The sequence below is a fragment of the Rhodobacteraceae bacterium M382 genome, assembly GCA_025141015.1.
In the GTDB taxonomy this organism is placed as follows: domain Bacteria; phylum Pseudomonadota; class Alphaproteobacteria; order Rhodobacterales; family Rhodobacteraceae; genus Aliisedimentitalea; species Aliisedimentitalea scapharcae.
The window spans coordinates 4,322,441-4,378,770 of record CP081098.1; the positions used below are offsets into that span (position 1 = coordinate 4,322,441).

Consider the following 56,330-nt stretch of genomic DNA (forward strand, 5'->3'; position numbering starts at 1 on the left):
ATCTTGGCCTTTCTGATACCCGGCGCGTGTCAAAGCGATGAAACCGTATCCGGCTATGGAGGCGGGGATCGGGTGTGGACCCTGGTCGAAATCGACGGACAGGCGTTTGCAAGCCGCGCCACGCTGACATTCCCTGACCGCGGGCAGATCGCAGGTCAGGCGCCCTGCAACCGGTATTCGGCCACCATGGAGGCCCCCTATCCGTGGTTCGACACGGGGCCGGTGATTGCCACCAGAATGGCCTGCCCCGACCTGGATGCAGAAGACTTGTTCCTCTCCACGCTGGATGCGATGACCGAATCCGAAGTCTCCGGCAACACCCTGGTTCTGCGCGCCGAAGATGGCCGCGAGATGCTGTTCAAAGCCGACGAATAAACGCATCGACAAAGCGACCGCGCGCCTCTGGCAAGGCGCGATTGCCCAACGACGGGGCCAGCCTGGATTCGAGAAAGAACCCCGTCGTGCGCAGGGCCATAACGATTTCATCGTCTGATGCGTCGCCCTCGCCCCGCAAGATGGGCGGCAACGGCAACAGCCTGTGTGCCCAATCGCCCGCACCATCGCGCGACACCGCCCGCCCGGATTTGGGGGACACATAGATCAGCCCGTCCCGCGCTCCGGTTACGGCACAGGTCGACAGGTCCAACCCGAACCCCATTTCGTTCAACAGGGCCATTTCCCACCGCAAATAGGCCAATCCCCAGATGTCGTCTTGCCCCAAGAGGTCCAAAAGCTGCTCGGAATGGCGATACAACGCCGGGTGGGCCTCCCGCTCTGGCAGGCAAAAGCCCAACAGCGCAGTGACCGTATTCAGCCCGGCCAAGGCAAACCGCCCCGACAACGCCGCCGCCGCGCGACTGCGCAGTGGTTCGGGGTGATAGCTGCCCAGATGGTCCTCCAGCCGGGCCCGCCACGTTACGTCCAGCTGGGCTCCGGGTTGCAGAATCGGGGCCAGCTTGCGGCTGGTGCCACCCCGGACAACCCCGGCGTGCCGCCCGTGTTCCGCCGTAAAGACATCAATGATCGCTGACGTTTCGCCATGACGGCGCATGGACAGCAGGATTCCCTGATCGCGCCATTCCATACCCTGTTCCTCGCCTTGCCTGTCGCCCCGATACCAGATCGCATCCCCAGACGAACTGCAACCCTGCCGCCAGCAGCGCGGTTCTGCCACAACAGATCTGGGGGGCACCCGCACCTGGCCAGCCCGGTCAGCGCACTTGGGCGGAGATCTTTGGCCGGGGTAATGTGTCGGGCGGCAATGTGTTGGTTGGTCGTGTGTCGGGATGTAGTGTGTCGGGGCGTGGTGTGTCGGCCCGGGGACGCTGTATTGCGCTCAGAACGCATGGCAGGCACACCTAACCCGCGCTTTCCAGCCCACTCTATTCCAGCCCAGCCTCACCCAGCAGGTGGCGTCCCTGACGGTCTTCCAGCTCGATCACCCACAGGTCCGGGTCGAACCCCTTCTGACGCTGGATGGCTGCGTCCACGTCGGGTTCGGCTCCAGTGATCAGCTCGACCCATTTTCGATCGCCGCTCATCAAATCATAGGATCGGTGCAGCGCCTGGGCCTGACCGTCCAATGTATTGACCTTGACCAGAACCGCACCGGCATCATCATCGCCGTGCGACACCACAAAAGCGGGAATGTCGGACAGCCGCAACCGGGTCAGATAGGCCTGAACCCAAAAGGATGCGACCAGCCCGGTCATGTATTGCCGTCTTTGAAATCCAGACCCATTTCCGAATAGCGTTCGGATTCTTCGAGCCAGTTGGGGCGCACCTTGACCTGCAGGAACAGATGTACCCTGCGGCCCAGAAACTCTTCCAGCTCCATCCGGGCCGCCTGGGAGACCGATTTGATGGTTTCGCCCTTGTTGCCCAGAACGATCCCCTTGTGCCCGTCGCGCATCACATAGATGACCTGATCAATGCGGGCGGACCCGTCCTTGCGTTCCTGCCAGCTTTCGGTTTCCACGGTCAATTGATACGGCAACTCCTGATGCAAGCGCAGGGTCAGCTTTTCCCGGGTCATTTCAGCAGCAATCATGCGCATCGGCAAATCGGCAATCTGATCTTCCGGGTACAGCCACGGCCCTTCGGGGAGCTTGCCGGCCAGCCAGGTGCGCAGGTGATCAACCCCATGCCCTTTTTCGGCAGAGATCATGAACGTTTCCGCGAAATCAAACCGATCGTTCAGATCCTTGGTCAACCCCAACAGCTTTTCCGACGCCACCCGGTCGATTTTGTTGATCGCCAGCGCCACGGTGCGCCCCTTGCCAATGCCCTGCAACCCTTCGAGGATTCGCTCAACACCTTCGGTCACGCCCCGATGGGCTTCGACCAGCAACACCACAACATCCGCATCCGCAGCCCCGCCCCAGGCCGCAGCCACCATGGCACGGTCCAGACGGCGGCGCGGTTGGAACAGACCGGGAGTGTCCACAAATACCAATTGTGACTCGCCCTCGATGGCGACACCCCGAATCCGGGCGCGGGTGGTTTGAACCTTGTGGGTGACGATCGACACCTTGGCCCCGACCATACGGTTGGTCAGGGTGGATTTGCCCGCGTTGGGCTCTCCGATCAGGGCGACAAATCCGGCGCGGGTGGTCATTTTGAATTCTCCAGAGTTTCCAGCAGCGTCTTTGCCGCCGCCTGTTCCGCCTGACGTTTCGATCCGGCGGTGGCCCGGGCTTCGGCTCCGCTTTCCAGTCGCACAGCGATGGTGAACATGGGCTGGTGGTCCGGTCCATCGCGCGACACCAGCACATAGGCCGGGGGTTTTTGACGTTTCGCCTGCACAAATTCCTGCAAGGCAGTTTTGGGGTCGCGTGCGTCTTCTTCGACGGTGCCGATCCGGCTGCCCCACAAACGCAGGATCATCGCCTGTGCGGCCTCGAACCCGGCGTCGCGGTACACGGCCGCGATCACCGCCTCCATTGCGTCACCCAACAGCGCCAGCTTGCGCCGCCCGCCCGACATCATTTCAGACCGACCCAGTTTCAACACCGATCCCAGATCAATCTCACGGGCCACATCGGCGCAGGCTTCCTTGCGCACCAGCGCATTGAACCGCGGGGCCAGCTGCCCCTCGGACGCCAATTTGTCATGTTCCAGCAGCGCGGTGGCCATCACCAGCCCCAGAACCCGATCCCCCAGAAACTCCAGCCGCTGATTGTCGGGGCGGGTGGACGAGGAAATCGACGCATGTGTCAACGCACGAATCAACAGCTCGGGGCGGGCAAATTCATGCCCGATCCGGTCTTCCAGTGCCTTTATGTCGGCCGAGAGTTTCAATTGACCCCCTTGAAGAATCGATCGCTGCGCCAGGTCCAGAAATACAACATGGATCTGCCCGCTGACGAGAACATGATGCGATCCGCGCGCCCGATCAGGTTTTCATAGGGCACGAACCCCACCCCGCCTGCCGCCTGCGGCAAACGGCTATCTGCCGAATTGTCCCGGTTGTCGCCCATAAAGAAATAATGCCCTTCGGGCACCAGATACACCGGCGTGTGATCCGACGCCTGGCTGCCAATATTCAGAACGACATGTTCGTTGCCATTGTCAAAGGTTTCAACGGCACGGGTCTTAGTACAGGTTCCACCTTCGCCCACAGGTCCGTTGCCGCAGCGCGGGGTCAACCCCTGGGGGCCCTGACGCCCCATGACTTCGTCAAAGTTTCCGGCCGGCGTCTGTGGCACAATCTTGCCGTTCAGATACAGGATTCCGTCCTTGACCTGGACCCTGTCACCCGGCAGGCCAACCAGACGTTTGATATAATCGCGCCCCGAAACAGGGTGGCGGAACACCACGACATCGCCGCGTTCAGGATCGCCACCAAACAGGCGGGTGTTGTCCCCGTCCAGAAATCCACAGACGTCTTCGGCATCCACGTTCAACCCCACCACCGGAATCGAAACCGTCGGGCAGGACGCATAGGAATACCCATAGGCCATCTTGTTCACGAACAGGAAATCCCCGATCAACAGGGTTTCTTTCATCGACCCTGACGGGATCCAGAACGGTTGAAAGAACAGGGTGCGAAAGACACCGGCGATCAAAAGCGCATAGACAATGGTCTTGATGGTCTCGACAATGGCATTTCCGGACTTGGCTTTGGTGGCCATAAAGCTCTCCGAGTGGGGTTGGGGACTATTGGGGCTACATGCGGGGCCAAAGGGCCGAAGTCAAGGCGACGCAGGATCACCAGCGCAGGGGTGCGCCTCGATCACGACAAAGGCCTGGGCCCAGGGGTGATCATCGGTCAGGGACACGTGAATGACCGCTTTGTGTCCGGGCGGTGTCATCTTGGCCAATCGATCCGCCGCCCATCCCGTCACATGCATCACCGGCTGACCGCTGCGCAGGTTGGTGACCGACATGTCTTTCCAGGCGATTCCCATCCGCAGGCCCGTGCCCAGCGCCTTGGAACAGGCCTCCTTGGCGGCCCAGCGTTTGGCATAGGTCCCTGCCACATCCCGGCGGCGTTCCGCCTTGCGCTGTTCGGTCTCGGTGAACACCCGATTGCGGAACCGATCCCCGAACCGATCCAGCGTTCGTTGGATACGCTCGATGTTCGCCAGATCGGTGCCGATGCCCAATATCATGTCAGCCGCAGGGTCAGGATCTTGATGCTGGCCGCGCCGAACAACAGGCCAAATGTCAATTCAAACCACCGCCGTGATCGCGCATAAACCCGCGCCACCGGGGCCCAGGAAAATAGCAACGCATAGCCCCAGAACACAAACGCAGACGTACAGATCAAAGTGCCAAACAGCTGCCAGACAGTCGCCCATTCCGCACCAGGGGCCAGCACAATGGCATAAACCGACCCCCAGGCCAGAACCGGCTTTGGGTTGGTTAGATGCAACAGGATCCCCTTGGTGAACAGCGACCGGCCAGAGGGTTTAACGGGCACAACCGATCCCCCCTGCCAGGCTGAGCGCAGCGACTTCACCGCCAGATACAACAGATAGGCCGCCCCGGCATAACGCACGGTTTCAAACACCCAGACATTGGACATCATGATCGCGGAAAACCCCAATGCCGCCGCGATACCCCAGGTGGCCGATCCGACCAAAACGCCACTGGACACCAACAGCCCCGGACCGCGCCCCAATGACATCGACGTGCCAACAATGGTCATATTGGTTGGCCCCGGGCTGCCGCCCGCAACGATCCATCCGGTTATGATCGCCCAGACAGGGATCAGATATTGGGCGCTATCCATTACGCGCCTCGTCCATCAGACGACGCATTTCGGCAATCGCCGGCTGCAATCCCTGAAAAATCGCCTCGCCAATCAGAAAATGGCCGATGTTCAGTTCCATGACCTCTGGAAAAGCCGCAACCGGTTTCACACAATCATAGGTGAACCCGTGCCCTGCGTGCACTTCCAACCCCAATGAATGGGCAAAGGACGACATGTTGCGCAGCGCCTCAAACTCGCGGTCGCGATCGTCAAACCGCCCTTCGGAATGGGCATCACAGAATGCCCCGGCGTGCAACTCCACCACTTCGGCACCGATGCGATGCGCGGCTTCGATCTGTTTCTGTTCGGCTGCGACAAAAATCGACACGCGGCACCCGGCGTCCCGCAGCGGCGCGATATAATGGGCCAGCCGGTTCTCTTCGCGCGCCACTTCCAACCCGCCTTCGGTTGTCCGTTCCTCGCGCTTTTCCGGCACGATGCACACCGCATGGGGTTTATGACGCAGCGCGATCTGCTGCATTTCCTCGGTCGCGGCCATCTCGAAATTCAACGGCACGCTCAGCGCATCCATCAACTGTTCGATATCCGCATCAACGATGTGGCGGCGATCTTCGCGCAGATGCGCCGTGATCCCGTCCGCGCCCGCCTGCTCGGCCAGGATGGCCGCCCGGACCGGATCGGGATAGGCCCCGCCGCGTGCATTTCGCACCGTGGCAACATGGTCGATATTCACGCCCAAACGCAGTTTATTCCCGGACATGCACACAGCTCCTCTGATCCGCTATGCGCCGACATTAGGATGCAAATCGGGCGGGTGAAACCAGTTTTCCGCCCCGACCCTCAGCGATTCCGCATCACTGCTCTTCAGCCTTGCGTTTGATGGCCTGGAATTTCGCCTTGATCTTGGACCGGCGCCGTTTCTGGTAGGCCGCGATCAGCGGCAGCGTCAGAAGATAGGCCGCCGTGGCGGTGATCGCACCGGGGATCAGCCCGCCCACCAGATAGGGATAGAACACTTCGTTGAAGAACAGCTTCAACCCTTCCCAATCGGCAGGGCGATCCATCATCAGGGCGAGCAGATTGTCAGCGAGATCCTTGCTGGCATCGACGAATTTTCCGACCAGTGATTTGTCGACCGTTTCATCGAATTCGGTCCCCAACAGAAAATGCCCCGTTTTCAGCGACACGACACCAATCGGAACATAGGTGAGCGGATTGCCAAAGAAGGTCGCGCTGAGCGCCGCGAGAATATTGCCATTCATGCCGCGTGCGATCAGGGCCGCCACCAGAAAATGCATCGTGTAAAACGGCGTAAAGGTGGTGAACACCCCGGCCCAGACACCCCGAGCAATCCGTTGCGGTGAATCAGGGAGCCGGCGGACCCGGTGTTTGACATACAGGAACGCACGCTTCCAACCACCGCGGGGCCAGAGGAACTCCCATATTGTGCGCAACACGGAGCGACGGTCTCGGCGTCTGAAAACCAACGATGTCGCCCTCTAATTGATCCTGTTTCGACCTATCGCGCCGCCGGAGCAGGCGACACCGTTTCACGAAATCTCTCGACCGCAGCCACATCGCTTTCTGCTTCCAATGCCAGCATGAGAGAATGCAATTGCTCGGCATCTCTCAATTCGACATTTGTCCTCAGCCGATAGAAATCCGGCTTGCGATCCAAAAACTCCAGATCGCTGATATTGGCCTTCTTCTCACCAATCAATGTGCAAATACGTCCCAGCACACCCGCATCGTTGCCAATGGTCAGATCCAACGTGGTGCCATAGACGGCGGGATGGGTCCCGGCATTCCAATGCAGATCCACCCAGCGTTCAGGCTGCTCTTCGTAACGGCTGAGAGAATCGCAATCGGCCGCATGAACGACAACGCCCCGGCCCCGATAGGTGATGCCGATGATGCGTTCCCCCGGCAGGGGCTGGCAACAGGGTGCCCGCTCAAAGCTTTGGCCCGGTTCCAGACCGATCACCGCGCGGCGCGGAGAAATCTGTTCGCCCTCGTCGGGTGCCAGATCAGGATACACCGCCTGGATCACGTCATGCGCGGTGGATTCGGCGCTGCCCAGCCGCGCCAAAAGCTCATTGCGTCCACTCAGACGCATGTTCTTGGCCGCGGTATCCAACGCCTTGTCGGTGGCCTTTTTGTTGACCTGCTCGAATGCGACCCGCGCCAATTCGCGCCCCAGTTTGACAAACCGTTCACGGTCCGCTTCGCGCAGGGCGCGGCGAATGGCGGTGCGCGCCTTGCCGGTCACGGCAATCTCCAACCAGCTCACCTGCGGGGTCTGGCCTTCGGCGGTGATGATCTCACAGCTTTGACCGTTTTTCAGCCGGGTCCACAGCGGCACCCGGATGCCGTCGATCTTGGCCCCGACGCAGGCATGACCAATCCGGGTGTGGATTGCATAGGCATAGTCGATCGGCGTCGCCCCCCGAGGCAACTTGACCACGTCGCCCTTGGGAGAAAAACAGAACACCTGATCCGAATACATCTCGAGCTTGACCGCCTCGAGGAAATCCTCGTGATCTTCCTCGGCATCGAATTGTTCGGTCAGATTGGCAATCCATTTCGCCGGATCAACGGCAAACGGGTTTTCGGTGCGCACCCCGTCGCGATAGGACCAATGCGCCGCCACACCGGTTTCAGCCACGTCATGCATCTGCCGGGTGCGGATCTGCACTTCGACTCGTTTGCCATCGCGTCCCGACACCGTGGTGTGGATCGACCGATAGCCGTTGGTCTTGGGCTGGCTGATGTAATCCTTGAACCGGCCCGGCACAGCCCGCCACCGTTGATGGATCGCGCCCAGGGTTCGGTAACAATCTTCTTCGCTCTCGGTGATGATGCGAAACCCATAGATGTCGGACAGGCGCGAAAACCCCTGTTCCTTTTCCTGCATCTTGCGCCAGATCGAATAGGGTTTCTTGGCCCGGCCGAACACTTCGGCTTCGATCCCGGCCTTTTCCAGTTCCGACCGCATGTCCCCGGTGATCCGGTGGATCACATCGCCGGTTTCGCGCTGCAAGGTGATGAACCGGCGGATGATCGACTGACGCCCTTCGGGGTTCAGCACCCGAAACGCCAGATCTTCCAGCTCTTCGCGCATCCATTGCATCCCCATGCGCCCCGCCAGAGGCGCATAGATGTCCATGGTTTCGCGGGCCTTTTGCGCCTGTTTCTCCGGGCGCATTGCCTTGATCGTGCGCATGTTGTGCAGACGGTCGGCCAGTTTGACCAGAATGACCCGCAGATCCTTGGACATCGCCATGAAAAGCTTGCGAAAATTCTCGGCCTGCTTGGTTTCCCGGCTCGACAGTTGCAGGTTGGTCAGCTTGGTAACGCCATCGACCAGCATGGCAACTTCCTTGCCAAACAATTCCGCCACCTGGCCATAAGACGCCTTGGTGTCTTCGATGGTATCATGCAGCAGGGCGGTGATGATGGTGGCATCATCCAGACGCTGTTCGGTCAGGATCGCGGCAACCGCAACAGGATGCGTGAAATAGGGCTCACCCGAATGGCGGGTCTGCCCTTCGTGCATCTGTTCGCCAAATTCATGGGCCAGCGCCAATCGTTCAGCATTGGTTTTTGGATTGTAATTGCGGACCAGCGCAATCAGGTCTTCAGATGAAATCATTTCCGGTCCGCATCCTTGAGTGTTCTTTGCGCGGTCAGCCCTGGCCTTGGGCCTCCATCAATGCCCGCAGCAGCTTTTCTTCGGACATGTCGTCTTCAACCGGCTTGTCGGATTCCGCACCCATCAGCAACGCCATCGAATCCTCTTCGGGTTCGTCGACTTCGATCTGCGACTGGTTGCTTTCGATCAGGCGTTCACGCAAATCATCCGCAGTCTGGGTTTCATCCGCGATTTCGCGCAGCGAAACAACAGGGTTCTTGTCGTTGTCACGGTCCACGGTCACCGGGGCACCGGCCGCAATTTCACGCGCCCGATGGGACGCCAGCATTACCAGTTCAAACCGGTTAGGAACTTTGTCTACGCAGTCTTCAACTGTTACGCGGGCCATTGGGACACTCCAGAAAAGAAAATTGGTCCAGAAGGGGTGTATGTAAGCCCGAATCTTTCCCTTGACAAGGCGGAAATCCAGCCCTCGCACAGATCAAATTGGCTTTACCGCGTTGATTTCGTCAACCGGCAGCGCCGCGCACAGATCCGAGACCGTCCGACCCAGCACCGGATGACGCCAGTTCGGCGCAATATCGCACAACGGGACCAAGACAAATGCCCGGTCCTGAATGCGGGGATGCGGCAGGATCAACTCGTCTGGTGCCACTTGCGTTTGCTGGTCCATCGGCAGATCCAGCCAGCTCTGAAACCCTGCGACGTCCGGCAGGATCATCTGGTTGACTGCCAACAGGTCCAGATCGACGGTGCGCACACCCCACCTCTGATCGCGCTTGCGCAACAGGCTGGCTTCGACCGTGTGCAGATGCGCCAGCAGCTGTGCCGCCGTGCCATCATATGCGACGGCAATCGCTGCATTCACAAAATCAGGGCCGGCCCCGACAGGAAAACAGGGGGTGGCGAAAAACCGGCTGATCGCCCTCACGTCAATTTGATATTCTGAAAGCCGTGATATCGCCGCACTCAACGTTTCCTGCGGCGAACCAACGTCAGATGGGAGGTTTCCCCCAAGCGCAATCAGCGCTTTTGACCGGAATTCGGTCATTTTTGCGTTCCCTTTCCCGATCAATGGACCTTGCCCTAGCAGGTTTTTCACCTACATTATGCCAATCTGGACTGCCAATATTTTATTACTCACTCACGGAACAACGGCGGACCGGTTTGTACCGGAAGGGAAAATTATGTTTTACAAAGACGAACGGCTTGCGCTGTTCATCGATGGGTCGAATTTGTATGCCGCCGCAAAAGCGCTGGGATTCGATATCGACTACAAGCTCCTGCGCCAGGAATTCATGCGCCGCGGCAAGATGCTGCGCGCGTTCTACTATACGGCTCTGCTTGAGAACGATGAATATTCGCCAATTCGCCCGCTTGTCGACTGGTTGCATTACAATGGGTTCACCATGGTGACGAAACCGGCCAAGGAATACACCGACAGCATGGGCCGACGCAAAGTCAAAGGCAACATGGACATCGAACTGACCGTGGACGCGATGGAACTTGCCCCTCGTGTTGATCACATCGTGCTGTTTTCCGGAGATGGGGATTTCCGGCCGCTGGTTGCCAGCCTGCAGCGTCAAGGTGTGCGTGTCTCGGTGGTGTCGACCATCCGCAGCCAACCGCCGATGATCTCGGACGAATTGCGCCGGCAGGCCGACAACTTCATCGAGCTCGAAGAGCTGCGCGAAGTCATCGGACGTCCGCCACGCGAGCTTCCCGACGAAGTCCGCAGCGTCGCGGCATCTGCTCAATAACGTCAGGCGCGGCTTTATCCCCCCGCGCCTGCACATTATCGCGCCGACTCTCCGATAGTGACGACTTGCCGCCCCGGTTCAGAGCTGGCTCTGAGCCGCGATAGATCCGTTATCGCTCGGCATTGATCAGATTGTGCTGGTCAATGATGTCCTGCGGCCAGGTGCTCTTGATAAAGGCCAGCACCGCCAGAATGTCATCCGCGCTCAGACTGTCGCCAAACCCGATCATCCGGCTGCGATAGCCATTGCCGACGATGGCCTCGGTCCCCTGTGTGGTGATGGCGATCAGCTGTTCATCAGGGTGATGCCAGGTATGCCCCGATGCATCATGCGGCGGGGCGGGCAGATACCCCTCCTCATCCCGGCTGCGCCAATCGGCTTCGCCCTGCAGGGCATCCCCATGACACGAGGCACAGTTTTCCTCATACAGCTGCGCCCCCTGAAAAACGGCGGCCGGATCCGTATAGGGCACCCCCCCGGCGGAGGCCTCGCTCCGCACCTGCACCAGCAGCGCGGCCGCCCCCGCGATGCTCAAGCATCCCAATATGATCATTGATCTTGTCATAGGTATCCCCGACTTTTGATGCCGCGTCGCTAGCGCCTTCCGGCGCAGGAAGCTCCAGTAACATCCCGGTGATAAGCCCAAGCCACTGGACCTTGCCAGCACAAAGTCTTACCTCTCGGCCATCAAGGAGGCGCCGCCATGACATCGCAAGATTCCAAACCTGCCCTGACTCTGCTGCTCGCAGCGCCGCGCGGGTTCTGCGCCGGCGTAGACCGGGCCATCAAGATCGTGGAAATGGCGCTCGAAAAATGGGGGGCGCCGGTCTATGTGCGCCACGAAATCGTGCACAACAAATTCGTGGTCGACGGGCTCAAGGCCAAAGGCGCGATCTTTGTCGAAGAGCTGGAGGATTGCCCCGATGATCGCCCGGTGATCTTTTCCGCCCATGGCGTTCCAAAATCCGTCCCCGCCGAAGCCGACAGGCGCAATATGGTCTATGTCGACGCCACCTGCCCGCTGGTGTCCAAGGTCCATATCGAAGCCCAGCGCCACGCCGAAGCTGGGTTGCAGATGATCATGATCGGCCACAAGGGCCACCCGGAAACCGTCGGCACCATGGGCCAGCTGCCCGAGGGCGAAGTCCTGCTGGTGGAAACCGCCGAAGACGTCGCAACCGTCCCGGTGCGCGATCCAAACCGCATCGCCTATGTCACCCAGACCACGCTGTCGGTGGATGACACCAAAGGCATCGTCGCCGCCCTGCACGCAAAATTTCCCACCATCGTCGGCCCGCACAAGGAAGACATCTGCTACGCCACCACCAACCGTCAGGAAGCGGTCAAGGCCATCGCCCCCTGGGCGGATGCCATTCTGGTCGTCGGTGCGCCGAATTCGTCGAACTCTCGCCGTCTGGTCGAAGTCGGTGCCAAGGCCGGGTGCAAATACGCCCAATTGGTCCAACGGGCCGAAAACATCGACTGGCGCGCGCTGGACGGGATCACCAGCATCGGCATCACCGCCGGGGCTTCGGCGCCCGAAGTGCTGATCAACGAAGTCATCGACGCCTTTCGCGCCCGGTACGAGGTGACTGTCGAGATGGTGGAAACAGCCGTGGAATCCGTCGAATTCAAAGTCCCCCGCGTGCTGCGGACCCCCGCGTGACCAGCGGCTCCTCTTTGTGCATGACCCAGCCCCACAGACTGGCCTAATCCCAGGGGGCTCCTTATGGTGGGCACAGAGCGTGCTTTCAGCCGTTAACTGCCCCGACCTGCCCCGGAGAACATCGTGATTTCAGCGCATTTCCTTCTGACCGCTCTGGTGGTTGTGATCGCCCCCGGGACCGGCGTGATCTATACGCTGGCGCTGGGGTTGGGCCAGGGGCGTCGGGCGGCATTGTGGGCGGCACTGGGCTGTACCATCGGGATTGTGCCGCATCTTGCGGCGGCGACTCTGGGGTTGGCGGCCATCCTGCACAGCTCGGCGCTGGTGTTTCAGATCGTCAAATTCGCGGGTGTCCTCTATCTGCTGTATCTGGCGTGGCAGGCGCTGAAATCCGGCGGGGCGCTGGCGATTTCGTCGCAAAAGACCACCCAATCCGGGCCACGCATTGCCCAGCGCGGGGCGCTGATCAATATCCTGAACCCAAAACTCTCGGTGTTCTTTCTGGCCCTGCTGCCGCCGTTTCTGTCCGGCAACCCGGTCACCGCGACATTGGAAATGACGACATTGGGCGCGATCTTCATGGCGCTGACCTTTGTTGTCTTTGCCCTTTATGGCAGCTTTGCCGCTGCCGCCCGCACGTATATCCTTGGCTCCGACACTGTGCTGCGCTGGCTCAACCGGGGCTTTGCCGCGATCTTTGCCGGGCTCGCCGTGCGCCTGGCAGCCGAACGCGCATGACCCTTCAACCTTGACAACAGGAGCACCGTGGTGAGCGATCCGGAAACCATTCGAGTGTACGACGATCAGGCGGCGAAATACGCCGAAATGACCGATGCCCACAATCAGGACGACCCGCATCTGGATGCCTTCCTGAACGCGATCCCCACAGGGGGGCACGTGTTGGATCTGGGCTGTGGACCGGGCACCTCTGCGGCCGCAATGGCCCGGGCCGGGTTGACCGTCACGGCCACCGATGCTTCGGCGGAAATGGTGGCCATGGCAGACCAGCACCCCGGCGTCCGCGCCCATCAGGCCAGCTTTGAACAGATTTCCGGCGACGGGATCTATGATGGGGTCTGGGCCAATTTCAGCCTGCTGCACGCGCCGCGCGCCAACATGCCCGATCACCTGAGCGCCCTGCACAGCGCGCTGAAACCCGGTGGCATGTTGCATATCGGTCTGAAAACCGGCACTGGCGAAAAACGCGACGCCATTGGGCGCCTCTATACCTATTACACGCAGGACGAATTGGACGGGCTGTTGCAGACTGCTGGCTTTACACCTGTGGATCACGCCTTTGGTGCCGGGGTCGGGCTGGATGGAGCCGTTGCCGACTGGATGGTGGTGCGTGCCCATGCCTGATCTTTATGCCTATACCGATGGTGCCTGTTCCGGCAATCCCGGCCCCGGTGGATGGGGTGCCTTGCTGCGCGCCATGGACGGCGACACCGTGATCAAGGAACGCGAACTCCAGGGCGGCGAGCCCGACACCACCAACAACCGGATGGAGCTGCTGGCCGCCATCCACGCGCTGGAAAGCCTGTCGCGCCCATCGGTCATCACCATTGTCACCGACAGCGCCTATGTGAAAAACGGCGTAACCAGCTGGATCCACGGCTGGAAGCGCAACGGCTGGAAAACCTCGAACAAGAAACCGGTCAAGAACGTGGAACTGTGGCAACGCATCGACGAAGCGCAACGCCGCCATACCGTGACCTGGGAATGGGTCAAGGGCCACGCAGGCCACCCGGAAAACGAACGCGCGGACGAACTGGCCCGCGCCGGCATGGCCCCGTTCAAGAAACCCGCCAAAAGCGCATGACGATCCTGGCTCTGCTCGACTATGCGTCGGTCCTGGTGTTTGCCCTGACCGGTGCGCTGGTGGCCAGCCGGGCACAGTTGGATGTGGTCGGTTTCGCCTTTGTCGCCTGCCTGACCGCAGTGGGCGGCGGCACGGTGCGGGATCTGCTGCTGAACAGGGACATGGTGTTCTGGGTTGCCGATCCGACCCATATCATCATTGCCGTGCTCGCTGCCGTAGCCGTGTTCTTTACCGCGCACCGGGTCGAAAGCCGGATGCGCTGGCTGGTCTGGCTCGACAGCTTTGCCCTCTCCATCGCGGCCGCAGCCGGATCCGGCGTGGCCCTGGCGCTGGACCAGCCGTCAATCATCGTGGTTCTGATGGGGATGACCACCGGCTGCATGGGCGGGCTGATGCGCGATGTCGTCTGCAACGACGTGCCGCTGGTTCTGAAGCAGGGCGAACTGTATGTGTCCTGCGCCATGGTCGGGGCCATCACGGCAGTTGCCGCCATTCAGTTCGGCCTGCCGGTGCAACCGGCGCTGCTGACCTGCGCGGCCAGTTGCTGGGTTCTGCGGGCTGGGTCCATCGCCTTTGGCTGGCACATCCCGGTCTACAAAAGCCGCCCCCCGCGTCAATAACACCCTAGCCGGTGGTCAGCACCTCCCGGCACAGATCGGCAAAATTGCGCACCACTGGCGTGTCCATCTCGCCCTTCTGGGCCGCCAATACAATCTGCAACACCCCCAACGGTTCGCGCAGTGGAACACTGACCACAGCGTCGCCATGATAGCTGTGCCTGTTGGGCGGCTGAAACGCCATCAACGTAAACCCCAACCCTTTGCCCACACAGGATCGCACCATTTCATAAGACCGCGACACCAGCGCCACGTCTGGGGTCAACCCCGCCGCCTGCAACATGTCCAGATAACTCGGCCCCATCCCCGGTTCCTTGACCTGCAGATACGGGATGCCCTCCAGATCACTCAGCTCCAATGCATCGCGACGCGCCAACGGGTGTGCGGCAGGCAGAACCACACGGGGCGCAACCTGCGCCACCCGCTGCACGTCGCACCGATCTAGGGGCACACCCGCCTCATAGGTCAGGATCAGATCCACCTCGCGCCGCTCCAACTGCGCCACCATGCCCGCACCGTGGTTCTCCAACACCTCTACCGTCACATGGGGCCAACGGTCCTTGTGCGCCCCCAACAGCACCGGACCAAAAACATAGGCCAGCACAAAATAGCACCCAAACCGCACATGTCCGCTGGTCTGTTCGCTCAGCGCCCGTGCCGTTGTGCGCAGGCTTTGTGCCTGTCCCAGAACCTGCTCTGCTTCGGCCAGAAACCGCACCCCCACCGGCGTCAACCGCACGCCCTGGGCCGGAAATCGGTCAAACAGGGTCAGCTGGCACAGCTCTTCCAGCTTGCCAATGGCCGAGGCCACCGCCGCCGAGCTCACCCCCATTGCCCGCGCCGCATCCGAAATGCTGCCCATGCGGGCCGTGGCGGCAAAATACTCCAATTGGCGCAGCGAATAGTCTATCATTACTTTTTTCTACCTTTGCACCAATTTTAATAAGTTTTTTCTTTGCTGCAAGTCGCCCTATCCTGGTCTGCAATCAACCAAGGACGACATGATGCAGATCTCTCCCCTGACTGGCGGCCTCGGGGCCGAACTCCACGGCGCCGACATTCGCGACCCGGCGCATTTCGACCAGATCGCCCAGGCCTTTGCTACCCATTCGGTGATCGTCATCCGGGATCAGACCGACGTCACCCCCGAGGATCACCTGACCTTTGCCCGCCAATTCGGGACCATCAACGTCAACCGGTTCTTTACCCCGGTCCCCGGTCATCCCGAAATCGCCACCGTGCTCAAGGAAAAGGACCAGACCGAGGCCGTCGGCGAAGGCTGGCACACGGATCATTCCTATGACGACGAACCCGCGATGGGGTCCATCCTGCGCGCCATCGACGTCCCGCCCGTTGGGGGCGACACGCTGTTCGTGTCGATGGGCATGGCCTTTGATACCCTGTCGCCGACCCTGCAAACCTTCCTTATGGGGCTCAGCGCCTGGCACAGCTCGCGCCACGTGTTTGGCGCAGCCGCCGCCGACAGCGAAGCGGTGAAATCCGGGCGTCTCGCCAATGCCGATGCTGCGACACAGGACGTGTTGCACCCCATCGTGATCCGTCACCCGCTGAGCGGGCGCAAAGGGTTGTTCGTGAACCCGGTCTTTACCACCCGGATCGACGGGCTGACCGCGGCGGAATCCGACGCGCTCCTGCAATTTCTCTATGCCCACTGCCAGCAACCCGAACTGCACTGCCGGGTGCGCTGGAACGCAGGCGACATCACCATGTGGGACAACCGCGCCACCTGGCACAAGGCAATCAACGACTACCACGGCTACCGCCGCTACATGCACCGCATCACGGTCAACGGCTGCGCCCTGACCGGGGCGTAACCGGTCGATTTGCGGGGCAAAGCTGCCTTTGAAGGTTCATCTACATCTCCAGGTGACCCTTTGTTGGACGCTCGAGACCATTCCAGCTAGATTCCCAGACGTGAAGCCAAACCCTGTTCTGAAAGCGAGCCGTCATGAGACCCAAACGAGCCAGGCAATTGCTGGTGATGCTGCCGTTGATGGCGATATTACCAGCTCTCGCTCAAGCTGAAACACTACCCACCCGCGAAACACCGCCCCCAAGAACCACAGACGGCGTTCCACATGTACAAATCGGCATCCATGCGGTTCCTGAACTCTCAGAGGCACTTTTGAAAGCTGTCGGTGAACTTCCGGGCGTCAATCTGGGACCCACACGCGTTTCTTTGCCAGGTGCAATTGGTTTCCAACTCGCAGACGATATGCCCCTCGCCCATCCCGAGGTAATTGTCGGTGGCCGAGAATTTGCCCATCTCCATCCGGATGGGTCTTTGCACGTATCGCTTGAGCCGGAGATGGCCAATGCCGCAATAAAATCCGGCTGGGCAGTCTCGCACCCTTGGGCGGATCAACGCGAAGGCTGGGATGGTTTTGTGATGATCTTCACTCCGTCAACCCAATTCGAGTTGAATATTGTCATTCGACTTGTCCGAGAATCCTACGACTTCGTGACGGGTCGGGAATTGGAAGACTGAGCGGATTTCGACCCTCCAGCCTCAAAATCTGTCATTCGCTGCTAGGCAGCCCATCTGTCTGACGGGTGTCCGTTCAGGGCTCAGAGCAGTCGTTTGATGCACAGGCGCACGCCCGGCTGGTCCGGGCTGCTAACGCGCCTCAACCTTATAAAAGAGCCTGCGTCTCCGGCCTGTGCGACCTAACGGCGATTGCCCCACTGCTGCCAGACCCAGATCAGCACCAGCGCGCCCAGAACGGCCCCGACAAACCCGGCCATGAACCCCATGACGGTCGCCAGCGTCCGCAGAACCAGCCCGCCGATCAGCGCCCCGGCCATGCCGATAACCACGGTGGTGATGATGTTCGCTTCGATCTTCATCAGCCTTGTGGCCAGAAACCCGGCAGCAGCCCCGATGATCACCAGATAGATAATACCCATCTCACACGTCCCCTATTTGCGCCAATGGAACGGCACGATGACCAGCGCCCCGACCGAAGCCGCGATGGCATTCATCCCCGCAGACCCAAAGCCGAACCCAAACATGCGCTGAAAGAAAAAGAACAGGAACGCCCCGCCCACGCAGATGATGATCGACTGGATATAGCCATTGTGGGTGAACCCTGATCGTTCCGATGCATAGCCGACGATCCCCGCAATCACCACGGTCCCAAACAGGTTGAGCATGTCACGCCCCTCCTCAGAGCTGTGTTCCCTCGGACACGGGAAACCCCCGCAAGAACATGTCTGCATCCTGCGCGCCTTTGCCCGCCCTTTGCAAGCGCAACAGCGAAACCGCACCCGTGGCACAGGCCACTGTCAATGTCTCGTCCAATACCTGCCCCGCCGGTCCGCTGGCCTCGGCCACGCGTGATGCCAGCACCTTGATCCGCTGCCCGTCGATTTCGGTCCAGGCCCCGGGAAACGGCGACAGCCCGCGGATCTGGCGGTCCACCTCCTCGGCAGGCCGGGCCCAATCAATCCGGGCCTCTGCCTTGTCGATCTTGGCGGCATAGATCACCCCGTCTTCGGGCTGTGGTTCCGGCGTCAGATCATCCAGCCGCGACAAGGCCTCGACAATCTTGATCGCCCCCATCTCCGACAACCGATCATGCAACCCAGCCGTGGTCTCTTCGGCTCCAATGGGTGTGCTGGCCCGCAGCAGCACCGGCCCGGTGTCCAGTCCCGCTTCCATCTGCATGATGCAAACGCCGGTTTCACCGTCCCCGGCCATGATCGCCCGGTGGATCGGCGCAGCCCCGCGCCAACGCGGCAACAGGCTGGCATGGATGTTCAGACAGCCCCGTTCCGGCGCGTCCAGCACGGCCTGCGGCAACAGCAACCCATAGGCGACAACCACCGCCACATCCGCATTCAGCTCCGCGAACTCCACCTGCGCCTCCGGTGTCTTCAACGACACCGGGTGGCGCACCTCCAACCCCAAATCCACTGCACGGGCATGGACAGGCGTGGGCCGGTCCTTCTTGCCCCGTCCTGCCGGGCGCGGCGGTTGGCAATAGACGGCCGCGATCTCGTGCCCGGCCGCGACCAACGCCTCCAGCACCGGCACCGAGAATTCGGGCGTTCCCATGAATACGATACGCATGTTGTCTCCTCCACAGCCGTAGGGTGTGTGCTTGCACGCACCCCTGCCCGGTCTGTTATGTGCTCAGCTTTCGGGCCTTGCGCAGCAACATGTCGCGCTTCACCTTGCTCAGATTGTCGAAATACATCCGCCCGTTCAGATGGTCGATCTGATGCTGGACGCTGGTGGCTTCGATCCCGACAAAATCACGCCGGTCAATCATGCCCTGGTCGTTCAGGAACCGCACGGTCACCGCGCGCGGGCGTTTGATCTTGGCCGACACCCCCGGCAGGTTGGGGCTGGCCTCTTCGTGCTCGCGCAACTCGATCGACGCATGCAGGATCTCCGGGTTGGCCAGGCGCACGGCCCGACCCCGCTCGGTTGATCCATCGACCACCGCCAGACGCAGCATCTCCCCGATCTGGTTGCCCGCCAAACCGACGCCGGGCATCGCCTCCATCGTGTCGATCATGTCATCCCAGATCGCCCGGATTTCATCGGTGATCTCGCTCACCGGCTCGGCCTTGCTGCGCAGGCGTTTGTCGGGCCAGGGCAGGCATGTGCGCACAGTCATGTCAATGTCTCCATATACTCCGCCTCGATCCGGGCGCGGGCCTCCGCGTCGATCCGGTCAAACGTCACCATCCCGTTCAGATGGTCAAATTCATGCTGAATGCACCGGGCCTCGAACCCGTCAAAATCCGCCATGTGAATGTCGCCTTCTGCCGCCGTCCATTGCACCGTCACAGCCACGGGACGGGTCACGGGAACCAGCACGCCGGGGATCGACAGACAGCCCTCTTCCATCACCACCGGCACCCGTTCAACGGCCATAATCGTCGGGTTGATCATCACCATCGGGCTGCGCGGCCCCTCTTTCCAGGTGACATCCATCACAAACAGCCGCTTCATCACGCCGACCTGCGGTGCCGCCAACCCCCGGCCCTGCGCGCCGTACATCGTATCGAACATGTCGGCGATCAGATCATCCAGCCGCTCGTTTTCCACCGGCGCACAGCGCTGTGACAGGCGTGGATCAGGCCACTGAAGGATCGCCAGCTCCGCCATGACAGATCAGGCCCGCGCCCGTTCGCGTTTCAGCTTTTGCATCTTGCGGGTGATCATCTGGCGTTTCAGCGGCTTCAGGTAATCAATGAACAGCTTGCCGTCCAGATGGTCGATCTCGTGCTGGACACAGGTCGCCCAAAGCCCGTCAAAGGTTTCGGTCACCAGATTGCCATTCAGGTCCATCCACTGAACATCCACCGTCTTTGGGCGCGTCACCTCGGCATATTGATCCGGGATCGACAGACAGCCTTCTTCATAGACATTTGTTTCGTCCGAACTGGCCAGGATCTCGGGATTGAACATGGCCAGCGGGCGCGGGGTTTCGCCCTCTTCCTTGACACAGTCCAGAACGATCAGGCGATCCAGCACGCCGATCTGGGGGGCCGCCAGGCCCACGCCCGGTGCGTCATACATGGTTTCCAGCATATCTTTGGCCAGCCTGCGCAAATCATCCGACAGATCGGATACAGGGGCGCAGACTTTTTTCAGGCGCGGGTCGGGATGGATCAGAATAGGACGTTTCATGCGCCTGATTTAGGCCATTGGCCGCGCCGCCGCAACGCCCCCCTTGCACCCGGCGCGATTCTGACTAGCTTCCCTGCGACCACTCAGGAGCAGACTTATGAATTTCGACACCCCGATTGAACGCCGCAACACCTATTCCACCAAATGGGACAAGATGGAGAGCATCTATGGCGTGTCCGCAGACGAAGGGGTGTCCATGTGGGTGGCCGACACGGATTTTCAGGCCCCACCCCATGTGCTGAACCGCCTGCAAGAGATCGTGACCCATGGGGTGTTCGGGTATGCCAGCATCGAGGAAGATTACCGCAAGGCGATCCAATGGTGGATGGCCAACCGGCACGGCTGGGACATCGACACCAGCATGATCTTTACCACCACCGGCCTGTGCAACGCGGTCGCGTTGTGTCTGGACACCTATACCCAACCCGGTGACGGCGTGGTGCTGTTCACCCCGGTCTATCATGCCTTTGCCCGCGTCACCCGCGCCGCCGGGCGCGATGTGGTCGAATGCCCGCTGGTCAACAACGATGGCCGTTACGAGATGGATTTCGACGCCTATGACGCGCAGATGACCGGATCGGAAAAAATGGTGATCCTGTGTTCGCCCCACAATCCCGGCGGCCGCGTCTGGACCCGCGCCGAATTGCAGGGCGTCGCCGATTTCTGCAAACGTCACGACCTGTTGCTGATCTCGGACGAAATCCACCATGATCTGGTCTATCCCGGTCACACCCATATCCCGATGCCGAATGTGGACCCGGACGTGCTGCCCCGGCTGATCATGCTGACCGCGCCGTCCAAGACGTTCAACGTGGCTGGCCTGCACACCGGAAACGTGATCATCCCCGACGCCGATTTGCGGGCCAGGTTCTCTGCTCGGATGACCGCGCTGGCGCTGTCACCCAATTCGGTCGGGCAATTCGTGGCCCAGGCCTGTTATTCGCCCGAAGGCGCAGATTGGGTCGATGCCCAGGTCGCCTATCTGGATGGTAACCGCCAGCTGCTGGACGCCGCCATTGCCGAAATCCCCGGTCTCAAGTCAATGCATTTGGAAAGCACATTTCTGTCCTGGATCGATTTTGCCGACACCGGAATGGAGCAGGCGGAATTCACCGCCCGGGTTGAAAAGCAGGCCAAGATCGCGGTCAACCACGGCACCACCTTCGGCACCGGCGGCGAGACCTTTTTGCGGTTCAATATCGGCACCCAGCGCGCCAATATCGAAACGGCCTGTGCGCGGCTGCGCGACGCCTTTGCCGATCTGCAATAACCGGTGATGCGCCGCCTGTTGGGTCTTGTGGCGCTGATCGGCGTCCTTTTGGCCGGCTGGATCGGCTGGACCAGACTTGGTCCGGTGCCACAAACCCCGCCCCCGATGTTGGACACCGCATTGGAGGCGGGGGCCCGCGCCGATCACATCCTGATCGAGAAATCCGCACGCCGGCTGACCGCGATGCAGGCCGGACAACCGGTGATGACCACGTCGATCGCATTGGGGTTTGCCCCAACCGGTGACAAATCGCAGGAAGGCGACGGCAAGACCCCCGAAGGTCTGTTTGTCATAGACCGCAAGAACCCCAACAGCGCCTACCACCTGTCCTTGGGCATCAACTATCCCCGCCCCGAGGACATCGCCCGCGCAACAGCCGAGCAAAAGGACCCCGGTGGCGATATCTTCATCCACGGACAGCCCAATTCCCTGGGATCTCTGATCACTCTGCCAGGGGATTGGACGGCTGGCTGCATTGCCGTGACCAATGCAGAGATCGAAGCATTGTGGACCCTGGTCGATCGCGGGACCACAGTGGAAATCCGCCCCTGACAAACCCTTTTTACAGGACCCCCATTCCCGGTGCACTCCCGCCCGCACCAGGGGCTTCTGCGAAGCCACAGGTGCCGTTGGGCCAGGCAGCGCATGGCGGGGCCATGCGCTGTGGGCGCCCTGCCGGTCGGGGCAGCTCCGACCGGAGCTGTCGCGGTTTGATACCGCTCTTGTTGATGGCCTTTGTGCAACAAAAGCGCCGGTTCGGGGATGGAAACGGGCGGGCAACTTCCGCCTGGATGCCATGGGCATCGCACCGGCCCATCGACCCACGCGATACGCTGGCCACATGGTTTGCTGCACATCCAGGGCCCGGCAGCGCATGCTTGCCGACATGACAGGAGAGACATGGCATTTGTTTCGAAACAGGATTGGACCCGCACACAAGACCGCACACAGGACCCGCACACAAGACCGCACACTGGACCCGCACAGAACCGCGCAGCTAACGCATCACCGCCGTGACAGCGACCTTTTCCTCGTGCCCAGTGCCACCAGTTGATCGTGGCTGGCGCTCAGATCCGGATCGCAACCCGCGCGGACATGGTGGTTGACCTGCCCAGGGCGGGAGACCCGCCCCGGCCTGCGTTGCCTCTGTGGTCTCTGTGGCCTCTGTGGCCCCCGTAGTCTCGGCACCTTTCCTTGCCATTTCCCCGAGCGTAGCAACATCTGGGCAGGCCCGCGCGATGCGTCGGTTGAGATCGCTGACCCCGGCCGCACTCCAATCCCCCTGCGCAATTCTGCATGTCCTCTTGCGCCACGTGACCGTGCATGTCGCGCCTGTTCGCCCAACCACGGACATCAACGGCCACATGGGCCCACGGCCAAACCGGGGCCCGAACCTCCCGTCAGGCCCTCCACAAAGACGCCGGTGCCCCTGTTCCTTCACGGTCCGACCCTAAGAGAAACGATCCGACCTTCATCCGGCCTAAATACCGTGCCAAAGAACGGTGCCTGTCTCGCACAAGTGCCAGAGGTTGGACAAACGCCTGGAAAAGATGCCGGTCTTTGCAGGCCCCACCCCTGTCCATGCTCGCACGACATCGGGACCGCCCCTGAACCAGAGCCTCCGCTGAGCGGCACGGGCCATTGACGGGGCACGGCTGCTGTCGACATATCCATCGCCCCACCCAATCCGACCGGATCAGGCAGCGATCACGGGATCAGTACAGGATCGGCACAGGAGCCGGCCTGAAACCGGCCAGAACCGCACACACACACCAAAATGACCATCTGCAAGGACACCAACGGCACCCATATCCTTGACCCAGCCACGCGGCATCGGAGTCAACGAGGCCAACGGCCCGGCCGCTGTCACGCGCAATCCGGCCTAACCGACCGCGTGCAGCACCGCGACAGGCCCGGTCACAGCCATCCTGACATCAATCGCCAGAAGACCCGAGCAAAGCAATGGGGGCGTCGGGATCACGAAAGAAATCCAACGGTGCCCTGTCTGCGGCCAGCGTGCTGCGTTTGAATTCATACTGCATCTCGCCGCCGTCCTCTTCGGATGCAATGATCAGGCATTGATACAGATGACGGCCGGAATCATACAGATCCACCAATCCACGCAAGGACGGGACGGCCTCGGCCTCGACCGCAAAACCGGTCTTCCACAGCCGCAACACCGGATACAGATCATCCCCTACCATCACCCGCACGCGGCTGGTCTTTTTCAATCCGGCAAGACGGGCAGCTTCGAGCCCGGCCTGCACTTCTTTGGGAACATAAGTGGTCATTTGGCGCGCTTCCCCTGTTCGGCAACAGTCCAACCGTGACTCGGAATCACAAAAATTCAATGCACCTTTTGTGAAATTTTATGAATCCTTTGGCTGTTGTCCGGAATCGCGGATTCTGGGCAACAGGCTGTGCAACGGCGCAGATCCGCTGCGCGCGGGCTGCCCTATGCCCGCCCTGCACAGCTGCCCTATGTTCATCCCCGAACATCACACAAGGACAACACCCATGGGAATGCTGGTAGACGGAAAATGGCAGGTGCAGGATCTGATCAGCAAGACGGTCAAGGGCAGCTTTGAACGCAATGCCGCGCTGTTTCGCAACTGGATCACGACAGATGGCAGCCCCGGACCCTCCGGTACAGGTGGATTTGCTGCCGAAAGCGGACGCTACCATTTGTATGTCTCTCTGGCCTGCCCCTGGGCGCATCGCACCCTGATCTTTCGCCAGCTCAAGACCCTGGCCCCCCATATCGCGGTGTCGGTCGTGCACCCGGATATGCTGGACAATGGCTGGACCTTTGAAACCGACGCGCACGGGGCCACCGGGGATCAGCTGACCGGGCTGGACTATGCCTATCAGATCTACACCCGCGCGGTGCCGGATGTGACCACACGGGTCACAGTGCCAATCCTGTGGGACACCAAAGGCAACACCATCGTCTCCAACGAAAGCTCGGAAATCATCCGGATGTTCAATTCGGCATTTGACGATGTAACGGGCAATACGACGGATTTCTGGCCCGAAGAGTTGCGCGAACCGATCGAGGCGGTGAACACCCGCATCTACGACACGCTCAACAACGGGGTCTATCGCTGCGGCTTTGCCACGACCCAGGCTGCCTATGATGCGGCCGTCGGACCGCTGTTCGATACACTGGACTGGCTCGAAGACCTCCTGTCGGAACATCGCTACCTGATGGGCGACCGGATCACCGAAGCGGACTGGCGGTTGTTTACAACCCTGATCCGGTTCGATCCGGTGTATCACCTGCACTTCAAATGCAACCGCAAACGGCTGGTGGATTATCCGAACCTGTGGGCCTATACTCGCGAATTGTACCAATGGCCGGGGGTGGCCGAGACGGTCAACCTGCACCATATCGTGCGCCACTATCACTATAGCCACAGCACGATCAATCCGTTCCGGATCATCCCGACCAACCCGATTCTAGACTATATGGAACCACATCGTCGGGGCTGAACACCCCGCCCGTTTCCCGGCGCCACTGCGCTGTACAGCCCAGGCTGTACAGCGCCCGGCCCAACGGGTGGGCGGGCTTCACCAAAGCCCGACCAACGGGCGGGAGACCGCCGTCCCCGGTCTCCAACAACACGGATCACAGCGGCCCGATTCCGGAATTCCTACCCAGGCTCGCTACCCGGGCTCTTTGTCCAGCCTCTCTGCCCGGGCTCTCTGTCCAGTCTATATGCCAAGGCTCTCTGTCCAGGGCCACGTCCAGAGTCACGTCCGGACACCCTGCCCAAAATCCCTATCCCAAGATCCCCAGCCCAAAACCCCTAGCCCAAAACCCCTAGCCCAGAGTTCCCAACCGGGGTCACAACCTTGGGGTCTCAAACCTGTGGTGCCCCGCCTATGTGCCAGCCCTGTTTGGGCCAGCCCTGCCCCGACGCCTGCGCAGACACGCACCTCCCGTCAACGGGTGGCGGCATAATGCTCCACCATCGCGGCCAGATCTTCCGGCGGCGTACCGCTCTGGACATAGGCACAGGCATTGGGGCTATGCGAAAAAATCGACCCATCCGAAAAGAAACTGGTATTGGTGACAAAGATCACCCTCGCATCCGGGCGGCGATAGCTGGCAAAATCCGCAACCGCCAGGGCGCTGCCATGTTCCAGAACCAGATCCAGAACGATGATGTTGAAATCGGCACCATAGAGCGCATGGATCGCACACTCCTGCGTTTCCACCAGGGTGACGCGCGCGCCCTGTCGTTCCAAATGTCGTTTCCAAAGCAGCCCCAGATCCGGGTTACTTTCAACTATCAACACATTCATTCGTGTATTCCGGCGCTGATTCTCTCACTCAGTATACGCCGCTCCCCAGAAATGGTGATCTGCCTTTCTCGTTAACAAATACTTAATGCCACCCAAGGTTTCACCAAAGTGAATACCGCCCAACCCAAGCCCATCCTCCAGTTGACTCAAATTTTCAGGATCTGTGCACGCTCAATTTTCACATGATTTCTAACAGTTACCGCCCCATTTTGTGGGTCTCCGGCCCCGCCAAGTCGCCCCAACCCGCGTTGGCCTGGACTCTGGTCGGGGATGCGCGCCACCCGGCCAAACCCGGATCAAAATCCACTCAATATCCACGGTCACCCCCTGGTCACCCCCTGGTCACCCCTGGTCGGGCGCACAAATTGCACACGCCCGACGCGCCCCCGCGCCCCAGTCTGGTGTGCGCCACTGTCAAAACTCTTTGCCGTCAAGGATCTGCACCGGGCACGGGCGCAGCGCGACGGCACAAGCGCAGGCACAGGCGCGCGACCCAACAATTTCCCCGCTCACCAGCAACCAAGGTTGCTTTGTGTTCTGGGCTGCGCCATATGGCAAAAACGGCCCCTTGTTCCGGGTCGACCCATCCACAGCCCAGCGGGCCCGCCATGACCAACACAACCGCCGTCACAGTTCAATCCAAACGCGACCACGGCGGAGGGCTGGACGCGGCCGTCGCCCGGTTTGGCGGAACGCGGGCTGCCTGGCTGGATCTGTCCACCGGGATCAACCCCACACCCTATCCGGTGATGGACTGCCCGGCCCAGGATTGGACCGCCCTGCCCGATCAGGCCGCACACCAACAGCTGCTGGCGGCGGCGCGCCGGTTCTGGAACGTTCCGGCCGACGCAGAGATCCTGCCCGCGCCCGGCGCTTCGGTTTTGATTGCCATGATCCCGACCCTGCGCGCGCCCGCCACCGTCCGGATCACCGCACCAACCTATAACGAACATCACGCCGCCTTTGCCGCCCATGGATGGCAGGTCAGCGACCACAGCCCCTCCCAGGCGCGGGTTCTGGTCCATCCCAACAACCCCGACGGGCGGCTGTGGACGGCCCAGGACGCCACTGCACCGTTGAGCGTGATCGACGAAAGCTTTTGTGACGTGACCCCAAAGCACAGCCTGGTCCATCTGGCCGCAGAGCCCGGCCGGATCGTGCTGAAAAGCTTTGGCAAATTCTGGGGGCTGGCCGGTCTTCGGCTGGGTTTTGCAATCGCACGTCCCGACACCATCGCCGACATGCAGACCCGGCTGGGCCCCTGGTCGGTTTCGGGACCGGCGCTGCGGATCGGGGCCCTGGCCCTGCAGGACATGGATTGGGCGGCTGCGACCCGGTCACGGCTGCAACAGGACAGCGATCGGCTGGATGCGCTGGCCCTGGCACGCGGCGCACAGCTGGTGGGGGGCACCTCTCTGTTCCGGCTCTATCGGGTCGAGGATGCCCAAGCCTGGCAGGATCGTCTGGCCCGTCACCACATCTGGAGCCGCATCTTTCCCTATTCCCAAACCTACCTCCGCCTTGGCCTGCCGCCTGCCGACGGCTGGGAGCGGCTGGAGGCGGCGCTATGACCCTGGCCCTGTTGCTGGTGGCGGCGCTGTTGCTGGACGCCGCGTTGGGTGAACCCCGCTGGATCTGGGACCGGCTGCCGCATCCCGCGATCGTGATGGGGCGGGCTGTCTCCGCGCTGGAAACCCGTCTCAATCAGGGGGCCAACCGACGCAACAAAGGCATTCTGGCCGCGCTTGCGCTGGTGCTGCTCGGACTGCTGCTGGGCGGGGGGCTGTCGATGTTCGGCCCCCTTGTCGAAGTCGCGGTCTGCGCCATCCTGCTGGCACAACGCTCGCTGGTTCAGCATGTGGATGCGGTGGGTCAGGGGCTGCGCCTGTCGCTGGATTCGGGACGGCGCGCCGTGGCGCTGATCGTCAGCCGCAACACCGAAGAGATGACCAGCGCCCAGGTCGCCCGCTCTGCCATCGAAAGCGGGTCCGAAAACCTGTCGGATGGGGTCGTGGCCCCCGCCTTCTGGTTCCTGATCGGCGGGGTCCCCGGCCTGCTGGTGTACAAGCTGATCAATACCGCCGACAGCATGATCGGCTATCGCACCCCGCGTTACGAAGACTTTGGCTGGGCCGCGGCCCGGCTGGACGATCTGTTGAACCTGATCCCGGCGCGCCTGACCAGCGTCATGATCGCGCTGATCGGCGGGCAGTTCGGCCAATGGTATTACATCCGCCGCGACGCAGCCCGCCACAAATCCCCCAACGCCGGCTGGCCCGAAGCCGCCATGGCCCGGGCTCTGGATCTGGCTCTGGCCGGCCCGCGCAGCTATGATGGGCGGATGCAGGATCTGGCCTGGGTCAATGGCACCGCACGCAAAAGCATCGGCGCACCGGATATCGACGCCACAGTTGCCATGCTGTGGAAGGTCTGGGCCCTGATGCTGATCATCGTCGTGGCCCTGGCGGTTGTGTTCTAAAAAAGCACCGGTGCGCTCCCGCCCGGTTTGGCTGCGTCTGCGACGCATCCCAACCCGTTGGGCATGGCAGTGCTGCGCACTGCGGTTGCCCCGACATAACCTGTTGCGCCTTCTGGGAAACCGGCACCGCTTTTCCCCGATGGATTTGGTTGCCACGGGCCCGCCCGCACCGGTATCAACGAGACTGTTCCACAGCCCGAGGATTCCAACTGAATGCGCCTGTTTGCCCTGTGTCTCGTCACCACGCTCGCTGCCTCTCCTGCCCTGTCCAAATGCGGCGGCAGCTTTTCCGCGTTTGTTTCGGGACTGAAACAGGAGGCCCAGACCGCCGGTGTCTCCGCCACCACCGTGGACAGCTTCTTTCGCGGCGTGTCACAGGACCCCAAGGTGCTCAAGGCGGACCGCGCCCAGGGGGTGTTCCAGAAACCGTTCCTCGACTTTTCCCGCCGTCTGATTTCTCAGAACCGGATTGATCGGGGCCAATCCATGGCCCGCAAATACGATGCCGTTTTTGACCGGATCGAACGGGACTACGGGATCAACCGGGGGGTTTTGCTGGCCTTCTGGGCGTTTGAAACCGACTACGGTGCCTTTCAGGGCAACTTCAACACGCTCGACGCGCTGGTGACTTTGGCCCATGACTGCCGGCGCCCCGAATTGTTCCGCCCCCAGATCTTTGCCGCGCTGGAGCTGTACGAACAGGGCAATTTCGACCCCCGCACCACCACCGGGGCCTGGGCCGGTGAAATCGGCATGGTGCAGATGCTGCCGCGTGACATTCTGGACAACGGCACCGATGGCGACGGCGATGGTCAGGTCAGCCTCAAGACGTCGGCCCCGGATGCGTTGGTCTCTGGCGGCAAGATGCTGTCCCACCTGGGGTGGACACCGGATCAGCCCTGGCTGCAAGAGGTGCGCATTCCCGCCGGGCTGGACCTGTCGCAAACGGGCCCGGCGCAAAAGCGGTCGGTGTCGGACTGGGCGCAGATGGGGGTCACGCCCCGCAGCGGCACTTGGGCCAATCAGACCCTGGCCGCTTCGCTGCTCCTGCCACAGGGGCACAAGGGCCCCGCGTTTCTGGCCTATCCCAACTTTGACGTCTATTTCGAATGGAATCAAAGCTTTGTCTATGTGCTGACCGCGGCCTATTTCGCAACCCGGCTCGAGGGCGCGCCCATATATGATGCCGGCACGCCCGATCCTGGCCTGTCCGGTGCCCAGATGAAACAGTTGCAAAAGAAACTGCAAGCACGCGGACATGACGTCGGCAAGGTCGATGGCATTCTGGGGGCCCGGACACGGGTGGCCGTGCAAAAGGAACAACAGCGACTGGGGCTTCCGGCGGATGCCTGGCCGACGCCGGACCTGCTGGGACGTCTCTAACCCTCCGCTCCGGCTCTGGTCAGGGTGCCAATCAGGGCTTTGGTCAGGGCTTTGGTCCGAGCACAGGCCAAAGCCCAAGTTGACGTATGGTCCGGTACCGTGAAAGACGCATATATTGCCTTTCGGATATATATCAAAAACGCTATGCTCAGCGTGTTGTATTAGTGAATTTTTTCAAAGAGTGCCCCCGCAAGGCCATGGTTTTGCGGGGTTTGACCCAGCCCAAAATTCCCTGACCTGTCGCCCGGCAATCCTCCGCGACAGAACCTCCCGGACTACAGCTCTCTGGCCACAGCTCTCTGGCCACAGTTCTTTGGCCACGGTTCTTTGGCCGACCCCCAATATCCGGCCGCCTCATCCCGCGCCACCCTCAGGCGACCATGGCCTCGGCTTTCTTCAGGTCCACAGACACCAGCTGTGACACGCCCTTTTCCTGCATGGTCACCCCGAACAGACGATCCATCCGGCTCATGGTGACCGCATGGTGGGTGATGATCAGGAACCGCGTGTCGGTCTGACGGCACATCTCGTCCAGCAGGTCACAGAACCGGGTCACATTGGCATCATCCAACGGCGCATCGACCTCGTCCAACACACAGATCGGGGCCGGGTTGGCCAGGAACACGGCAAAGATCAATGCCATTGCGGTCAACGTCTGCTCCCCACCGGACAACAACGACAGGGTCGACAGTTTCTTGCCCGGCGGCTGGCACATGATTTCCAACCCCGCATCCAGCGGATCGTCGCTTTCGACCATGACCAGATTGGCCTCGCCACCGCCAAACAGATGTTTGAACAGCATGGCGAAATTGCTGTTGACCTGTTCAAACGCAGTCAACAGCCGCTCCCGCCCTTCGCGGTTGAGACTGGAAATCCCGCTGCGCAGCGTCTTGATCGCTTCTTCCAGGTCCGACTTCTCTGACACCAGCGTGTCGTATTCCTCCTGAACCTCGCGGGCGTCTTCTTCGGCCCGCAGGTTCACCGCCCCCAACGAGTCACGCTGGCGTTTGTGCCGGTTGACTTCGGCCTCCAGCGTTTCGGCATTTGGCATGGCGTCCGGGTCAACGTCCAGCTGGGTCAGCAATTGCGCCGGTGTCAGCTGCTGTTCCTCGGCGATGCGTTCGGCACCGGCCTGCACCGTTTCGCGCGCCGCCTCTGTGCGGGCTTCGGCGGCCGCCCTGGCTTCCCGGGCCTCCGAAGCCAGACGTTCGGTTTCCCGCTCGTCCTGCACCGCGTCCCGCAGCCGGGTTTCGGCGCCGATCAATGCGTCACTGGCCTCGGCCTTGCGCGCCTCGGCCTCGGCAATGGCCCCCGACAGCTCTTCGCGCTTTTCCGCGATCTCCTCGGGAACCGCATGGGCGTCTTCCAGATCCTCCTGAGACGCGTCCCGCCGCTCGGCCAGTTCCGAAATCCGCCGCTCTGCGGTCTCCAACCTGTGACGCCAGCCGCTCAGGTCCTTGGTCACCTGCTGCGACCGCTTGGTCCGGGCTTCGCCTTCGCGGCGCAATTCGTCATGCAACGACCGATGGGTCAGCATGGTGATGCGCGCGGCTTCCACCGTCTGTTTGATGTCTTCGACACTGGCTCGTGCCGAATCGAGATTTCCCAGATCGGCCATGGCCGTTTCGGCGTCGCCCAATTGCTGGCGGGCCGCCATCGCATCTTCGGTGTGGCGCGTGACCGCCAGTCCCAGCGTTTCCAACCGACCTTCGGACAGGTTGCGTTCCGCTTCGGCCCGGCTCAGCGCCCGGGCCGCATCCGCCACCCGCTGGTCGGCAACCCGGCGGGCCTGACGCGCGGCCTTGTCCGCCTCTGTCACCTCGATCAACCTGCGTGACAGGGACGCATGTGCGGCGCGGGCCCCGTCTGCAATCGCACCGACCCGCTCGAACTCCTGCTTCAACGCCTCCAGGCGGTTCAGCTGTTCCAACCGCATGGCGGCGGCGCTGGGGGCGTCTTCGGCCCAGGCCCGGTACCCGTCCCAGCGCCACAGATCGCCTTCTGAGGACACCAGGCGCTGACCGGGCTGCAACATCGGTTGCAGACGCGATCCCATATCACCTTCGACCAGACCGATCTGTGCAATCCGGCGGCCCAATGCCTCGGGGCCCGACACATGCAGCGCCAGCGGCGTCGCCCCCGCGGGCAGCGACGCATCCTGATCATATCCGGGCAGTTGAACCCAGCCCGATGGCCCGTCCGACGCCACCAAAGGCGCGCGCAGGTCATCGGCCAACGCCGCCCCCAGCGCCTTTTCGAACCCCGGCTCGACCCGCAACTCATCCAGAATTTGACCGCCCTCGGCGGTATCGCGATCGACCAGCTTGGCCAGCGCGGTCATTTCGGCGCGCAAGGCCCCCAATTCGCCGTCTGCCGCCGACAGTTCCGCCCGTGCGTCCGCTTCGCGTGCTTGGGTCTCGGTCCGGGCTTCATCGGCTTCGGCCAGCATGTCCTCGGCCTGTTCGGCCGCTTCCATGGCTTCTTCTTCCGCGGTTTGCGCGGTTTCGAAATCGGCTTCGGCCTGTTCCAGCGTGCCGCGGGCCTGATCCACAGCCAGACGCGCCTTGTCCGCCTCTCCTTCGGATCGGTTCAACGTCTTGCGGCTGTCCTCCACCAATCGCTGTGCGGACTGGTGACGTGCCACCAGACGCGCCACATCTTCGGTGACCTGGGACAGGTGGTCCTCGCGCTCCTGCAGGATCGCCGCAGACTCCCGGGCCTGTTCGGCAGAATCTTCCAGCTTGTCATCATAGCCATCGGCGGCCTTGGACAATTCGCGCTGTTCCCACTCCAGCCGTTCGATGGTCTCGCCGGCGTCCCGGTTCAACCCGGTTTCACGTTCGATGTCCTGCCCCAGTTGCACAATCCGGCTGGTCAGGGTTTCGATGGTCTGGCGGGCCTGGGCATCCTGATCGCTCAGGGCATCGCGCTGAACCTGCAACCGTTGCAGGATGGCGGCGGCAATGGCCGCTTCCTCGCGCAGGGGCGGCAATCTCTCTTCCTCGCCCTCGCGCCGCTGGCTGGCCGCGCGCGCAGCGGCCTCGGCCTGAGAGGTCTGGGTGGTGCGGGTCTTCAGAACGTCTTCGGCGGCCAACCGGGCCTCATCGGCCTCGCGCCAGCGCCGGTACAGCAGCATCCCTTCGGCCAGACGCAGCTGATCCCCGATCTGGCGGTATCGCGCCGCCTGACGGGCCTGGCGGGCCAATTGCTGCAACTGGGCGGCCAGTTGCTCGACCACATCATCGACCCGCAACAGGTTCTGTTCGGTGCCCTTCAGCTTCAATTCGGCCTCGTGGCGGCGCTGATACAGCCCCGAAATCCCGGCCGCTTCTTCCAGAATGCGCCGCCGCGCCTTGGGCTTGGCATTGATCAGCTCGGAAATCTGGCCCTGTCGCACCAGCGCCGGGGAATGGGCCCCGGTCGATGCATCCGCAAACAGCATCTGCACATCGCGGGCGCGCACGTCCTTGCCATTGGTCTTGTAGGCGCTGCCGATGTCCCGGGTGATCCGTCGGATGATTTCCAGCGAATCGCTGTCGTTGAATCCCGATGGTGCCAACCGTTCGGTGTTGTCCATGAGCAGCGACACTTCGGCAAAATTGCGTGCCGCCCGGCTCGAAGTCCCGGCAAAGATCACGTCCTCCATGCCGCCGCCCCGCATCGCCTTGGGGCGGTTTTCCCCCATCACCCACCGCAGGGCTTCCAACAGGTTCGACTTGCCACAGCCATTGGGGCCGACAACGCCGGTCAGCCCGTCCGCGATGATCAGATCGGTCGGATCAACAAAGCTTTTAAAGCCTGTAAGTCTGAGTTTGGAAAACCTCAATGGATACCTGCGGCCGATTCCTGTTGGACCCCAAATGTGAGGCCCGCCATCGCCCGGAGTCAACGATTTATGTCTATATGAAGCCGAACCCACAAAGTTATCCACAAAATGTTGGGAATTCAGGCCCCGAATCCGCCCCCTGTCGCGCGCCTCCTCGGACCACGGTCCCAGGTCACGGCGCAGCCGTCATTGATGCCCGCCCGATTTGGTCATATAACTTTACCAAACAGGAATGACCCAATGCCCTTTGAAAAAGTTCAACCCGAAAAGCTCTCGACCTCCGTGGTCCGGCAAATCGAACAATTGATCCTCCGGGGCATCCTGCGTCCGGGAGAGCGGCTGCCTTCGGAACGGGAATTGTCGGACAAACTGGGCGTCTCCCGCCCGTCCCTGCGCGATGCCGTCGCCGAGCTGCAACAACGGGGGCTGCTCAGCAGCCGTGCGGGCTCCGGGATCTTTGTGGCCGATGTTCTGGGCTCGGCCTTTTCCCCCGCGCTGATCCAGCTGTTCGCCAGCCAGGACGAAGCGGTGTTCGACTACCTGTCATTCCGCCGGGACATGGAAGGGCTGGCCGCGCAACGGGCGGCAAAATTCGGATCCGACAGCGACCTCAAAGTCATCCAGACGATCCTGGACAAGATGGAAGTCGCCCAGACCAAACGCAATCCCGAAGAAGAGGCCAAACTCGACGCGCAATTCCATTCCGCCATCATAGACGCCAGCCACAATGTGGTGATGCTGCACATGATGCGGTCGATGTTCGACCTGCTGCGCGAAGGCGTGTTCTACAATCGCAAGATCATGTTCAAACAACGCACCTCCCGCGCCGCCCTGCTGGACCAGCACCGCGCCATCAACGACGCGCTTCAGGCCCGTGACCCGGACCGAGCCCGCACCGCCGTCGAAGATCACCTCGATTACGTCGAAACCTGCCTGATCGCCCAGATCAAAGCCGACCGGAACGAAACCATCGCCCGCCAACGGCTGCGCCACGAACTGGGCGACGACTGATCCCCAGCAATTGAAAATCCAGTCACCAATAGTGATGTCTACTCACTAAGTACCGCCCATCTTTCCAAACATCGGCTGGCGACATCTCCACAGAGCGTCTTCAATGTCCTGAACGCTCGCATCACTAGATTCGCCAATAAAGCACTGAACTTCGACAACAACCGATCCGAAAATATTCGGAACCCAATGTTTCATGTTCAGACCATATGTATCCCTTGGTGCTCTGCACAGATGTTGCTTCAATCGCGACCTAATATTCTTGGAACTTCCGACATAAAGACAAGTCCCCACATCAGCACCAATTTTGTTCTTGTTATTCCTGGGTAGCGCGTAACCTCTAACAGATTTCTTCTCGCTGCTCTTTTTTTCGAATTTATCATACAGTTTTTCCGCCACCTCATTACTGCTCCCAGACAGACAGTAGATGAAGCGCCCTTTGACGCGATCTCCCAGAGAATTCTCGAGCCAAACCTTTGCCTCATGACCGGCCTTACTGTCGCAAATACTCTGCAACGAGAATTCTCGCTGTATAGGTTCTGATAGCTTCAAGTCACAAAGCGATTCAATTCGCTTGCGTAAATTGGTTTCGGCAAGTTGCCTGATACTATTGTCAATCATGAAAGTGCATTAATGATCATTGAGGGCTGTGACCACAAGCCATTTGACGCAACCTTTAGTGCGCAGAGGACCATTGCTCAGGCCTCTCCCCAAAAATCAGAAAACCCGACCACCAGGGGCCGGGTTTCTTGATCACGTGATGAACGCAGGATCTGCGATCAGTGCAATTTTGTATCCACGTCCGAAATGGCCGCGTCGATCAGCTTGTTTGCCGATGCTGCGGTCATTTGTGCCGAGATCACCTTGTCTGCGACGGCAACCGCCACGGTGATGGCCTGATCGCGCACTTCCTTGACAGCAGAGGCTTCGGCAGAAGCGATCTGGTCCTGGGCAGCGGCCAGACGACGTTCGATGGACTCGGCCAGATCTGCCTTGGCCTGTTCAGCAGCCAGAGCGGCTTCTTCACGGGCGGCGGCAACGATCGCGTCGGCCTGGACCTGAACTTCCTGTTGCTTGCGCTCATAGGACGCCAGGATGGTCTGAGCTTCTTCACGCAGGGCGCGTGCTTCGTTCAGTTCTTCCTGGATGCCATCGGCCCGCTTGTCCAGCTGACCACCCAAAAGGCTGGGCACTTTGACCAGCAGCAGGATGCCAATGAACAGCAGGAACGACAGCAGAACAACAAAGTTCGTGTTGCCCAGCGACAGGAACGGACCGCTGGCCGCAAATGCGGGGCTGGTCACACCAACAGTCAGGACAAGGGCGAGAAGATTACGCATGTCTCTTATCCTTTCATCTGGTCTGCAACGGCCGCGGCCACTGCATCGGCGTCGGCCTTGCCACCCAAAGCCGCCACGATTTCCACCGCAGTGTCGGACGCAACCAACCGTGCAGTTTCGGTCGCTTCGGCACGAATGGCCGAAATGGCTTTGGCCGATTCTTCTGCTTTCGCAGAGATTTCGACGTCCGCCTTGGCGATTGCCTCGTCCAGATCAGCCTGGATTTCGGCGCGGGTTTCGGCAGAGATGCGCTGTGCATCAGCACGGGCATCGGCCAAAGCCTTGTTATAGGCGTTTTCGGCCTCGACTGCTTTTGCCTTCAGATCGTGGGCAGCAGCCAGGTCGTTGGTAATGGTACCCTGACGTTCCGCCAGCACGGCTGCAATGCGGGGCAATGCGACGCGCGACAGGACCAGGTAGATCACGACAAGCGTGACCACGAGCCAGAAGATCTGGTTCGAAAAGGTCGAGAAGTCCAGCTGCGGCATTGCCGAGCCACCGCCGTGTGCGGCCTCGGCAGCCCCGTGGGCTGTATCGGTTGTAGTGCTCGCCATGTCGTCCTCCTAAGGAACTTGCCGTTACATTGGGCGGTACATCCGGTATCCGGCGCACCGCCCAACCGTAAGGAAATAGGTTCCGAAGGGTCTTAGACGGCGAACATCAGCAGCAGAGCGACCAGGAACGAGAAGATGCCCAGAGCTTCTGCAAACGCGATGCCGATGAAGAGAGTAGCAGTCTGACCAGCAGCTGCCGAAGGGTTGCGCAGAGCGCCAGCCAGGAAGTTGCCAGCTACGTTACCAACACCGATAGCGGCTGCGCCGGAACCGATTGCTGCCAGGCCTGCGCCGATGTGTGCGAGATCGCCTTCCATGTGTATTCTCCTTACGATGGAATTGTTGGGATTAGATGATGAGTAGGTTCGAAACTTAGTGCGACGGATGCAGAGCGTCCTTCAGGTACACACAAGTCAGAATGGTAAAGACATACGCCTGGATAAAGGCCACCAGGACCTCCAGCGCATAGACCGCGGTGATGGCAAAGATCGGCAGGAAGCTGAACAGGCCCAATGCGCCTGCAAAACCCGCGAACACTTTCAGAACCGCGTGGCCCGCCATGATGTTACCCGCCAGACGAATAGAGTGGCTGACAGGGCGAACAAAGTACGAGATCAATTCGATGATCGCCAGGATCGGACGCAGCGCCATCGGCGCGCTCGACACCCAGAACAGACCCAGGAACCCGGCGCCGTTCTTGACAAACCCAACCACGGTCACGGTGATGAACACCAATGCGGCCAGGATTGCGGTGACGGCGATATGCGATGTGGTCGAGAACGACATGGGCAACAGACCCAGGAAGTTGGCCACAACGATAAAGATGAACAGGGTCATGATGTAGGGAAAGAACTTGATCGCGTCCTTGCCGGCCACATCTTCGACCATCTTGTAGATGAACCCATAGGCCAGCTCGGCAATCGACTGCGCCCGGCTGGGCACGATGGCGCGGCGCGATGTGCTCAGCACCAGCAACGCGATGGTTGCGACGATGGTCAGCGCCATCCACAGCGTCACGTTGGTGACCGAAAACATGCCGACATGGCCACCAAACAGCGATTTGACTTCGAACTGCTCCATGGGATGGATCTGCAGGCCGGATTGCTCAGGCGCGAACAACAGCCCCGAAACCAGCACCACTGCCAAAACGATATAGAAAAATATCTTGCCCATCAGTTCGTTTCTCCTGTCGCCCGGTGATCATTCGGCGTGATCAATCCCGGCTTTCCGTGTCTTTGTCGGCCTGTTCGGCCAGTTTCTGTTCCTGGATCTCCTGCGCGCTGCGGAGCATTGTTTTCACCCCGGCGGCGAGACCCATCAATGTAAACAGCACCAGAAAGATCGGGATTGTCCCGAACAGGCTGTCCAGCCCGTATCCGATGCCAAAACCGATCCCCAGACCGGCAACAAGTTCAATCACCATGCGCCAGGCCTGATTGGCGAGGCTATAGTGCTCATCCGCGCGGGGCTTGGGCGCTTGCGCCTGCTTTGCCTGTGCGAGCCGCGCCTCAAGCTGCGCCATGCGCTGCTTTTGGTCGTCATCAGTCACCGGCGTTTCCCTCACGCTTGTTCATGGGTGGTGCTAAGGCGTCGGGGGCACAGAGTCAATTGTTCAGACGGACTCTTTCGCCGCACCCTATCCTATTGAAAATAAACCGATTCCCAAGAAAGAAGGGATTCGAAACACCCCATCCACAGGCTAGGATCGCCCCACAAACAGGAAAATCCCCCGAAAATGCATATTCAACCTTTTGGTTGATCTTGCAAATCCAGCATTTACCCGACTAGGGCCACCCATCAGGTTAGATCAACACACTCAACTGTCAGCCAGATACTTTTGGCCAAACCAGATCCCGCCGGACCAGGGAACAGGAGACATGCGAACCTGAGCTACCCCCCGAAATTCGGCCATTGAAATAAGCTGCGAACTTCACTGGTCGGATTTTCAATAGCTTCCGTGATAGAAGGCAGGCCTCTCTCGACGTGCAGGACTGTCGTCAAGACGACATCGCCGTCTCGGTTATCTCAGGTCATTCGTGCGGCAATCAATGTGACCAGTTTTTGATGATCCATATCGAAGTTTCGAATACCTTCAGCCAGTTTTTCTGTGGCCATTGCGTCTTTATTCATGCGCCAACGGAAAGTCGCCTCATCCATTGGAGCTTCGGTGATCTCGCCCTTCTTATCGGGTGCAAGCACGCGCGCAAGCTGGCTGTGATCATTGCTCAATTCATCAAGCAAACTGGGTGCAATCGTCAGGTTGTCACACCCAGCTAAAGCCTTGATTTGGTCTGTGTTACGAAAGGACGCCCCCATCACGACTGTGCTTATCTTATTGGCTTTATAATAGTCGTAAATTGCGCTTACCGACTTTACGCCCGGATCGTCGGTTGGTGCGTAATGATCCCGGCCTTCATTCTTTTTGTACCAATCGGTAATGCGGCCAACGAATGGTGAGATCAAATATGATTTGGCATCGGCGCAGGCAACGGCTTGTGCCATGGAAAAGAGAAGTGTCAGGTTGCAATCGATACCTTCCGCTTGCAGGGTTTCAGCGGCGCGGATGCCTTCCCATGTTGCAGCCAACTTGATTAGGATCTGGCTCTTATCGACGCCACGTTTTTTGTATTCATTGATAATGGCGCGCGCACGCAAGACCGACCTTTCGGTATCAAACGACAGACAAGCTTCAACCTCAGTCGAGACGCGGCCCGGGACCAGCGCCGCAAGTTCAGCCCCCATTGCAACCGTCAGGACTTCGGTCACCTCTTCGGGTGTCATACCCACAGTTTTGCCGGCCTCGACTTCGCGTGCGATTAATTCTTCGGATGCCGCATGTTCCAGAGCCTTGAGAACCAGAGACGGATTAGTTGTGCAATCAATCGGCTCATATGTCCGAACCGCCGCAAGATCGCCGGTATCAGCGACAACAGTTGTCATAGTGCGGAGTTGATCCAGGACATTTGTCATTAGAGTATTCCTTCTTTGCGCCACGGTGTTGGCGGCAACGGCTAGAATAAGGTCGAACAGTCAGGGCTGAAACCAAAAGGGTCAATCTTTCCAAGCGTCTCTGAAGCTTTGCAAACGCGTTGAATAGAGATCCGACAGCGTTGGATCTGCCGTGTAGGCCTGACGCACTTTTGACGGCATAAGGACGTCATCGGCGGTTGCATTGCCCGTTCCCAATATTGCGAGTCTCGCCGCGCCCAATGCGGCCCCTTGCGCGCCGCTGTCAGGCACATCAAGCGTCAGCCCAGTGATGCTCGCTATCATTTTAAGCCATACCGCCGATTGACTGCCTCCGCCTGAGACGCAGGCTGAACCTGGGAGCGAGCCACACGCATCAAGTGCTGTACAGCAATCGGCGAAGGCAAAACCGACCCCTTCCATAACCGCCTGCACCATGTCGGCTAACGTATGATCGCGGCGCAGGCCGTGGAACGCACCTGTCGCGTTTGGGGCGTTATGGGGTGTGCGTTCGCCCGATAGGTACGGCAGGAACGTGATGGGGGAGGGTGCGCTCACGTCTGCCACGAGGCTGGACAGGGCCGCAGGCGTTTGGCCGGTGATCTGGCTAAGCCAAGCAAGCGCATCGGTGGCACACAGAATGACACCCATCTGATGCCACGTCTCGGGCACCGCGTGGCAAAAACTATGGACGGCGCTGTCGGTGTTGGTGGCGAATGTATCCGTCACCGTGAAGAGCACGCCGGATGTGCCCAGCGACAGAAAACCTTGACCGGGGTGCACAACGCCAAGCCCGCAGGCGGTCGCCGCATTGTCCCCCGCACCACCTGCGACAGCGACAGGGCCTGTGCCCCATTGCGTTGCAAGTTCGGCGCGTAAATCGCCCGCTTTTTCGCTGCCTTCAACCAATCGGGGCATGTGGTCGCGGGTCAGCCCCGTGGCCGCGAGCAGGTCATCGGACCAATCGCGTTTGGCCACATCGAGCCACAGGGTGCCTGCCGCATCCGACATCTCTGAGACGTACTCTCCGGTCAGCCAGAAGTTGATGAAATCTTTGGGCAGCAAAATTTTGCGCGTCTTTGAAAAAATCTCAGGTTCGTTCTTTTGCACCCAACGCAGTTTCGGGGCGGTAAAGCCAGCCATAACGATGTTTCCGCCGATGCCGCGAAAATCTGCGCGCGCTTCAAGCTCATCGCATTCGGCAAGGGATCGCCCGTCGTTCCACAAGATCGCAGGGCGTAACGGTTTATCATTGGCATCCAACAACGTCGCACCGTGCATCTGGCCAGACACGGCAATTCCCCGCAGCGCCGAAAATTCGGCGGGGACTGCGGCGCACACTTGGGCTATCGCGGCTTCACAAGCGGTGATCCAAGACAGTGGGTCTTGTTCGCTCCACATCGGATGAGGGCGCGCAACAGTGAGTGGGCCATGACCCTCAGACAAAACGTTTTGATCGCCATCAATGAGCAGCGCTTTGACACCAGATGTGCCGAGGTCAAGACCAAGATATGTCACGTGCGTCTCATTTTTTTGTTGGAAAAGGTGGCCACCGGCGGAACCGCCGATGACCTTGGGAGAGCTATTAGAACGGGCTGTCAGGATAGTAGAAGTCCATCGCGTTCTCTTGCGTGATCAGGACCGACCCGATCACGAAGTCGCCAGACACAGGGGCGTTCGACGTCAGACCAACAGCCGTCAATTCAATCGCTGTTGCGATCATTGAAGGCGGATAAGTCACGTTGGCAGGGATCATTGCGTCGCCGTCGGCTGTCCGCTTAATCATTTCCTTCATACCAGCACCGCCAAGGACGAACTGCACATCATCACGACCCGCCGCTTCGATCGCAGCCAGAACACCAATGGCCATGTCGTCATCAGAGGCCCAAACAGCATCGATGTTGTCATACTTGGACAAGAAATCCTGCATCACAGTAAAGCTGTCGTCACGGTTCCAGTTGCCGTGCTCCATGTCCAGCACGTTGATGCCGGACCCTTCGATTGCGGCTGTGAACGCATCCACACGCTCGTTGTCGATGGTCGTGGGGATGCCACGGAAGACAACGATATCGCCGCCGTCAGGCATCTTGGACACCATGTAATCGCCGGACACTGTGCCAAAGCCCGTGTTGTCGCCTGCGACATACAGGTCCTCAATACCAGCGACAGACAGACCACGGTCAACAACAGTCACCCATGCGCCGCTATCTGCAACAGCCTGAACAGGCGGTGTCAGCGGGTCGGATTCAAACGGCAGAACAACCAGCGCGTCAATGTTGCGCGTGGCGACCATGTCTTCGATATCGTTGACCTGCTTGCCCGGATCGGACGCCGTTGCCAGAACGAAGTCGAGACCTGGATAGACCTCTTCGAGACGCTCGACAGTTTCAGCGGCGTGGAAGTTCATGCCACCGGCCCAACCGTGTGTCGCAGCGGGAATGGACACGCCGATCACCTTGACCTCGTGACCATCTGCAAATGCAGCCCCGCTGACAGCTGATGCCAGTGCGGCCGCGATAAATGTTTTAGTAAATTTCATGGTTGCTCCTCCCTTGAAGCGTTGGCTTGCAGCCTAAGATGCCGCCTTCCGTTCGCGCTGTAGGATCACAGCGAGAATGATGATGACCCCTTGGATCGCGCCGTTCAGGTAGGGCGACACAAAGTCGGTCAAATTCAGAATATTGCCGATCAGGCTGAGGATCAGCACACCGATAACGGTGCCCCAGACCCGGCCAAATCCGCCCTTCAGGACAGTGCCGCCGATGATCACAGCGGCGATGGCCTCCAGTTCCCACAGCACCCCAGTTGAAGCAGATGCCGAACCCAAGCGCGGCACATACATGATGGTCGCTATGCCCACCAAAATGCCAAGTGCGGCATAAGAAATCAGGCGCGTACGGCGCACGTTCACGTTGGAATAATGCGCGACATGTTCGTTTGATCCGGTGGCAGCACAGTGGCGTCCATAGGTGGTGCGCGACATGATGATCTCTCCGATAATCACGACACCCGCAAAAACGATGATCGGCCAGCTGATCCCAAGGATGCCGTCAAAGTAGACCGGGCGGTAAAACGTGCGCAGACCGAAATCGAGCGACAGCGTGCCCCCGTCGGCCAGCCACGTCACCAGGCTGCGGTAGATGCCCATGGAGCCGAGCGTGACGATAAACGCCTCAATCCCCAAGGTCGTGATCAGAAAGCCGTTCAAAAGCCCGGCAAGCATGCCTGCAATAATCGCGGTCAGCATGCCCAAGAGGATGATCGGAATGCCGATCCCCAAGCTTGGCAGCGCCGCGTTCATCACCAAGATCATCAGCCCCGCGATAAAGGCCGCCATCGATCCGACAGATAAATCCAAGCCCCCTGCGGTGATCACAAAGGTCATGCCCACCGCGATGATCCCGATAAAGGCAGAGCGCGCCAGAACGTTGGTGATATTGGCCGCACTCAGGAAATTGGAGTTCAACATCGCGCCGATGATCAACAAGACTACCAAGGCAATAATGGGGCCCAGCACGGACATCGACGGAAGACGCATGCCGCCAGATTGAGGTGTGGTTGTTTCAGTCATCTGTTTCCCTCAGGCCATTTCCGGCGTTTTGTCAGTGCGCAATCCCATGGACAGGCGCACGATTGCGTCTTCATTAATGTCGTCGGGGGCCAACATGCCGCTGACAGCGCCAAGGCGCATGACCATGATCCGGTCCGCCAAACCGATGAGTTCAGGCATTTCAGAGGTGATCACGATGATCGCGTGCCCCGCATCTGCCAGCCTGCGCAGGAAGGCGTAAATCTGTTGTTTGGTGCCGATGTCGATGCCACGGGTGGGTTCATCGACGATCAAGACGCGGGGCTCAGAGAGCATGACCTTCGCCAGCAGCAGCTTTTGCTGATTGCCGCCGGACATATTGCCGACCTGCACATCACGGGTGCCCGCGCGGATATCAAATTCTGTGATTGCGTCGGTCAGGGCGGTTTCCTCGGCGCGGCGGTCAATCATGAAACCGCCGAATTTGTGCAAATTCGCCAGCGTCAGGTTTTCACGCATGCCGCGTTCCAACAACAGCCCGCGTAGCTTGCGATCTTCAGTCAAATAGCAAAGCCCCGCCTGCTGCGCGTCGCCGGGGCGTTTGAAACGGGCGGGTTTGTCAAACAAGGTAACTTTGGCAGCGGTTGCGGGGCGCAAACCTGCAAGGCCTTCCATCACTTCCGTCCGGCCAGAGCCGATCAACCCGCCGATCCCCAGGATTTCGCCCTGCCGCAAGGTGAATGACACGTCGCTTGCAAACCCTGGCACGCTCAGATTTTCAACCTGCAATACAACAGGCGCATCCGCCGCAACGCCCGGCTTGGTGGGATAGAGATCAGACACATCGCGACCCACCATTGCGGTGGCCATGGCATCCTCGCTCATCTCAGAGGTCGCGCCAGAATGCACAACATCGCCGTCGCGCATGATCGTTATGTAGTCCGAAATCGCGGCGACCTCATCAAGCTTATGCGAGGTAAACAAGATCGCTGTGCCCGCCGCGCGCAGGGCTGCGACTTGTTTGAACAACACGTCTGTCTCGCGGTTGGTCAGCACGGCGGTCGGTTCGTCCATGATCAAGACCCGCGCGTCGCGCGACAGAGCCTTGGCAATTTCGACCATCTGCTTTTCTGAATTGGACAGCCCAGAAACAAGCGCGTCAGGCGACACATCGCAGGCAACACGGGTCAGGTATTCCTTTGTGCGGCGTCGCATTTCAGCTTTGTCGAGCAGCGGTCCGCGTTTCAACTCCCGCCCCAGAAAGATATTTTGTTCAACGGTCAACTGTTCGGCGAGGTTGAACTCCTGATGGATCATCACGATCCCCGCCGCTTCGCCGTCTTGCAGGCTGCCGAACTGCGCGGGGTGCCCTTCAAACAGGACATCGCCCTGTGTGGGCGGCTGATAACCCGCCAAAATCTTCATCGTCGTGGATTTACCCGCCCCGTTTTCGCCAATCAGCGCATGTACGCTGCCAGCATGCAGCGCAAGATTTACGCCATGCAGCACTTCGACAGGACCGAAGCTTTTGCTGACATCTTGCAGTGCGACAAGGGGGCGGGTCGTCATAGGGTTGTCCACGCCGCGTTGCCCGCCGACGACGTGACGCAGGCGGTGATGAACCGCATTCCGTCGATGCCCGCCGAGATTCCGGGAAGGATGCCCATGGCTTTGGCGCGGTCTGTGCCATTTTGAGTTGCGCGGATCGCGTCCGCTGCCTCGTTATAGATCGTCGCAAACCCTTCAAGGTAGCCCTCAGGGTGACCGCCGGGGATGCGGCTGACGGCTTGGGATGCTTCAGTGGCACCCGCACCATTGCGCGTCAGCAAGCGTTTCGGTTCGCCATGCGGCGTGAACCACAGGTAGTTGGGGTCTTCTTGCGCCCATTCCAACCCGCCCTTTTCGCCGTAAATCCTCAGTTTCAGCGCGTTTTCATTGCCCGGAGCCACTTGGCTCGACCACAGCATCCCACGCGCCCCGCCTTCAAAGCGCAGCATCATATGGGCGTTGTCATCCAACGTCCGTCCCGCGCCAAAAGATTGCAGATCAGCGGCAAGGCTTTCGACCCGCAAGCCGCTGACAAAACACGCCAGATTATGCGCATGCGTGCCGATGTCGCCAATGGACCCACCCGCGCCAGAGCGCGCCGGATCGGTGCGCCATTCCGCTTGTTTCAACCCTGCGTTTTCCATCGGCGAGGTCAGCCAATCTTGCGGGTATTCCGCTTGCACGATGCGCACCTCACCCAAGTCACCCGCAGCGATCATCTCACGCGCCTGCCGGATCATCGGATAACCAGTGTAGTTATGGGTCAGGATGAACAGCGCCTCGGCGTCCTTCACGGCTGCCTCAAGTGCGACCGCGTCGTCCATGGTCGAGGTCAGCGGCTTGTCGCAGATCACATGGATACCGTGGGCCAAGAACGCCTTGGCCGCCGCCGCATGAACGTGATTGGGTGTGACGATAGAAACCGCCTCGATCCCGTCGTCGCGCGCGGCCTCGGCCCTGGCCATCTCCTCAAAGCTGCCGTAGGACCGTGGAATGCCAAGCGCCTGCGCACTCGCTGCGGATTTTTCAGGGGTGGAGGACAAAGCGCCAGCAACCAGTTCAAACCGGTCATCAATGCGGGACGCAATGCGGTGGACGCCACCGATAAAGGCGTCATTGCCGCCGCCAACCATGCCAAGACGAATACGGGTCATCAGTCGATCCCCAACATTTTACGGTTTGCAGCGTCGTCTGTGCCGCCATCTGCGAAATCATCAAAGGCGCGTTCAGTGACGCGGATGATGTGGTCTTTGACGAACTGCGCCCCTTCGCGTGCGCCGTCTTCCGGGTGCTTCAGGCAGCATTCCCATTCGACCACGGCCCAACCGTCAAAATTGTTCGCAGCCATCTTGGAAAAGATTGCCCCAAAATCGACCTGACCATCGCCAAGGCTGCGGAAGCGGCCGGCGCGATCGACCCAAGGCTGATAGCCGGAATAGACACCTTGGCGGCCCGTGGGGTTAAACTCGGCATCTTTTACGTGGAACAATTTGATCCGGTCTTTGTAGATGTCGATATTGTCGAGATAGTCCATACATTGCAGCACATAATGGCTGGGATCATACAGCATGTTGCAGCGGGCGTGATTGTCGACACGCTCCAAAAACATCTCAAAGGTAACGCCATCGTGCAGGTCTTCACCCGGGTGGATTTCGTAGCAAATGTTGACGTCATTGTCTTCGGCGTGGTCCAAAATGGGCCGCCAGCGTCGCGCCAGTTCGTCAAACGCTGCCTCAATCAAACCCGCTGGCCGCTGCGGCCATGGATAAACGTATGGCCACGCCAACGCTCCGGAAAATGACACATGGTTCTTGATCCCCATGTTGTTGGACGCAGAAATCGCCATCATCATTTGATCCACAGCCCATTCCTGGCGGGCCTTGGGATTGTTGTGAACAGAAGAGTCCGCAAAGCCGTCAAAGGCTGTGTCATATGCAGGATGCACCGCGACCAGCTGACCCTGCAAATGGGTCGAAAGCTCGGTGACCTCAACGCCGTTCTCTTGCGCTTTGCCCTTGAATTCATCGCAATAATCTTTGCTGGATGCCGCTTTGGCCAAGTCAATCAAACGCGCATCCCAACTGGGCACCTGTACGCCCTTATATCCGCAATCCGCCGCCCATTTGGTGATGCTATCCCAAGAGTTGAATGGGGCTTCATCGCTTGCAAATTGGGCTAGGAATAGCGCCGGTCCTTTGATGGTTTTCATGGTCTTCCTCCCTGTCCGCTTACACAAAGCGATTGACGATATTCTCCAAGATTTCCTGACGACCCGAACGCGGTTGCGGGTCGATGGGATCGGACGCAACTTGCGCTGCAATGGTGGCCAGATCACTGTCGAGCAACGTTTTACCGCCCGCGCTATCCCATCCGGCGTAACGCGCATTGCGCATTTCTTCCAATGTGCCGTCTTCGAGCATTGCGTGCGCCGCCTTAAAGCCCCGCGCGCAGACATCCATCGCCCCTGCGTGCGCCGCGATAAGGTCAACTGGGTCCAAGGATTGCCTGCGCAGCTTGGAGTCAAAATTTGTGCCACCAGTGGTGAAGCCACCCGCCTTGAGCACCTCGTAATAGGCCAAGGTAACCTCGGGGGCATTGTTGGGGAACTGATCGGTATCCCAGCCCGATTGGTAGTCGTTGCGGTTCATATCGATGGAACCAAAGATGCCAAGCGACGACGCCAGCGCCAGTTCGTGCTCAAAAGAGTGACCGGCAAGGATCGCGTGGCCTTGCTCAATGTTCATCTGAACTTCACCTTCCAGGCCAAATTCTTTGAGGAACCCGTAGACCGTCGCCACGTCGAAATCATATTGATGCTTGGACGGTTCTTGCGGTTTCGGCTCAACCAAGATCGCGCCTTTGAAGCCGATCTTATGTTTGTACTCGACCGCCATCTGCAAGAACCGGCCCGCTTGCTGGCGTTCACGTTTCAGATCCGTGTTCAGCAGGGTCTCGTACCCTTCACGCCCGCCCCAAAGCACATAGTTCTCGCCGCCCAGCTTATGCGTGGCATCCATGCAGGCTTTGACCGTCGCCGCTGACCACGCGAAAATCTCAGGATCAGGGTTGGTGGCGGCACCGGACATAAAGCGGCGGTGGCTGAACAGGTTCGCCGTGCCCCACAAAAGCTTTGTCTTTGATGTCTGCATCTTGGTGCCGAAATAATCGATGATCTCTTCGAAATTCCGCAGGCTCTCGGCAAAGCTATCGCCCTCGGGGCGGATATCGGCATCGTGCCAGCAAAAGAATGGGACGTTCAGCAAATCGAACATCTCAAACGCGACGTCGGCCTTCATTTTCGCCAAGTCCATCGTGTCGCCAAACCAAGGCCGCTGGAATGTCTCGGCGCCAAACGGGTCCCCACCGGGCCAAGCGAACGAATGCCAATAGGCCACGCCAAACCGCAGGTGATCTTCCATCCGCTTACCCGCAATAACCTCGTCGGGATTGTAGTGGCGAAACGCCAGATCGGCGCTTCCTGGTGCATAGGCCAAAGGAGAGATGTCTTTGAAAAAGTCAGTCATTTATCTTGGCTTTCGTCATATCGGTCAGGGGGTCGGCAGGCAGATTATCCCGCACGTAAATTGTCGGCATCAGGCCAGGCATCGGCGGCAAGTCGCGGTTATCGATTAAGGCGCGCAAAACGGTGAAGGCGCGACTGATTTCAACGTCGGGGCGCTGGTCGATCACTAAGTCAATCAAGCCGTCTTGCAGCGCTTGCCGGGAATGGGCGACCAATTCATGAACGACACAGAACGGCCGCCGCGACTGTGCCGCACCGATCGCTTGCACAAGCCCGCTGTTACCAGCCCCCACGTTATAAACAGCAGTGGTCTCGGGCTTACCCGTCAGAACCGCGTTGGTTTGCGACAACAAGACAGCCGCGTCATCTTTGGTCATGATGGGGTCGCACACAGTGATATGCGGGTAATCTTTCGCAATGACCTCGCAAAAACCTTGCAAACGTTCGACGTGGTCGCGGGCGTCCATTGAACCGGCAAACGTCTGGATTGACCCGTTGCGGCCAGCGTGGGCCATGCCGACCATCCGAGCAGCCGTACGTCCGGCGACGATATTATCGATGCCGATGTAGGCGGAGCGGAACTGCTGCGGAAGGTCTGATACCAGACCAATGACCGCCACCCCCCGCTCGCGCAGCGCCGCCAGCGGCTCTTCAAGACGCTGGCTTTGCAGCCCAACGATGGCAACCCCATCGAAGTCTTTCTTCACTAATTCGGCAATGCTGTCTTGCAAGCCCAAAACCGCAAAGGCTGGAACTTCGATTACCTCAACCCTCACGCGTTCAGCACTCAGGTGATCGGCCGTAAGCTGAATATGGTCATGGATGCGAGTAAAGAAAGCGTTTGATCCTTTCGGGATCAAGAATGCCAAGCGGTAGACGCGATTGCGCGACAAGTTCGCAGCGGCCACGTTGCGCACATAACCCAAAGCGGAGACTGCATCGCGGACTTTCTTGATGGATTTCGCGGCAACATTTCCACGATTATTTATGACCCGGTCGGCCGTGGCGTAACTGACCCCAGCAGCCTGCGCGACATCACTTAACGTCGGACTTGTCATGCTTCCTCCCCTCGCAACGAATCTCCCAATCGCCGCAGTGCCCCCATCAAAGGCGTCAAAATGCCATACGTCAATCATTTTTTGATAGACGTATGGCATTTTTCGAGTCGTACCTAATTCGGCGTGGCGGCCTTCGGGTATCATTAAGATTTGCACGGGACTTACGCTGATGATCTGCTTCGGATCCACCCCGGCATTCTGGTGTCAAAGCGCAAGAAAGACGTTCAAATCAGAACGCGCTTTAGTCACTCGTCCCACTTCGACAAGATTGCCTCCACAGGCTTCGCGTGACCCCTAAAGTACTGGAGAAAACCAAATGCATCCAATCTCGAACCGACCTTCATCTTGATAAACTCTGAATGCCCGCGTTTAAGGAATTTCCCGACAACAACTTTGCCTGCGACATGTGGGTTTGAGATCAAGCGCTACTGGTCAGTTTGAACGTCTGCTTTGGTGAAAAATACTGCACTGCCAAACATTCATCGCCGTGGTTGCAAGAGAATGCTGCGTCAGCAATAGCCGCACGTGCACAAGTCCGCTTCGTTCCGCATTGCAGCCATTGACCAACCGCTATGCTTGGCGTTCGACCCAGCAGCGAACGGTGCGATACTCTGATGTCCTCTCAGCAGCCACTCACCCGCGCGCGCGTCTCCGAAACAACCGCCCATCGATCAACAGCAACCCGATCAGGATCGCCCCCATCCCCATCAGATGCTCTGGCAACAATTGCTCGTTCAACACCCAGGTGCCCAGCACCAACGCCGACACCGGCGCGATCAGGGTCGGCATGGTGATGTTGGTGGGCCCCACCTTGGGCAACACCCAATAGAACACGATGAACGCCGCCGAGGTCAGCACAAACCCGATCACACACAGCGCCGCCCAGGTTTCCAGCTTTGTGATCACCGGCATTCCTTCCATCCACAACGCCAATGGCGCAATCGACACCGTCGCGCCACTCAGCGCCAGCGCCACCATGACCACAGGTTCCAGATCGCGGAAATATCGGGCGAAATTGACCGAGAACGCATAACAGACCGGCGCGCACAGCGTCATCAGAACCGCCCACAGCGCCGAGTCGCCACCGCTCCCGATGACCGGCAATGACAACACGACGATCCCGGCAAACCCAAACAGAACCCCCAGCGACTTCAACACCGTCGCCCGGTCGCTGCCCGGCCAGAAATGGGACACCAACACCGCAAATGCCGGTGTGGTCGCATTCACGATCCCGGCCACGCCGCTGGCGATATACTGCTGGCCCAGCGCATAGAACGCAAAAGGTGCCGCATAGCTGAGCGCCCCGAACCCCAGCAATGCCCAGGCCCTGCGCCACCCGATCTGCACGGTCTTGCCCGTGGCCAGCACATAGACCCAACATCCCAGCGCCCCAAAGGCGACCCGCCCCATCGACACCGACAGCGGCCCCAGCTCACGCAACAGGATTTCATTGAACATGAATGACATGCCCCAGCCGATTCCCAAAACGGCAATCACCAGCCAGTATTTCAACGCCATGTTCGGTCTCCTGGGGATACAACCCGGCGATTTGCACAGAACACCGGTGCGATGTCGATCAAATTCTTGCACTTACCCCCGCGCTCGGCGTACACCAGCGACATTATTTTTATGTTCTGGATCCATGTCATGGCGGATTTTGCCTGCGCTCTCATTGTACACGATCGTCGACTCTTGCTCGGGCAACGGTCGGCACACCGTCGCAATCGTGCCGACAAATGGGACGTGATTGGCGGCATGGCCGAAGCTGGCGAAGATCTGCACAGCGCCCTGACCCGCGAACTGGCCGAAGAGGTCGGGATTGTCCCCCTCTCGCAACGCTATTTTGCCACGATCGAACAGCAACCGACCGACTCCTGCTTTCACTATTTCGTGGTGGATCAATGGCAGGGCACCCCAACCATTCGCAACCAGGAACACAGCCAACTGATGTGGTACCTGTTTTCCGATGCCGCGCAGCTGCCGGATCTGGCCCTGCCAGAGTATCCCGACCTGTTTCGCCGACTTGCGCGCTTTTCTTCCGGGGCCGACCCTTCTAGTTTGGGCTGATGTCCCACGAACTCGACACTGTCTTTGCTGCTTTGGCCGACCCGACCCGGCGTGCCATTCTGACCATGCTTCTCGAAGATGACATGGCCGTCACCGATGTGGCCGAACCGTTCGAAATGTCGCTGGCGGCAATTTCCAAACACCTGATGATCCTGACCCGCGCCGGGTTGATCGCCCAGGAAAAACGCGGCCGGGTCAAATGGTGCAAACTGCAACCTGACGCCATGCGCGCGACCAGCGTCTGGATGCAGGGCTTTGGCCAGTTCGAACCGGTCCATCTGGATGCGTTTGAACGGTTTCTGGCCACCGAACTCAGCGAGCCCGAGACCTGAAACCACGGTTGACACGCCGCCCCCGGAGCTGACCCTGACGCTAACCCTGACCCTGGCCGCCGGCTCTGCTCCCGGTACCCAGCATCGCCCCTTTGGCCCCGATTATCCGCGCTGAAGCTTTGCGCGCCCGCTGCCCTCCAGCAGCATCACCAGGGCGACAACCGTCATCACGATCCCGACCAATACCAGCCCGTTGGGCACACCGTTGCCCAGCGCGATTTCCCACAGGATCACCCAGCTGGGCACCAGATAGGTATAGGCCATCACTTTGGCCGATGGCAGGTTCATCGCCGCGAATTGCAGCAACACGAATGACGCCGCCGTGGCGAACACCACCAGATAGGCCAAACCGATCCACACGATCCCGGGCAGCCCCATCCAATCGGTGGCCCGGATGTCATGCCAGCCATAGATGGTCAGCAAAACGCCCCCCGCCACCAAGGTACCAAAGGTAAACACCACCGGGCTTTCCCCGCGGTTCAGCTTGCGCACCATCGGCGTATAGATCGCGTGGCTGGCGCAGCCGACGAAATAGATGATCTCGCCCTGCCCGACCTTGAACTCCATCAGCGCCGCCAGATCCGCACGAAAAATCACCCACAGCGCCCCCGCCCCGCCAATCGCCAACGCCAGCGCCATGCGCGGGGTGGTGATCTGGCGCAACAGGAACCAGCCGACGATACCGCTCATCACCGGGGTCAGGGTGAACACCGCCGCCGCGCTGACTGGGGGTGCGGTTTTCAGCCCGTAAAACATCAGCACGAAATAGGCCGCAAACAGCCCCCCCAGCACCAGATACCGCCAGGGCGCGGCAAAATCCTGCCGTTTCAGCCCCTTTGTCATCATCGCCGCCAACCCGATGACAATCGCCGCCAACCCGAACCGCACCGCGGTCAGCGCCTCGGGTGCGATTTCATTGGCCACCATGGACCCCAACGAAAACGACCCCGCCACCAGCGAGGAGAAGATCAGCATCGCCAGATGCCCACGCAGCTCAGGTGTCAACAGGTCCACTCCTTGGCGCGGGATTTCAGAAATTTTAGAAAGGTCTGCACCTTGGTCGTGCGGTGCAGATCCACATGGGTCACCAGCCACAGCTTGCCCGACCACTCCGGCACAGGCTCCATCACCTGCACCAGCTCGGGATAACTCTTGGCCTCCCAGGTCGAAAAGAACCCGATCCCGGCCCCCTGCAGGACCGCTTCGCGCATGGTGATCGTGTTGGTGCACAGGAACGAAATCGCCTCGGGCGGCACAAACTCCCGCAGCCAGCGCGAAAACGGGGCGCGGCTGTTGACGTCGTCATTGCCGACAAAGCGATGGTTGGCAAAATCATTCGTGTCCGCCGGCACACCATAGACGTCCACATAGGATTGCGACGCATACAGCCCCATCTCCTGGGCCATGAACGGCTGCACCACATTGTCGGGCTGTTCCGGCGCATTGCCGGCCCGGATCGCCACATGGGCCTCGCCATATTCCAGCCGGAACACCCGGTCTCCGGTGAGATAGCGAATGATCAGACCCGGGTGTTCGCGCTGAAAATCCACCAACACCGGCGACAACAGAGGCGCCACGGAGGCCAGCGACGTCACCACCAATTCGCCGGATACATCATTGCCCTGCCCCTTCAGCCGCCCGACCAGCTGGCTGAACTGATCATCGGTCGCCTGCGCCACCCGCAACAGATCCTGTCCGGCCTCGGTCGGGGTATACCCCCGTGCATGGCGCTGAAACAGCTTGACCCCCAACCGCGCTTCGATCGCATCAATATGGCGGATCACCGTGGCATGATGCACCCCCAACACTTCCGCCGCACCGCTGACGGTGCCCATACGCGCCACCTGATAGGCGGTGCGCACTTCATCCCAATTGTCCATGCTCACCTCAGGCTCACCTTTGTTCGCAAATTTTGTTGTTCACAAATGTCGTCATACCGCAAAATCCATCACTACGCAAAAACGCACAGTACATGTGAGATATCCGACATTGCGTTCGTTTTTGCAAGAACCCATTTGACCCTCATCACATGCAAACACGCACAAAACCACACAAGGGTCCAGACCATGACACACACGCTCCTCCATATCGACAGCTCCGCCCGTTTCTCGGATTCCGCCAGCCGTATCCTGTCATCGCAAATCGTTGACCACCTGACCCCCGACCAGGTCATCCGCCGGGATCTGGCGCAACAGGAGCTGCCACAGATCTCCGAAACCTGGATCGGTGCCAATTTCACCCCCGCCGACCTGCGCACCGACGCCCAGACCGCCGCTTTGGCCCAATCCGATGCGCTGGTTGATGAACTGATCGCCGCCGATACCATCGTCATCGGCCTGCCGGTCTATAACTTTTCGGCTCCCGCCAGCCTAAAGCTGTGGATTGATCTGGTCGCCCGCGTGGGCCGCACGTTCCACTATACCGAAACCGGCCCTCAGGGCCTGCTGACCGGCAAACGCGCCATTGTGGCCTATGCCTCGGGTGGGGTTCCGATGGGCGCGCCGGTCGATTTTGCATCGACCTATTTGACCCAGGTTCTGAACTTTGTCGGCATCACCGAAATCGAATTTGTCGCCGCCGAAGGCACCGCCGCCGATGCCACCGCCGCCCTGACCAAGGCCCAGGGCGAAATCGCCAAATTGGCCGCCTGAGCACAGTGATAACCTGGCGGGACCCGGATCTTTCACAGCCCGGGCCCCGCTCTGCGACATGCTCTTTTTCGGCACTGGAAACCATGGCCCCCACAAAATAGGGTACCCACCAATGGTTGCACACAGTCAGAAAGAGAGAGAGCGCAGATGAAAAAGATCGGCATTCTGGGCGGCGTCGGCTGGGCTTCGACGCTCGATTATTATCGCGCCATTGCCCAGGGGGCCTCTCGCCGCGCGGCGGCTCAGGGCCATACCGCGCCTGTGCCGATCCCGCCCATGACCATCGAATCCGTGGTTCAGGCCCAGACCCGCGCCCTGCGCGGATCCCCCGGCGATGACCCCAGCTGGGCCGCTTTTGACACCGTGTTCCGCACCGCGCTGCTCACCCTTCAGGGGGCGGGGTGTGATTTCGCCATCATCGCCTCCAACACACCGCACGCGCGCCTGCACGCCATCACGCGTGGGGTCACCCTGCCCGTCCTCAGCATTTACGAAGCCACAGCCACCGCCACCAAACGGGGCACCAAACGGGGCACCAAACGGGGCACAGCCGCCACCGGCGCAAACGCGGCCCTGGTGCTGGGCACCACCGTCACCATGCAATCAGACAGCTATGCCCGCCATCTGGCGGCTGCGGGCATCGCTGCGAATGCGCAATTGCCCGATCCCGACATCGCCGAAATGCAATCCATGATCGACGATGATCTCCACGGCATTTCCAATGGGGATGCCGCGCCCAAGGCCCGCGCCCGGTTGCTGCGGGTCTGCAACCGTCATGCCACGCCCGGCACCGCAATCATCCTGGCCTGCACGGAATTGCCGCTGGCCTTTCCCGATCATCTGGATGATGTCAGCTTTCACGCCGACGGGCATCTGTTCATCAACCCCTCGGCGGCCCATGTTCAATCCGCTCTGGACCGCGCGCTGGGGGATGATCAGACGCCCTGACTGCGTCTGGGTCCGCCTATGCCCGCCGTCAGGCCCGCGATCAGGCCCGTGATCAGGGCAGCCAATTCACCGCACAGCCGATCCGGTCAAAAAACGCCATCATATCCCCCCGGTCCATGGCCACGGTCCGATCATTCACCAGCGGATGCATATAAATGACATCGGCCTGTTGCGCGGCTGACTCCATGAAAAACTGTACGCCGTTGTCCACGCCATTCACCATGGCCAACGGGCTGACCGCGCCGGGGCGAATGCCCAGATTTTGCAACAACCGATCCGCAGACCCAAACGACAGGTTGCCAATCCCCAGCTCGGCACCCAGCGCCTTCAGGTCGATCTCGCGATCCTGCTGCAATGTGATCAGGTAATTGCGCTTTTTCTTGTCGCGCAGATACAGGTTCTTGATCCGCAGCGCATTCTCGCCCGGCACCATGAACTGGTCCTCGACGGCCTTGCTGTCTTCGACCGTGCGCAGCGGCACATGGCTGTGCAGTCGATAGCCGATCCCCCAACCATCCAACCGCGCCAACAGCGCGTCCGAGGAAACAGGCAGGCTGTCCTGATAGGTCAAAGAAGCGTCCATGTCAGTCTCACTTTGGGCTCAAATCACCGGTGGGGCCTACATGAAACACGTCACCCGCCGGTGCAAGTCCCCCCTTTCCAGACGGGCGGGCTTTGCTACACTGCCGACATGAAGGTCACACGCAACACCCCGGATCAGCTGATCCTGTCCGATACCCCCTGGCTGATCGGAATCATGCTGGTGTTTTTCATCCTCGCCTTTGTCGGTCCCGGTCTTGCCATTGTGTCGACCGGCGTCTGGGCCGGGCTGATCTTTGTGGTGTTTGGCGGTGGTATGGGGGTGGCTGCCTTTTGTGTCTTTGTGCGCCGGGTTCAGGTCATTTTTGATCGCAGCGCCGATAAAATCATCCTGCGGCGGCAATCGGTGTTCGGCTATACCGCCGTCGAACACAGGCTCTCTGACCTGTCCCATGCCGTCACCGAAACCACCACGTCGCGCCGCGATGGCCGCACCCGCACGCTGCACCGTCCGGTTCTGGTGCTGGACGACGGGATGAGCGCGGGGCACCACCCGATTGTCGCCTCCTATACCTCCGGGGCCGGAGCACAGCGTCTGA

The 56,330-nt window shown here is 60.1% G+C and carries 63 protein-coding genes (2 of these 63 running past the window's edge); 21 read left to right on the top strand and 42 right to left on the bottom strand.

What is annotated here, in order from left to right; translation table 11 throughout:
* Positions 1-375: the 3' portion of an META domain-containing protein gene (locus K3727_19985; GenBank protein ID UWQ90994.1), read on the top strand. It extends 15 nt beyond the left edge of the window; 375 of the gene's 390 nt are visible here — the last part of the coding sequence; its start codon lies beyond the left edge, outside the window; its stop codon occupies positions 373-375.
* Here the strand turns inward: K3727_19985 and recO are convergent.
* From recO to folK, 12 genes are all read right to left on the bottom strand, one after another.
* Positions 359-1,084 (bottom strand): DNA repair protein RecO, encoded by a 726-nt coding sequence (recO, locus tag K3727_19990; GenBank protein UWQ90995.1) that lies wholly within the window; start codon positions 1,082-1,084, stop codon positions 359-361. The two genes, K3727_19985 and recO, sit on opposite strands and share 17 nt — an antisense overlap.
* Positions 1,085-1,382: 298 nt before the next feature.
* Positions 1,383-1,712 carry a DUF1491 family protein gene (locus K3727_19995; protein UWQ90996.1) on the bottom strand — a complete coding sequence of 110 codons (330 nt, stop codon included), beginning with the start codon at positions 1,710-1,712 and terminating at the stop codon, positions 1,383-1,385.
* Positions 1,709-2,617, bottom strand: a complete 909-nt coding sequence (gene era, locus K3727_20000) for a GTPase Era (GenBank protein UWQ90997.1) — start codon at positions 2,615-2,617, stop codon at positions 1,709-1,711. The genes K3727_19995 and era overlap by 4 nt, the downstream gene beginning before the upstream one ends.
* A complete protein-coding gene (gene rnc / locus K3727_20005) occupies positions 2,614-3,300 on the bottom strand; it encodes a ribonuclease III (protein UWQ90998.1) in 687 nt (228 codons plus the stop codon). Before rnc ends, era begins: the two co-directional genes overlap by 4 nt.
* Positions 3,297-4,133 carry a signal peptidase I gene (gene lepB, locus K3727_20010; protein ID UWQ90999.1) on the bottom strand — a complete coding sequence of 279 codons (837 nt, stop codon included), beginning with the start codon at positions 4,131-4,133 and terminating at the stop codon, positions 3,297-3,299. Before lepB ends, rnc begins: the two co-directional genes overlap by 4 nt.
* A gap of 60 nt (positions 4,134-4,193) precedes the next feature.
* On the bottom strand, positions 4,194-4,613 hold the full coding sequence (gene acpS, locus K3727_20015) for a holo-ACP synthase (protein ID UWQ91000.1): 420 nt from the start codon (positions 4,611-4,613) through the stop codon (positions 4,194-4,196).
* Positions 4,610-5,236 (bottom strand): LysE family translocator, encoded by a 627-nt coding sequence (locus K3727_20020; GenBank protein UWQ91001.1) that lies wholly within the window; start codon positions 5,234-5,236, stop codon positions 4,610-4,612. Before K3727_20020 ends, acpS begins: the two co-directional genes overlap by 4 nt.
* On the bottom strand, positions 5,229-5,978 hold the full coding sequence (locus K3727_20025; protein ID UWQ91002.1) for a pyridoxine 5'-phosphate synthase: 750 nt from the start codon (positions 5,976-5,978) through the stop codon (positions 5,229-5,231). Before K3727_20025 ends, K3727_20020 begins: the two co-directional genes overlap by 8 nt.
* 94 nt (positions 5,979-6,072) lie before the next feature.
* Positions 6,073-6,705, bottom strand: a complete 633-nt coding sequence (locus K3727_20030; protein UWQ91003.1) for a DUF2062 domain-containing protein — start codon at positions 6,703-6,705, stop codon at positions 6,073-6,075.
* A gap of 32 nt (positions 6,706-6,737) precedes the next feature.
* Positions 6,738-8,870, bottom strand: a complete 2,133-nt coding sequence (locus K3727_20035; GenBank protein ID UWQ91004.1) for a bifunctional (p)ppGpp synthetase/guanosine-3',5'-bis(diphosphate) 3'-pyrophosphohydrolase — start codon at positions 8,868-8,870, stop codon at positions 6,738-6,740.
* 34 nt (positions 8,871-8,904) lie between these two features.
* On the bottom strand, positions 8,905-9,258 hold the full coding sequence (rpoZ, locus tag K3727_20040) for a DNA-directed RNA polymerase subunit omega (GenBank protein ID UWQ91005.1): 354 nt from the start codon (positions 9,256-9,258) through the stop codon (positions 8,905-8,907).
* A gap of 93 nt (positions 9,259-9,351) precedes the next feature.
* Positions 9,352-9,921, bottom strand: coding sequence for a 2-amino-4-hydroxy-6-hydroxymethyldihydropteridine diphosphokinase (gene folK / locus K3727_20045; protein ID UWQ91006.1), 570 nt, complete (start codon positions 9,919-9,921; stop codon positions 9,352-9,354).
* Between the two features lie 136 nt (positions 9,922-10,057).
* On the opposite strand from folK, the gene K3727_20050 reads away from it, so the two are divergent.
* On the top strand, positions 10,058-10,630 hold the full coding sequence (locus K3727_20050) for an NYN domain-containing protein (GenBank protein ID UWQ91007.1): 573 nt from the start codon (positions 10,058-10,060) through the stop codon (positions 10,628-10,630).
* 109 nt (positions 10,631-10,739) lie between these two features.
* On the opposite strand, the gene K3727_20055 is transcribed toward K3727_20050, so the two are convergent.
* Positions 10,740-11,195: a c-type cytochrome gene (locus K3727_20055; GenBank protein UWQ91008.1), complete on the bottom strand. Its 456-nt coding sequence runs from the start codon at positions 11,193-11,195 to the stop codon at positions 10,740-10,742.
* Between the two features lie 138 nt (positions 11,196-11,333).
* Between K3727_20055 and ispH the strand changes: the two genes are divergently transcribed.
* The 5 genes from ispH to K3727_20080 all read left to right on the top strand — a co-directional run bounded on the left by ispH (position 11,334) and on the right by K3727_20080 (position 14,738).
* Positions 11,334-12,296 (top strand): 4-hydroxy-3-methylbut-2-enyl diphosphate reductase, encoded by a 963-nt coding sequence (ispH, locus tag K3727_20060; GenBank protein UWQ91009.1) that lies wholly within the window; start codon positions 11,334-11,336, stop codon positions 12,294-12,296.
* 123 nt (positions 12,297-12,419) lie between these two features.
* The gene (locus K3727_20065) at positions 12,420-13,034 is read left to right on the top strand and encodes a LysE family translocator (GenBank protein UWQ91010.1); all 615 of its coding nucleotides are present in this window, start codon (positions 12,420-12,422) and stop codon (positions 13,032-13,034) included.
* A 30-nt stretch (positions 13,035-13,064) separates the two neighbouring features.
* Positions 13,065-13,658, top strand: a complete 594-nt coding sequence (locus K3727_20070; protein ID UWQ91011.1) for a class I SAM-dependent methyltransferase — start codon at positions 13,065-13,067, stop codon at positions 13,656-13,658.
* Positions 13,651-14,118 (top strand): ribonuclease HI, encoded by a 468-nt coding sequence (rnhA, locus tag K3727_20075; protein UWQ91012.1) that lies wholly within the window; start codon positions 13,651-13,653, stop codon positions 14,116-14,118. Before K3727_20070 ends, rnhA begins: the two co-directional genes overlap by 8 nt.
* The gene (locus K3727_20080; GenBank protein UWQ91013.1) at positions 14,115-14,738 is read left to right on the top strand and encodes a trimeric intracellular cation channel family protein; all 624 of its coding nucleotides are present in this window, start codon (positions 14,115-14,117) and stop codon (positions 14,736-14,738) included. The genes rnhA and K3727_20080 overlap by 4 nt, the downstream gene beginning before the upstream one ends.
* 4 nt (positions 14,739-14,742) lie before the next feature.
* Here K3727_20080 and K3727_20085 read toward each other — a convergent pair whose 3' ends face one another.
* Positions 14,743-15,648, bottom strand: coding sequence for a LysR family transcriptional regulator (locus K3727_20085; GenBank protein UWQ91014.1), 906 nt, complete (start codon positions 15,646-15,648; stop codon positions 14,743-14,745).
* A 91-nt stretch (positions 15,649-15,739) separates the two neighbouring features.
* Here K3727_20085 and K3727_20090 point away from each other — a divergent pair, with 91 nt between their 5' ends.
* Together K3727_20090 and K3727_20095 are read left to right on the top strand one after the other, a co-directional pair.
* The gene (locus tag K3727_20090) at positions 15,740-16,570 is read left to right on the top strand and encodes a TauD/TfdA family dioxygenase (protein UWQ93470.1); all 831 of its coding nucleotides are present in this window, start codon (positions 15,740-15,742) and stop codon (positions 16,568-16,570) included.
* A gap of 134 nt (positions 16,571-16,704) precedes the next feature.
* Positions 16,705-17,244: a DUF5519 family protein gene (locus K3727_20095; protein UWQ91015.1), complete on the top strand. Its 540-nt coding sequence runs from the start codon at positions 16,705-16,707 to the stop codon at positions 17,242-17,244.
* A 179-nt stretch (positions 17,245-17,423) separates the two neighbouring features.
* Here K3727_20095 and K3727_20100 read toward each other — a convergent pair whose 3' ends face one another.
* Genes K3727_20100 through def (K3727_20125) form a run of 6 tightly spaced genes read right to left on the bottom strand, consistent with a single transcriptional unit; the run spans position 17,424 to position 20,400 of the window.
* A complete protein-coding gene (locus tag K3727_20100; protein UWQ91016.1) occupies positions 17,424-17,663 on the bottom strand; it encodes a GlsB/YeaQ/YmgE family stress response membrane protein in 240 nt (79 codons plus the stop codon).
* A gap of 12 nt (positions 17,664-17,675) precedes the next feature.
* Positions 17,676-17,909, bottom strand: coding sequence for a hypothetical protein (locus K3727_20105; GenBank protein UWQ91017.1), 234 nt, complete (start codon positions 17,907-17,909; stop codon positions 17,676-17,678).
* A 13-nt stretch (positions 17,910-17,922) separates the two neighbouring features.
* Positions 17,923-18,828: a methionyl-tRNA formyltransferase gene (gene fmt, locus K3727_20110; GenBank protein ID UWQ91018.1), complete on the bottom strand. Its 906-nt coding sequence runs from the start codon at positions 18,826-18,828 to the stop codon at positions 17,923-17,925.
* A 55-nt stretch (positions 18,829-18,883) separates the two neighbouring features.
* Positions 18,884-19,381: a peptide deformylase gene (gene def / locus K3727_20115; protein UWQ91019.1), complete on the bottom strand. Its 498-nt coding sequence runs from the start codon at positions 19,379-19,381 to the stop codon at positions 18,884-18,886.
* The gene (gene def, locus K3727_20120) at positions 19,378-19,875 is read right to left on the bottom strand and encodes a peptide deformylase (protein ID UWQ91020.1); all 498 of its coding nucleotides are present in this window, start codon (positions 19,873-19,875) and stop codon (positions 19,378-19,380) included. Before def (K3727_20120) ends, def (K3727_20115) begins: the two co-directional genes overlap by 4 nt.
* 6 nt (positions 19,876-19,881) lie before the next feature.
* Positions 19,882-20,400, bottom strand: a complete 519-nt coding sequence (gene def / locus K3727_20125; protein UWQ91021.1) for a peptide deformylase — start codon at positions 20,398-20,400, stop codon at positions 19,882-19,884.
* Positions 20,401-20,497: 97 nt separating this feature from the next.
* Here def (K3727_20125) and K3727_20130 point away from each other — a divergent pair, with 97 nt between their 5' ends.
* Both K3727_20130 and K3727_20135 read left to right on the top strand, forming a co-directional pair.
* Positions 20,498-21,670: a PatB family C-S lyase gene (locus K3727_20130; protein UWQ91022.1), complete on the top strand. Its 1,173-nt coding sequence runs from the start codon at positions 20,498-20,500 to the stop codon at positions 21,668-21,670.
* A 6-nt stretch (positions 21,671-21,676) separates the two neighbouring features.
* Positions 21,677-22,222, top strand: coding sequence for a L,D-transpeptidase family protein (locus tag K3727_20135; GenBank protein ID UWQ91023.1), 546 nt, complete (start codon positions 21,677-21,679; stop codon positions 22,220-22,222).
* A gap of 1,382 nt (positions 22,223-23,604) precedes the next feature.
* On the opposite strand, the gene K3727_20140 is transcribed toward K3727_20135, so the two are convergent.
* On the bottom strand, positions 23,605-23,961 hold the full coding sequence (locus K3727_20140) for a hypothetical protein (protein UWQ91024.1): 357 nt from the start codon (positions 23,959-23,961) through the stop codon (positions 23,605-23,607).
* 226 nt (positions 23,962-24,187) lie between these two features.
* On the opposite strand from K3727_20140, the gene K3727_20145 reads away from it, so the two are divergent.
* Positions 24,188-25,162 carry a glutathione S-transferase family protein gene (locus tag K3727_20145; protein UWQ91025.1) on the top strand — a complete coding sequence of 325 codons (975 nt, stop codon included), beginning with the start codon at positions 24,188-24,190 and terminating at the stop codon, positions 25,160-25,162.
* 453 nt (positions 25,163-25,615) lie between these two features.
* Here K3727_20145 and K3727_20150 read toward each other — a convergent pair whose 3' ends face one another.
* Positions 25,616-25,978: a response regulator gene (locus K3727_20150; GenBank protein ID UWQ91026.1), complete on the bottom strand. Its 363-nt coding sequence runs from the start codon at positions 25,976-25,978 to the stop codon at positions 25,616-25,618.
* Positions 25,979-26,586: 608 nt separating this feature from the next.
* On the opposite strand from K3727_20150, the gene cobD reads away from it, so the two are divergent.
* The 3 genes from cobD to K3727_20165 all read left to right on the top strand — a co-directional run bounded on the left by cobD (position 26,587) and on the right by K3727_20165 (position 29,840).
* On the top strand, positions 26,587-27,549 hold the full coding sequence (cobD, locus tag K3727_20155; GenBank protein ID UWQ91027.1) for a threonine-phosphate decarboxylase CobD: 963 nt from the start codon (positions 26,587-26,589) through the stop codon (positions 27,547-27,549).
* Positions 27,546-28,457 (top strand): adenosylcobinamide-phosphate synthase CbiB, encoded by a 912-nt coding sequence (cbiB, locus tag K3727_20160; GenBank protein UWQ91028.1) that lies wholly within the window; start codon positions 27,546-27,548, stop codon positions 28,455-28,457. Before cobD ends, cbiB begins: the two co-directional genes overlap by 4 nt.
* 213 nt (positions 28,458-28,670) lie before the next feature.
* Complete coding sequence (locus K3727_20165) at positions 28,671-29,840, top strand: lytic murein transglycosylase (protein UWQ91029.1); 1,170 nt, start codon at positions 28,671-28,673, stop codon at positions 29,838-29,840.
* Between the two features lie 370 nt (positions 29,841-30,210).
* Here the strand turns inward: K3727_20165 and K3727_20170 are convergent, their stop codons facing one another.
* Positions 30,211-33,666: an AAA family ATPase gene (locus K3727_20170; protein ID UWQ91030.1), complete on the bottom strand. Its 3,456-nt coding sequence runs from the start codon at positions 33,664-33,666 to the stop codon at positions 30,211-30,213.
* 240 nt (positions 33,667-33,906) lie between these two features.
* Between K3727_20170 and K3727_20175 the strand changes: the two genes are divergently transcribed.
* Positions 33,907-34,677 (top strand): FCD domain-containing protein, encoded by a 771-nt coding sequence (locus K3727_20175; GenBank protein ID UWQ91031.1) that lies wholly within the window; start codon positions 33,907-33,909, stop codon positions 34,675-34,677.
* 45 nt (positions 34,678-34,722) lie between these two features.
* Here K3727_20175 and K3727_20180 read toward each other — a convergent pair whose 3' ends face one another.
* The 16 genes from K3727_20180 to K3727_20255 form a co-directional block, all read right to left on the bottom strand.
* Complete coding sequence (locus tag K3727_20180) at positions 34,723-35,295, bottom strand: GIY-YIG nuclease family protein (GenBank protein UWQ91032.1); 573 nt, start codon at positions 35,293-35,295, stop codon at positions 34,723-34,725.
* Positions 35,296-35,453: 158 nt separating this feature from the next.
* Positions 35,454-36,014: a F0F1 ATP synthase subunit B gene (locus K3727_20185; GenBank protein ID UWQ91033.1), complete on the bottom strand. Its 561-nt coding sequence runs from the start codon at positions 36,012-36,014 to the stop codon at positions 35,454-35,456.
* Positions 36,015-36,019: 5 nt separating this feature from the next.
* A complete protein-coding gene (locus K3727_20190; protein UWQ91034.1) occupies positions 36,020-36,568 on the bottom strand; it encodes a F0F1 ATP synthase subunit B' in 549 nt (182 codons plus the stop codon).
* 92 nt (positions 36,569-36,660) lie between these two features.
* A complete protein-coding gene (locus tag K3727_20195; GenBank protein ID UWQ91035.1) occupies positions 36,661-36,885 on the bottom strand; it encodes a F0F1 ATP synthase subunit C in 225 nt (74 codons plus the stop codon).
* 55 nt (positions 36,886-36,940) lie between these two features.
* Positions 36,941-37,741 carry a F0F1 ATP synthase subunit A gene (locus K3727_20200; protein ID UWQ91036.1) on the bottom strand — a complete coding sequence of 267 codons (801 nt, stop codon included), beginning with the start codon at positions 37,739-37,741 and terminating at the stop codon, positions 36,941-36,943.
* 40 nt (positions 37,742-37,781) lie between these two features.
* Positions 37,782-38,117 carry an AtpZ/AtpI family protein gene (locus K3727_20205; protein UWQ91037.1) on the bottom strand — a complete coding sequence of 112 codons (336 nt, stop codon included), beginning with the start codon at positions 38,115-38,117 and terminating at the stop codon, positions 37,782-37,784.
* Positions 38,118-38,593: 476 nt separating this feature from the next.
* Positions 38,594-39,538 carry a transaldolase gene (tal, locus tag K3727_20210; GenBank protein ID UWQ91038.1) on the bottom strand — a complete coding sequence of 315 codons (945 nt, stop codon included), beginning with the start codon at positions 39,536-39,538 and terminating at the stop codon, positions 38,594-38,596.
* A gap of 81 nt (positions 39,539-39,619) precedes the next feature.
* On the bottom strand, positions 39,620-41,053 hold the full coding sequence (xylB, locus tag K3727_20215; protein ID UWQ91039.1) for a xylulokinase: 1,434 nt from the start codon (positions 41,051-41,053) through the stop codon (positions 39,620-39,622).
* 67 nt (positions 41,054-41,120) lie between these two features.
* Positions 41,121-42,074, bottom strand: coding sequence for an ABC transporter substrate-binding protein (locus K3727_20220; GenBank protein ID UWQ91040.1), 954 nt, complete (start codon positions 42,072-42,074; stop codon positions 41,121-41,123).
* Between the two features lie 33 nt (positions 42,075-42,107).
* On the bottom strand, positions 42,108-43,073 hold the full coding sequence (locus K3727_20225; GenBank protein ID UWQ93471.1) for an ABC transporter permease: 966 nt from the start codon (positions 43,071-43,073) through the stop codon (positions 42,108-42,110).
* Positions 43,074-43,115: 42 nt separating this feature from the next.
* The gene (locus tag K3727_20230; GenBank protein UWQ91041.1) at positions 43,116-44,633 is read right to left on the bottom strand and encodes a sugar ABC transporter ATP-binding protein; all 1,518 of its coding nucleotides are present in this window, start codon (positions 44,631-44,633) and stop codon (positions 43,116-43,118) included.
* Entirely contained in the window at positions 44,630-45,766 is a 1,137-nt protein-coding gene (locus K3727_20235; GenBank protein ID UWQ91042.1) for a Gfo/Idh/MocA family oxidoreductase, read from the bottom strand. The genes K3727_20230 and K3727_20235 overlap by 4 nt, the downstream gene beginning before the upstream one ends.
* On the bottom strand, positions 45,766-46,821 hold the full coding sequence (locus tag K3727_20240) for a sugar phosphate isomerase/epimerase (protein UWQ91043.1): 1,056 nt from the start codon (positions 46,819-46,821) through the stop codon (positions 45,766-45,768). The genes K3727_20235 and K3727_20240 overlap by 1 nt, the downstream gene beginning before the upstream one ends.
* Positions 46,822-46,840: 19 nt before the next feature.
* Positions 46,841-48,136, bottom strand: coding sequence for a xylose isomerase (xylA, locus tag K3727_20245; protein UWQ91044.1), 1,296 nt, complete (start codon positions 48,134-48,136; stop codon positions 46,841-46,843).
* Positions 48,129-49,382 carry a LacI family DNA-binding transcriptional regulator gene (locus tag K3727_20250; GenBank protein ID UWQ91045.1) on the bottom strand — a complete coding sequence of 418 codons (1,254 nt, stop codon included), beginning with the start codon at positions 49,380-49,382 and terminating at the stop codon, positions 48,129-48,131. The genes xylA and K3727_20250 overlap by 8 nt, the downstream gene beginning before the upstream one ends.
* Before the next feature lie 444 nt (positions 49,383-49,826).
* On the bottom strand, positions 49,827-50,711 hold the full coding sequence (locus K3727_20255) for a DMT family transporter (GenBank protein ID UWQ91046.1): 885 nt from the start codon (positions 50,709-50,711) through the stop codon (positions 49,827-49,829).
* A 129-nt stretch (positions 50,712-50,840) separates the two neighbouring features.
* Here K3727_20255 and K3727_20260 point away from each other — a divergent pair, with 129 nt between their 5' ends.
* The gene (locus K3727_20260) at positions 50,841-51,260 is read left to right on the top strand and encodes an NUDIX domain-containing protein (protein ID UWQ91047.1); all 420 of its coding nucleotides are present in this window, start codon (positions 50,841-50,843) and stop codon (positions 51,258-51,260) included.
* Positions 51,260-51,592 carry a metalloregulator ArsR/SmtB family transcription factor gene (locus K3727_20265; GenBank protein ID UWQ91048.1) on the top strand — a complete coding sequence of 111 codons (333 nt, stop codon included), beginning with the start codon at positions 51,260-51,262 and terminating at the stop codon, positions 51,590-51,592. Before K3727_20260 ends, K3727_20265 begins: the two co-directional genes overlap by 1 nt.
* A gap of 102 nt (positions 51,593-51,694) precedes the next feature.
* Here K3727_20265 and K3727_20270 read toward each other — a convergent pair whose 3' ends face one another.
* Together K3727_20270 and K3727_20275 are read right to left on the bottom strand one after the other, a co-directional pair.
* A complete protein-coding gene (locus K3727_20270; GenBank protein UWQ93472.1) occupies positions 51,695-52,567 on the bottom strand; it encodes a DMT family transporter in 873 nt (290 codons plus the stop codon).
* A 26-nt stretch (positions 52,568-52,593) separates the two neighbouring features.
* Entirely contained in the window at positions 52,594-53,472 is an 879-nt protein-coding gene (locus K3727_20275) for a LysR family transcriptional regulator (GenBank protein UWQ91049.1), read from the bottom strand.
* Between the two features lie 186 nt (positions 53,473-53,658).
* Here K3727_20275 and K3727_20280 point away from each other — a divergent pair, with 186 nt between their 5' ends.
* Together K3727_20280 and K3727_20285 are read left to right on the top strand one after the other, a co-directional pair.
* A complete protein-coding gene (locus K3727_20280) occupies positions 53,659-54,243 on the top strand; it encodes an NAD(P)H-dependent oxidoreductase (protein UWQ91050.1) in 585 nt (194 codons plus the stop codon).
* Between the two features lie 147 nt (positions 54,244-54,390).
* Positions 54,391-55,191 carry an aspartate/glutamate racemase family protein gene (locus K3727_20285; protein UWQ91051.1) on the top strand — a complete coding sequence of 267 codons (801 nt, stop codon included), beginning with the start codon at positions 54,391-54,393 and terminating at the stop codon, positions 55,189-55,191.
* Positions 55,192-55,243: 52 nt separating this feature from the next.
* Here the strand turns inward: K3727_20285 and K3727_20290 are convergent, their stop codons facing one another.
* A complete protein-coding gene (locus K3727_20290; GenBank protein UWQ91052.1) occupies positions 55,244-55,774 on the bottom strand; it encodes a prolyl-tRNA synthetase associated domain-containing protein in 531 nt (176 codons plus the stop codon).
* Between the two features lie 108 nt (positions 55,775-55,882).
* On the opposite strand from K3727_20290, the gene K3727_20295 reads away from it, so the two are divergent.
* Positions 55,883-56,330 carry the 5' portion of a hypothetical protein gene (locus K3727_20295; protein ID UWQ91053.1) on the top strand. The gene runs 92 nt beyond the window's last position, so 448 of the gene's 540 nt are visible here — the first part of the coding sequence; it begins with the start codon at positions 55,883-55,885; the stop codon falls past the right edge of the window.

Coding starts and splice junctions, on each gene's coding strand:
- K3727_20105 (UWQ91017.1), bottom strand. CDS start 17,909: ATGCTCAACCTGTTTGGGACCGTGGTGATTGCGGGGATCGTCGGCTAT.
- K3727_20200 (UWQ91036.1), bottom strand. CDS start 37,741: ATGGGCAAGATATTTTTCTATATCGTTTTGGCAGTGGTGCTGGTTTCG.
- K3727_20180 (UWQ91032.1), bottom strand. CDS start 35,295: ATGATTGACAATAGTATCAGGCAACTTGCCGAAACCAATTTACGCAAG.
- K3727_20050 (UWQ91007.1), top strand. CDS start 10,058: ATGTTTTACAAAGACGAACGGCTTGCGCTGTTCATCGATGGGTCGAAT.
- K3727_20165 (UWQ91029.1), top strand. CDS start 28,671: ATGCGCCTGTTTGCCCTGTGTCTCGTCACCACGCTCGCTGCCTCTCCT.
- K3727_20025 (UWQ91002.1), bottom strand. CDS start 5,978: ATGTCCGGGAATAAACTGCGTTTGGGCGTGAATATCGACCATGTTGCC.
- K3727_20225 (UWQ93471.1), bottom strand. CDS start 43,073: ATGCGTCTTCCGTCGATGTCCGTGCTGGGCCCCATTATTGCCTTGGTA.
- rnhA (UWQ91012.1), top strand. CDS start 13,651: ATGCCTGATCTTTATGCCTATACCGATGGTGCCTGTTCCGGCAATCCC.
- K3727_20260 (UWQ91047.1), top strand. CDS start 50,841: ATGGCGGATTTTGCCTGCGCTCTCATTGTACACGATCGTCGACTCTTG.
- K3727_20080 (UWQ91013.1), top strand. CDS start 14,115: ATGACGATCCTGGCTCTGCTCGACTATGCGTCGGTCCTGGTGTTTGCC.
- K3727_20190 (UWQ91034.1), bottom strand. CDS start 36,568: ATGGCGAGCACTACAACCGATACAGCCCACGGGGCTGCCGAGGCCGCA.
- K3727_20090 (UWQ93470.1), top strand. CDS start 15,740: ATGCAGATCTCTCCCCTGACTGGCGGCCTCGGGGCCGAACTCCACGGC.
- folK (UWQ91006.1), bottom strand. CDS start 9,921: ATGACCGAATTCCGGTCAAAAGCGCTGATTGCGCTTGGGGGAAACCTC.
- K3727_19995 (UWQ90996.1), bottom strand. CDS start 1,712: ATGACCGGGCTGGTCGCATCCTTTTGGGTTCAGGCCTATCTGACCCGG.
- xylA (UWQ91044.1), bottom strand. CDS start 48,136: ATGACTGACTTTTTCAAAGACATCTCTCCTTTGGCCTATGCACCAGGA.
- K3727_20095 (UWQ91015.1), top strand. CDS start 16,705: ATGAGACCCAAACGAGCCAGGCAATTGCTGGTGATGCTGCCGTTGATG.
- K3727_20270 (UWQ93472.1), bottom strand. CDS start 52,567: ATGCTGATCTTCTCCTCGCTGGTGGCGGGGTCGTTTTCGTTGGGGTCC.
- K3727_20055 (UWQ91008.1), bottom strand. CDS start 11,195: ATGACAAGATCAATGATCATATTGGGATGCTTGAGCATCGCGGGGGCG.
- K3727_20175 (UWQ91031.1), top strand. CDS start 33,907: ATGCCCTTTGAAAAAGTTCAACCCGAAAAGCTCTCGACCTCCGTGGTC.
- K3727_20235 (UWQ91042.1), bottom strand. CDS start 45,766: ATGACCCGTATTCGTCTTGGCATGGTTGGCGGCGGCAATGACGCCTTT.
- K3727_20230 (UWQ91041.1), bottom strand. CDS start 44,633: ATGACGACCCGCCCCCTTGTCGCACTGCAAGATGTCAGCAAAAGCTTC.
- def (UWQ91019.1), bottom strand. CDS start 19,381: ATGACTGTGCGCACATGCCTGCCCTGGCCCGACAAACGCCTGCGCAGC.
- era (UWQ90997.1), bottom strand. CDS start 2,617: ATGACCACCCGCGCCGGATTTGTCGCCCTGATCGGAGAGCCCAACGCG.
- K3727_20035 (UWQ91004.1), bottom strand. CDS start 8,870: ATGATTTCATCTGAAGACCTGATTGCGCTGGTCCGCAATTACAATCCA.
- K3727_20135 (UWQ91023.1), top strand. CDS start 21,677: ATGCGCCGCCTGTTGGGTCTTGTGGCGCTGATCGGCGTCCTTTTGGCC.
- recO (UWQ90995.1), bottom strand. CDS start 1,084: ATGGAATGGCGCGATCAGGGAATCCTGCTGTCCATGCGCCGTCATGGC.
- cbiB (UWQ91028.1), top strand. CDS start 27,546: ATGACCCTGGCCCTGTTGCTGGTGGCGGCGCTGTTGCTGGACGCCGCG.
- cobD (UWQ91027.1), top strand. CDS start 26,587: ATGACCAACACAACCGCCGTCACAGTTCAATCCAAACGCGACCACGGC.
- def (UWQ91021.1), bottom strand. CDS start 20,400: ATGAAACGTCCTATTCTGATCCATCCCGACCCGCGCCTGAAAAAAGTC.
- K3727_20240 (UWQ91043.1), bottom strand. CDS start 46,821: ATGAAAACCATCAAAGGACCGGCGCTATTCCTAGCCCAATTTGCAAGC.
- K3727_20285 (UWQ91051.1), top strand. CDS start 54,391: ATGAAAAAGATCGGCATTCTGGGCGGCGTCGGCTGGGCTTCGACGCTC.
- tal (UWQ91038.1), bottom strand. CDS start 39,538: ATGACAAATGTCCTGGATCAACTCCGCACTATGACAACTGTTGTCGCT.
- K3727_20195 (UWQ91035.1), bottom strand. CDS start 36,885: ATGGAAGGCGATCTCGCACACATCGGCGCAGGCCTGGCAGCAATCGGT.
- ispH (UWQ91009.1), top strand. CDS start 11,334: ATGACATCGCAAGATTCCAAACCTGCCCTGACTCTGCTGCTCGCAGCG.
- K3727_20145 (UWQ91025.1), top strand. CDS start 24,188: ATGGGAATGCTGGTAGACGGAAAATGGCAGGTGCAGGATCTGATCAGC.
- K3727_20220 (UWQ91040.1), bottom strand. CDS start 42,074: ATGAAATTTACTAAAACATTTATCGCGGCCGCACTGGCATCAGCTGTC.
- K3727_20280 (UWQ91050.1), top strand. CDS start 53,659: ATGACACACACGCTCCTCCATATCGACAGCTCCGCCCGTTTCTCGGAT.
- K3727_20130 (UWQ91022.1), top strand. CDS start 20,498: ATGAATTTCGACACCCCGATTGAACGCCGCAACACCTATTCCACCAAA.
- rpoZ (UWQ91005.1), bottom strand. CDS start 9,258: ATGGCCCGCGTAACAGTTGAAGACTGCGTAGACAAAGTTCCTAACCGG.
- K3727_20185 (UWQ91033.1), bottom strand. CDS start 36,014: ATGCGTAATCTTCTCGCCCTTGTCCTGACTGTTGGTGTGACCAGCCCC.
- lepB (UWQ90999.1), bottom strand. CDS start 4,133: ATGGCCACCAAAGCCAAGTCCGGAAATGCCATTGTCGAGACCATCAAG.
- K3727_20290 (UWQ91052.1), bottom strand. CDS start 55,774: ATGGACGCTTCTTTGACCTATCAGGACAGCCTGCCTGTTTCCTCGGAC.
- acpS (UWQ91000.1), bottom strand. CDS start 4,613: ATGATATTGGGCATCGGCACCGATCTGGCGAACATCGAGCGTATCCAA.
- def (UWQ91020.1), bottom strand. CDS start 19,875: ATGGCGGAGCTGGCGATCCTTCAGTGGCCTGATCCACGCCTGTCACAG.
- K3727_20255 (UWQ91046.1), bottom strand. CDS start 50,711: ATGGCGTTGAAATACTGGCTGGTGATTGCCGTTTTGGGAATCGGCTGG.
- K3727_20275 (UWQ91049.1), bottom strand. CDS start 53,472: ATGGACAATTGGGATGAAGTGCGCACCGCCTATCAGGTGGCGCGTATG.
- K3727_20085 (UWQ91014.1), bottom strand. CDS start 15,648: ATGATAGACTATTCGCTGCGCCAATTGGAGTATTTTGCCGCCACGGCC.
- K3727_20150 (UWQ91026.1), bottom strand. CDS start 25,978: ATGAATGTGTTGATAGTTGAAAGTAACCCGGATCTGGGGCTGCTTTGG.
- K3727_20265 (UWQ91048.1), top strand. CDS start 51,260: ATGTCCCACGAACTCGACACTGTCTTTGCTGCTTTGGCCGACCCGACC.
- fmt (UWQ91018.1), bottom strand. CDS start 18,828: ATGCGTATCGTATTCATGGGAACGCCCGAATTCTCGGTGCCGGTGCTG.
- K3727_20140 (UWQ91024.1), bottom strand. CDS start 23,961: ATGACCACTTATGTTCCCAAAGAAGTGCAGGCCGGGCTCGAAGCTGCC.
- K3727_20100 (UWQ91016.1), bottom strand. CDS start 17,663: ATGGGTATTATCTATCTGGTGATCATCGGGGCTGCTGCCGGGTTTCTG.
- K3727_20020 (UWQ91001.1), bottom strand. CDS start 5,236: ATGGATAGCGCCCAATATCTGATCCCTGTCTGGGCGATCATAACCGGA.